Below are 57,671 nucleotides of genomic sequence, written 5' to 3'. Positions count from 1 at the left end.
CTTTAGAGAGGAAATCCACGTGCGCATCATCAATCCCACGAGTTCGCTCACCAATCCACAAGAAATGGGCTGAGGTGTCATAGGGCAAGTCGGTTCGTGAATCGATGCGGGTGAGGGACCTTTCATAGTCAAGGACTAAAGCCTCGTGCCCCACATACATATCGGTAGTTTTGAGCGCATCAAAATCAACTCCACAGGCTTCCATGAATTTGAGGGCGCGGCCGATTTCATCAGCTGTTTGTTCGTATCGCTCATGCGCTGGGTTTGAAGTAAACCCGCGGTTCCATTGATGTACTGCGCGTAGATCTGCAAAGCCACCTTTTGTAAAAGCACGCACAAGGTTAAGGGTGGCGGAACTGGTGTGGTAGCCGCGCAGCATACGTTTAGGATCATGCTCACGAGCTTCAGGCGTGAACTCAAAACCGTTGACGGTTTCGCCCCGGAAGGAAGGCAAAGTAACATCGCCACGTGTTTCCGTATCCGAGGAACGTGGCTTTGAGAACTGGCCAGCCATACGACCCATCTTCACCACAGGCATCGAAGCGCCGTAGGTAAGAACCGCCGCCATCTGGAGAAGAGTTTTGATGCGACCAGAGATTTTGTAGGCTGTGGCACCTTCAAAAGTTTCGGCACAGTCACCGCCCTGTAGCAAGAACGCACGTCCTTCGGCTACTTCCGCCAGCTGTTCGCGCATAGAATCTACCTCACCAGCAAAAACTAACGGGGGCAGAGAGCTCAGCTCGGCAACAGTTGCGTCAAAATCAGCGTGATTTGCCCATGTAGGCTGCTGATCTATATGCAGATTCCGCCAGGTATCCAACCCGTAATCTGCGCCAAGCTGGTGGTTATGGTTCGCGTTGCTCATGGGTGTGTACTCCAGAATTTCTGTATGGTTCAGCACGCTGACGCGGCGTTACAAGGATAAAGATTATTGTACCTTCCTAAAATGCCGTATCTGAGCATATGGCGCAGTCTTAGATAAGTTTATGGGCACTCTGCACACAGACGGTTTACAGCCTGTTCGGCGGTTAAACTGTCGGACGCCATGAGTTTTTTCACCGCATCCGCGTACACATCAACATATTCTTGCCCGCTAAGCTCACGAATAGCTACACCTACACGATCCGCAATCTCACGCTGTACGGAGAAAAGATGCGCTTCGTGACTTCTGCTGGAGAAATCTAGCGGCTTTCCAAAAATTGTACGAATCGTTATCTTTTGTCCGCGATTGCGCAGGTGCGGCCTGTTTGTTCCCAGCGGCTGCACCAGGTCCGTACCAATCTGCCCTACTGGTACAACAGAAACTCCAGATTCAAGGGCTAACCTTGCTACTCCAACTTTGGGACGGTAGCCACGCCCGTCAGGACTGCGGGTGCCTTCGGGGTAGATCCCCAGTATGCCGCCTGATTCTAGCACCCGAAGGCCTCTGGCAAGAGATTCTTGACTTTTGACCCCACCGGAACGATCCATGGGAAGCTGACCCATGCTTGTAAAAAATTTAGCCATAGCGTGACCTTTGACACCGGATGTTGTGAAGTAATCACTTTTCGCCAAGAAATTAATAGGGCGATCGAGCGCAAGAGGTATAAAAACTGAATCGCAAAATGCTAGGTGGTTACTTGCAATAATGACCGGTCCCTGGGGTATGTTCTCAAGCCCGATAATCTCATGCCGATAGAGACTATGCAGAATGGGCGTACTAAGAAATTTGAGGGTGCTGTAGGCGAGGGTCATAACTCTTCCGTCATAAAACAATAAATGCGGGATGGGCACGCGTACCCGTATATGACGGATGTGGTTAGCGAGCACATATCACGAGAGGACGGCAACAATGCGAAACCTCTACGTGATTAGATTGTAACGGTTTTAGCAGTACCGTGCCGAAATCCCCTCTTTCCCGACGCCGAGGTGACTTTTGTCTGATAGTTATCTGTGAATATTATCGTTTTCGCGCTCTTAGCGTAGCTCAGACGGTGTTATCCCAGAGCTGTAGGTAATAATTGACCACGAACCTATTCAACTCTTGAACGGTTCCAAGTCTCAAAGTGAGAGCGTACTGTTGAAAGGAAGCCATGAATATTTTCGAGAATGCAGGTGAACCGTTGCGCCGCATCCGCCGTCAGGCACATCAGCGTCGTGAGCTTGCCATCCAGCCCTCAACAATGCGTGTGCAAAACTCTTTAGAGTCGGAGTTCAACCACGATCCTATTTCCCATCCGGCTGACCGTGAACTCTATGAGGGTGATGTTGGCATTCTCATCATTCATGGCTTCACAGGATCCCCGCACAGTATGCGACCTATAGCAGATCACTTTATTAAGCTCGGCTACCCTGTTGAGATGCCTCGTCTTGCTGGGCATGGCACACACTGGCGAGACATGGTGGCGACCGAGTATAAAGAGTGGGTTGATGGTGTCGAAGAAGGATATTGGAAACTCCTCAATGCAGGCTATCGGGTTATCGTAATCGGTATTTCTATGGGCGGGTGCATTGCTGCCAATTTAGCGGCTCGGCATGATGTTCTAGGCTTGGTGCTCATTAACCCCTATTTTGTGGATGTAAACCCCATGATGAAAGTGGCACACCGAGTTGCCCCTATATTTCCTTCGCTCAAGTCTGTTGGATCTGACATTGCCCGTCCTGGAGTTGATGAAGGTGCATATCCGCGAACTCCTACCGTTTCTGTACGGCAGCTTCACCTTTTGGGCCGAGAGACTCGTGAGCTGATACCCTTGCTACGAGCTCCGGTGCTTTATCTGCGTTCCCTCCACGATCATGTTGTCTCAGATAGTTCGCACCGCTATTTTCTAGAACACTGCTCAGCACCGGTAAACTTTAAATGGTTGACTCACAGTTACCATGTGCCGACTCTAGACTACGACGCGGAACTTGTTTTATCCGTGATACAAGATTTTGTCGTTGACTGTGAAGCATAATCCAAGCTACAGCGTTGAAAGGCCTTGTATGCAAATTGTCTCCGTACCCGCAGAAGCCACGGTAGATCCAGCGTTGAATCTCACCAGTATTGTGGAACGCCATGCCTCCGACACCTCAAATCCCGTGCTGTATCGGTGGCAGATGTCGCCTGGCAATTGGCAGGACATTCACGCACATCAGTTTCATGACATGGTGGTTTCCGTAGCCAAGGGACTCATTGCGCATGGCGTTAAACCTGGTGATCGCATAGGTATTATGAGCCGCACCCGCTTTGAGTGGGCTTTAATAGATTTTGCTATCTGGTATGCCGGAGCCATATCGGTACCTATCTACGAGACGAACGCACCCGCACAAGTTGCCTGGGCCTTATCGCATTCTGAGGCACAAGCAATTTTTGTGGAGAACGATAAACTGGTTCAGATTACTGATAAGGCGCATAAATTTCACCCGCTCAATATTAAAAATCGTTGGGTTATTGAAAATGGAGATCTGGATACACTCATCACGGCAGGTCTAGATGTCTCCGATGCCGAACTTGAAGCGGCCCGCACGCATGCTCATGCCGATTCGCTTGCAACCATCGTCTACACGTCCGGTACAACAGGTAAACCTAAGGGATGCGCACTCACGCACGGAAACTTTCTTAACTTGAGTCTTAACACGCGCATAGTGGAACCGGAAATCGCTAATCCGCGCAGTTCTTCCCTTATCTTCTTACCTTTAGCGCATGTTCTGGCAAGGTTTATTCAGATTCTTGCTTTGGATTCCGGAGTTGTTGTTGGACACTCCCCTACCATTAAGAATCTTGCTGCTGATCTGGATAGTTTTAAGCCCACTATGCTGCTGGTAGTACCGCGGGTCTTTGAGAAGATTTATGAGGGAGCATTAGCAAAGGCGGCGCGAGGCGGTACCTTAAACAAAAATCTTTTTAAGCGATCAGTTAACGCCGCTATCGCTTGGTCTGAGGCTAAAGTTTCTGGGAGGCTTCCTCTCAAGTTAGCGGCGCAATATGCACTCTACGATAAGCTAGTTTATGCGAAATTGCGTGCCGCTATGGGCGGCAAATTACGTTACGCGGTTTGTGGAGGCGGGCCTCTCTCCCCACGGTTGAATCATTTCTACCATGCGGTAGGAGTCCGAGTGGTTGAGGGTTATGGTCTCACGGAAACATGTGCGCCGATTGCTGCCGGGCGCATCAGCAATTTTCAGATCGGGGCTATTGGTCCGCTCCTGCCAGGTTCTCAAGGCCGTCTTGCCGAAGATGGCGAGCTTGAACTGCGTGGAATCGGCGTGATGAAGGAATACTACAAAAATCCCGCTGAAAATGCCCAGTCTTTCACTGACGATGGATGGTTCAAAAGCGGTGATCTAGCCCGTTTCGATGATCAAGGGCTCCTCAAAATTGTGGGGCGCAAAAAAGAAATCATCGTGACGGCCGGGGGCAAGAATGTTATTCCGGGCACTGCGGAGAACCATCTACGAACTTCTCCCTTAGTATCTCAGGCTATGCTCGTGGGAGACCAGAAACCCTTTATTGCGGCTTTAGTTACTCTCGATCCCGATACTCTCCCCGATCAGCTTGAACATTTGGGGCTTCCGCGTTCCCTTTCCATGCCGGAGGCCGCCGTGCATCCTGCCGTGCGTGCCGCGATCCAGCGCATTATTGACGAGGCTAATCAACTGGTATCTCGCGCAGAAGCTATCCGCGAATTCCGCATTATGGGTAAGGATTTGACGGAGGCGGACGGCTATTTAACACCTTCTCAAAAGCTCAAACGGGCTAAGATTCTGCAGGATTTTTCTGCTTATGTGGATGACATCTATAGCCGTGTTTCGGAAAGCGCTAATAATAAACTCGAACGTCTGCAAAGCTACGCCGAGCAAGCTTCTGATAGGCTCCATGAGTTCAAAACAGAGAAGACAGAAAAACTTCATGATCTAAAGGTCGAAGCGACTGAACGCCTTGAAGAGTTTAAAGGACAAGCGGCGGAAAAGTTATCTCAGCATCAGCCAGTCCGAGCCACACCTTCAGATGAAGAGCGTACATACCCTGATGGTAAAGAGCACGTGCGCGGAGATTTAGAAAACAACAAAAAGCTCCACGAATCTCTTCGGAAGAATCGTAGCTCTTGAACGCGAAAAGAGGCTAAAAGCTGTGGGGGCTCTCACCAATCTTGGTGAGAGCCTCCACAGCTTTATATATGAAAACTAGTTATCTACATCTAGCCCAAGAAGAGCATTTTCTATAACTTCAGTCAAAGCAGGGTGAATCCAATACTGACCACGGGCCATGTCTTTCACGCCCAACCCGAAGCTCATGGCTTGAATAAGCGGCTGAATCAGTACTGAAGCTTCTTCCCCTACAAGGTGGGCGCCTAAGAGCTGTCCCGTGTCTTTGCGGGCAATAAGTTTCGCCAGTCCCACGGAATCTTCCATAGCCCATCCATAAGCGGTATCGCCGTAGTTCTGGCTCTTCACCGTAACTTCGAAGCCCTCACGCTCCCCCAGCTTCCGGGCGTTCTCTTCCGAGAGCCCCACAGTTGCTATCTGCGGATTACTGAAAACCGCAGCAGGGACAAAACGATGATCGCTGGCAACAAAGCTATCGGGATGGCTAAGGTTATGTTGAACGGTCCGTGCCTCATGGTTCGCCACATGCTTGAGTTGGAATGGCGAGGAGACATCACCTAGCGCGAATACTCCAGGTACGGGAGAACCGTTATACAGCACACGCTGGTATTTATCGGTTCCAATAAACCCGCGGCTATCGACGCCAAAGAAACTGGATGCTTTAAGAGTATCGCTATTGGAACGACGACCAGTTGCGGCAAGTACGGCATCCGCAACAATCTCCTCTACCTCACCATCGTGTTCAACTACGACGGTAACGGTTCCATCGCCGTTCTCGCGAATCTCAACAAGAGAGCGTTCCAGGAGAATGTTCCACTGGTGAGATGCGGCTTCCACGAACCGGTCTACAACTTCTTTATCTACCTCACGGAGAATACGGTTAGAACGAACAACTTGATAAACCTGTGCCCCCAAAGCAGAGAATACATGCGAAAACTCGGCGGCGACAACCCCGCCGCCAAGCACCACAAGACGTTGAGGGAACTCTTCCAAACGCATAATCGTGTCGTTTGTATGAACCTGTGGTAAGTCAATACCGGGAACCGCAGGAAGAACCGCCCGCGAACCCGCAGCAATTACAACCTGGTGACCATAAAGTTTCTGCCCGGACTCTGTCTGCACTGTATGAGCATCAACAAAATGAGCGTATTCGGGATAGTAATCCACGTTAGGCAGACCAGCGCGCCAGTCACGCCCACCAGCAGAAATCTTATCGATGCGCTGAGGGAAAATACGATCGCGTATCTGTGCCCAGTTAATCGCAGTAATTTCAGCCTCAATACCTAACTTATTGAGCTCACGTGCTTTCTGCGCAGTAGTTGCCGGGTACACAAACATTTTCGTGGGGATGCACCCAACGTTCAGGCACGTTCCGCCGAAAGTACCACCGTCTATAAGCGCTACTTTCTTGTTATCCCATTCCGGTCCTATCAGGGTGTTCCCCGATCCCGAGCCGATGACGATAAGGTCGTACTGTGCTACGCCATCAATAATTTCGAGCTCTTTGATACTCATAGTCCCTCACATGCAATAAAGATTACTGAGTCTTAATACGTACGTTACAACGCTATACCCCGGGTTTTATTCCGGGGACAGGGCATCCGTCTCTAGGCTCTACAGTGCTGCCATGAGTCCGGCAAGCAGACGTGTAAATCGTATGGAGGGCTCCACAGCTTCTTCGTCGGGCCAGAAGTGAATCGGATGTGCTGCCCCAAGAGCACGCTGAATAACAGCTTCCTCGTTGAACGTAGGCTCAGCAACAAGCTGCCCGAAGAGTGCCTTCAATTCTTCGTACCGATAGCTGTGCTCGGGATCGTCGGCACGTAATTTATTCACGACAACGGCAGCAGCCTCAACAGAACTATTCTCGTCCTTCTGGAACCTAACAATCGCACGGAGGGTACGCTCAGTACCCGCCACGGAGAAAAGTGAAGGCTCCGCAATCGAAAGCACTCGCTGACTTGCGCCCCATCCAGTTGCTGTAAGGGTCCCTAAAAACGGTGGGCAGTCGATGAGGACTAGGTCGTATGTGCTCCCAGTATTTTCGATAAGGTTCTGCAACCGTTCAATGAAGGGCGCGGGCTCTTTCGTATCGAGAAGGGCCGAACGCGCCGAACCACGAGCTACATGAATTTCGCCGCCCTCTATAGGATTGCTCGTGAGCAGCGTAGGTGTACCCACCAGGTTATTCCAAGCTGACGGGCTCACAAGGCGGGTGAGCGCATCGGTGTCATGGGTAAGCAGGATAGAGGCAATGTCCGGGCACCCACCTTCTGCGGCAAGTCCGGTACTAGCATCCCCGTGGGGATCGAGATCTATGACAAGGGTTTTGAGCCCACCGTGCAACGCTGCTGATGCAAGACCTAACACAATGGAGGTCTTACCCACGCCACCTTTGAGGCTACTAACACTGACAATTCTAGGCATGGCGCTCCGAAGTTATAAGTTCAACAATTGAATGAGTGCACTCTTATTTTATCGAAATTACTTGCGTTCGATAACTCTCGATCGCAAGTTTTCCCAATAATCTTTACACTCGTGTATATCACGCATATGTGGTGCCACAGCGTATGTCTTTAAAACCACTCTACTAGAGTATTGAGGTTTTAGTGCACGTCAGGCTTTACGGGCGCGGCGTGCGGCAAGTTCGTCTTCCGCGTCCGATACCGTCTGCATCTCTTCACCAGGTTGCCCATTCAGATTCGCTTCAATCTCACGCCAGACTCGCCCAATAGCAATTCCGAAGACACCCTGGCCAGCCTGTACGAGATCAATAACTTCGCTCGGCGACGTACACTCATAAACGGTGGTTCCATCGCTCATCAGGGTGATTCCTGCAAGGTCCTCGATCCCCCGAGTATGAAGATGGTCAATAGAGGTACGAATCTGTTGTAAAGATACTCCGGTATCGAGAAGGCGCTTAACGATCTTGAGAACCAATACATCGCGGAAACTATAGAGCCGTTGAGTCCCAGACCCTGAGGCGGAGCGCACAGTAGGCACCACAAGCTCCGTACGAGCCCAGTAGTCAAGCTGCCGATAGCTAATCCCGGCAGCTTTCCTGGCAACAGACCCGCGGTACCCTAGATTCTCGTCGACGATTGATACAGGATCTTTAAAAAGAACCCCCTGTTCACCACGCGGAGGCGGTTCCATCGGAAGAAGAACTTCAAACCCTTCTAGCTGCTCGGCTGTACCATGCATATCATGGTAAGTCTCAGAAGAACGAGATCCAGTTTTTGAGGTATTCCCTGGTGTGGTCTTGTCACCGACGCCGTATCGCGCCATTGGCAATACCTCCTTCTTATCCGATGTCCGTAGCCGAACGGGTTACTTCTGTTTGTTATCCTACCTTGTTACCCGTTCAAATGCACGGAAATACCGGGCACTAAGCTCCAGCAGTTTTTACACGTTTAGAGAGCAAATACATTACGGGATGAAAAGAGGAACCGTGCCTTCTGAAAGCTACGGCAGCCTTTATAGTTTAACCTATCTCTCCCTTTAGCATAAAACTTGCACATCTTCAGGGTGGGAGTTGAGCTTTAGTAGATTATTCTCCGCCCATACAACGTCTAAGCGTGCCTAGAATACGGTCATGGAAACATGTAAACCCTACTCATATTGAGCACTATATCCGCAACAAACCTTAAAAAATGGATGCGCAAAAGCGATCAAACTTTCACGCATCCAACACTGAGATTGAGTGATATTTTTCTTGGCAGGACTGACTCCTGCTCCATCTACGGAGGCAGAAGCCAGCGCAAGCTTCTAACTACATGCGTACAGAAAGCCCTAGTTATACGTCGGCATTGCAGACTCTACAAGGGTTGCATGCAACTGCAGACAAAGTTTGCGAATCTTATCGGCTCGCTCTTGGGCCTGTGTCTGAGAAGCTGCATCACGGCGCGAAGCTAAAGGAGCCACCGCGATCTCAACAAGAGAGATTTCACGGTCTGCTGCAGATTTGAAAGCTCTCAGATGACGGGGCTGAATACCATGCCCCATAAGCTCGGCGCTAGCACGGGCAATCAGCACATCATATTCAGTGTATTTTGCGTCTGCTTCGTCATCCAGAAGTCCGAAGTCAATAAGCTCACGAATAAGCTCAACAGAAGCACCCGAGTACTCTGCAAGCTCACGGATACTGTATGTACGCCCTTCCGCAACGTTGGTGGATCCCAAAACCTGGTCCAACATCTCGTCCGAAACGGGTGCAGGTACAGAGTTAATGGCGCGACCAGCCTCAAGATCGTCAAGATGCTGACGAATAACCTTGAGCGGCATATAGTAGTCGCGCTGCATCGTCAAGATATACCGTAGGCGCTCAATGTCGGTTTGGGAGTACTTTCGATATCCAGTATCGGTACGTTTAGGATGCACCAAACCACGCTCCTCTAAGAAACGAATCTTAGAGGCGCTGATCCCCGGAAAATCAAGGTCTAGCTGGCTCAAAACCTGTCCTATAGTGCGGCTCTTGATATCTCGGGGGTCACGACTATCTTTGCCACGTTCAGTGCTCTCTACTAGAGCCTCTGCCCGAGCGAGATTGTCATCAATGCGGGAGTTCATAGTATTCCTTTGAGAAATTGTGCTCGTCAAAGTTACGCCGATGCGCAGACCGCCTCGGCGTGCTGCATAGTACCTAATCGGCTTCTTCGCAGACGGCGTTACTTGTTCTTTTGTATTATGAGTGAGTGAGGTTCAGATAATTTATCACAAAATGATAAACACTGAACCTTTGAGTCAATCTTATAGTGTTCTGCCTCAGAATTCCATTAGAAAACCGCCGAATAACGGCATTTTCGATGCCGAAAGATTACAAAACTTTAACCATCAAGTAGTAAAACAATACCAATTCATCCAAAAACCCTTATTTTTCCACGCGACACATAAGTATAGGTATTGATAAATTTTTAGAATTATTTGTATTTATTTTTCGTCACATTTTACAAAATTATCCGGTGATTACCGTCTTTTTGGCGGTAATCACCGGATATATATCTACGCCTAGGTACCAGTAATTAGTCCAACTCAGCCTGATAGGCCTCCGCTGAAAGAAGCTTTGCCACATCATCAGCATTTTCAGGACGAAGTTCGATAAGCCAGCCCTCGCCGTAAGGATCGGAGTTCACCTGTGCGGGGTCGTCAGCCAGCGCCTCATTAACGGCTACAACCTCACCAGCAACTGGTGACAGAAGATCGGATACGGACTTCGTGGACTCAATCTCGCCAAAGCTACCCTCAGCATCGAGGGAGTCACCGACAGAGGGCAGGTCTACATAAACCACGTCACCCAGCGCATCCTGCGCGTGATCGGTAATACCGACGCGAACAGTACCTTCAGCCGAAAGGGGGGAAACCCACTCATGATCAGATGTGTACAGAAGTTCTGCGGGAACGTTGCTCATAGCAGCGATTTCCTTTCAGTGTGTTCTTGCTACGCACGGTTCTGTGCGAACCTCTCACGGTGTGGGATACGAGAGGCAATACACAAATTATCTCATAGATACGTAATGTTGAGCACGTTTTTTCCAAACCGTGTCATAGGTTCTTAGAAGTAATTTCCGTAAGGTTAAGATGTGCCTCGCAAATTTCACACATTGAAAATCAGACAGAATATAGTGAGATGCCTCGCCTCTACGCATAGCAGAGACGAGGCATCTCATTCTATTTAGCCCAACTCAGGCTAGAACCTCACTTATCGAGAGGAGATAACACTCTCTGAGAAGGGGTTCGGGTTACCGAAGCGGTGTGCGGTAATCGAAACGGCCTGTTCACGCAGGAAGGGGAGCATCTCGATACGACCAGCCTCGGTCACGGGGTGGAAGTACACAGCAACGTCGGGACGACCACCCAGCGCCGTGTACACGGACTTGACGTCATCACCGATGTAACGGATACGAGTACCTTCAAGCGGAGTACCAGCCAGAGCGCGAACCGGAGTCTTAGCGTTAGAAGCCAAGTATGTGCGCCATGCTTCATCGGACTCGACTAGGTACTTGATGCCTTTGTTTTCGAGAATACCGCGTACAGCGACCGGCAGATCCTTGCCCACAGACAGAGCCATCGGCGCACCCGCAGCCAAGCCAGCAAGAACCACACGAACAGCATCTGCCACAGAGGCGGATTCGTCAGCACGTACCAGAACCTGAGTGGGAACGTAACGCAGAATGTTACGCTCAACGCCAAGCTTCGAGGGATCGTAGCCGTAACCAAACTCGCTCTCCCAAGCTTCAGCATCCGAGGATGCTGAACGGGTCAGGAATGCGAAATCTTCTGCGGTGCACAAATCAGCATTATCTGCTGTTGCCAGAACTTCACGTACAGCAACTGACTGAGGAACAGCGGTTGCGGTAGCCTCGGTGCGCTCCCAATCGGACAATGCAATAAGGTAGCTGGGACCGCCTGCCTTGGTACCAGAACCAACAGTGGACTTCTTCCATCCGCCAAAGGGCTGACGGCGAACGATAGCGCCGGTAATACCACGGTTCACATAGACGTTACCTGCCTGCACCTTGGAGAGCCAGAGCTCAAGCTCCTCTGCATCCAGCGAATGCAGACCAGCGGTGAGGCCGTAATCCGGTGCGTTCTGAAGCTCAATAGCTTCTTCCAAAGTATCTGCGGTCATGATGCCCAGGATCGGACCAAAATACTCGGTCATATGGTACTCAGATCCAGGCTTAACACCTTCACGAACACCAGGGCTCCATAGGCGACCGGTATCGTCAAGTTCCTTAGGCTGAATGAGCCAGCGCTCCCCCGGCCCTAGAGTAGTCAAACCACGCAGAAGCTTCTCTTCAGGCTTCTGTGCAACAGGCCCCATCTGAGCTTCAATATCCTGCGGATGTGCCACGTGCAGAGAGTTGACGGAGTCAAGAAGCTGACGAGGGAAACGCTCGGACTGTGCGGCAGCGCCTACCAAGATGACGGTAGAGCCTGCGGAGCACTTCTGACCTGCGTGTCCAAATGCCGAGTATACAACATCCTTGACAGCAAGATCGATGTCAGCGTTGGGGGTCACGATGATAGAGTTTTTACCGGAGGTCTCACCAAATAGCGGAAGATCATCGCGCCAGGAGCGGAAGAGCTCTGCCGTCTCGTAACCACCGGTGAGGATCAGACGATCAACCTCGGGGTGAGAGATCAAAACCTTGCCAGCCTCACGGTCAACAACCTTGACGAGCTTCAGAACGTCCTTGGGAACGCCTGCTTTCCACATGATCTCAGCAATCAGAGCACCAGTACGTGCAGTAATAGTTGCAGGCTTGAAGATAACAGCCGAACCTGCAGCCAGACCGGCAAGAACACCACCGGCGGGAATAGCCGTCGGGAAGTTCCACGGCGGAACAACCACGGTCAAATCAACCGACTGTACCTGAGCACCGTCAATCTTTTCCAAGTCTTCAGCAAGCATTGCGTAGTAGTAGGCAAAGTCGATAGCTTCAGAAACCTCGGTATCACCCTGATCCAGAGTCTTGCCAGCCTCAGCAGCCATAACTTCCAGAAGCTCGGCACGGTGCAGGGCGATTTCCTTACCAACGTTACGCAGTACAGCAGCACGCTCAGCGCCAGAGAGACGACCCCAAACCTTACCCGATGCTTCAGCATCAGCAACAAGCTGTTCAGCCTCAGCGGCAGAAGTTAGCTCGTTTTCCTTCAAAGTAGCAATACCGATTTGAGTGGTCTTGGAACGCTCAAGGATTGCTCGGCCCCACTCACGGTTGCCAGACAGCGATGGGTCGGTATCGGGTGTGTTCTCAAAACGACCTGCGGGTACGAAGACGTTATCTGCATTCTCAGTCTGACGGTTCTGATGGCGTTTGCCTTCCGGAACCTCATCAGTGACCGAGTTCAGTGAGCGCATAAAGCGGTCTTCTTCGCGCTTGAAGATTTCTTCGTCAGTTGCGAGATCAAAAATACCCGACATGAAGTTTTCGGAAGATGCATTCTCTTCTAGGCGACGAATCAGGTATGCAATAGCAACGTCGAATTCCTTGGGGTTCACCACGGGCACATACAGAAGCAGATGTCCCACACGACGGCGAATGATTTCTGCCTGCTGCTCGGCCATGCCGATCAGCATCTCGAACTCCACGCGATCCTTAACGCCGCGGTCTTCAGCCAAAAGCAACGCAAACGCAACGTCAAAGAGGTTGTGCCCGGCAACGCCTAGGCGGATGTTCTTCGCATGCTCGGGACGCAGTGCGTAATCGAGGATGCGCTTGTAGTTGGTGTCTGCAGCCTGTTTGGTGTCCCAGGTGGTAACAGGCCAACCATGCATAACACCTTCCACGATTTCCATGGAGAGGTTGGCGCCTTTAACCAGACGAACCTTGATGGAAGAACCGCCGTTAGCAACGCGCTCCGCTGCCCACGCCTGCAACCGCTGCATTGCGGCGAGAGTATCGGGCAGGTATGCCTGAAGCACGATGCCTGCTTCAAGATCCTTCAGATGAGGCTGATCCAGGATCTTGGTAAAGACCTCAATGGTCATATCGAGATCTTTGTACTCTTCCATGTCCAGGTTAATGAACTTCTTGGGGGAAGAGGATGCGGCCAGCTCATACAGCGGAGTCAAACGTCGAACTGCTTCTTCGACAACTTCGTCAAATGCCCAGTGCTGATGAGGACCAGAGACAGCAGATACCTTAATAGAAACATAATCAACGTCGTCACGAGCGAGCAGACGCTTAGTCTCAGAGAGACGATGCTCGGCTTCATTATCACCCAGCACTGCCTCACCCAGCAGGTTAACGTTCAAACGGTTACCACTCTTGGTAAGTTCTGCGATGGCATCTCCCAGTTTCTCTTCGGAAGCATCGACGATCAGGTGACCTACCATTTCGCGCAATACGCGACGCGCCACAGGAACGGTAGGCCACGACATCTTACCGGCCAGCTTACCGCCGAAGCCAACGGCGGACTTCATGTACCACGGCAAGAAGGAAGGAGCTAGACCAGAAATACGAGATAGGTTACGACCCGAAACGTTGTCGTCCTCAGGGCGAATGACGCCATCGACAAATCCAACGGTAAAGGGCAGACCCTTTGGGTCTTTCAAAACACCAGCCAGTTGCTTGGCAGCATAAGTTGGCTTAATGGACTGAGACTCAGTCACCCATTGACGAACGAGTGCACGAGCGTCCTGAGCCAATTTCTGGTAATGCTCAGATGCGAAAGGATGCGTCATCCTTGACTCCTAACTAACTACGGTGTGCTATAAGCACACGAAGCGTATTGATGTCTCTATTTCACCACAAAAGGGTATTGAATACCTCATTAGAAAAACTGAATGTTTTTGCCAATAATATTTTAGAATATCTAAATATTTTTGGCGGCCACAAATCCCCACTAAGCCCCATGAAATAGGCGAAAGGGCCTGAGCGCACTACAAGCCAAACAACTACCATCCAACCCCACCTCATCCAACATTCAACGAGCACTTTAAATCTTAAAGATTTGCGGCCTTAAACCCGACTTGTTTGCAAACAAAATACAGTACTTAATGTTGGACAAAACGAACAGAGTTCATCTATTACAAGAGAATGACATCCCAAAATGTTTATGAAAACTTTATCGTTGCGTCCGTCGTTTCTGCGACACAGAAAGTACCTATTTCGATACCATGAAGAAAAGCTTAAGGTGGTTTAAGATACCGCATCAGGCAGCCTAGTACTCCACAAGAGGGGCAACAAGACCTATGCGAACAGCGCACCCTTATTCCACTAAACCAACCACGACCGCGCTAATTTAAGGAGACTTTATGTCTGTATCTGATATCCGGCGTATGCAAATGCTTCTGGAGATTCACGAACGCGGCACCATTATCGCTGCTGCGGATGCTCTCAGCTTGACCCCATCTGCTGTGTCACAGCAAATTGCAAACCTCGAAAAAGATACAGGTACAGCATTATTACAACGTGTTGGGCGGCGCGTTCAGCTCACAAACGCCGGTCTTGTCATGGTCGATAGTGCTCGTACTATACTGCGCGAGATAGACCGCATGCAGACAGCAGTAGCAAACCTTGCGGGAGAACCAGCAGGAACCGTGCGCTTGGCGATCTTCCAATCCGCTTCCTTTGCGCTTCTGCCCCGCGCTATCAAATACCTCGAAGAACATGCACCGCGTCTAGTTCTGCACGTTCTACAAATCGACCCAGAGACGGGAACTTCACTCACTCGAAGCCGCGAGTACGACATGGTTCTTTCAGAAGCCTATCCGCACCACCCTATCCCGGAGTATCCAGACCTGCACTCTGAGCTTTTGGTAGAGGATCCCCTGAGTCTTATCGTTCCCGAAGATTCCAGCATCAAATCTCTCAAAGAAGCCAATGAATTGCCTTGGGTTCTTGAGATGGAGCAGAATACATCGCGCCAATGGGCTATCAATCAGTGCCGCACTGTAGGGTTCGAACCAGATATTCGGTACAGCGCAAACGACATGATCACTAATGCAAACTTGGTGCGTTCAGGATGCGCAACCACTATAGTGCCAGGATTCGTACTCTCAAGCCTATCTAACACAAAGGGTATTCGCACAGTAGATCTTCCGGGTAAGCCTTCACGCAAGATCTTTACCGCAGTGCGCACAGAGTCCGCGAAGAATCCGGCTCTAGTGATGGTTCGTGATGCGCTTCAGCATGCCGTTAAAGAAGCATTCGGCTCATAACAAGAAACCTAAACACTATTTCTCCATCACGGCTCGGGCGAGTTTTTCGTCGAGCACTAGGTCTGTAATAGCGCCCGTACGCAGCGCTCCTCTTAGCGCTGCCGCACGGTGCGTTCCGGAGGCTACGCATATACGACGAGGAATGCGGGAAAGCTCTTGAGGACTGGGGCCGGATGCTCGGCGGTTAATCTCAAGGTCATTCCAGCTTCCGTCCTCCCGCAGAAGCACCGTACAGATATCGCCGACCACTCCCTGCTCACGCAATAAGCGCTGTTCTGTCACATCAAAGTACCCACCCGAGTACACATGAGAGGGAATAGCCCCTCCGAAAGCGCCAATACCGAAAACTGCTACATCAACCCGGCTTTGTACCTGCAGTGTTGCCTGGATGCTCCGCTCGCGCCACATCGCAGCTTTGGTATCGGCAAAGTCAAAGAATGCGGGCACCGGAAAATGAATCATATAAGCATCGTAAGCGCTTACCATGCGTCCCAGTAGCGTGCCTAAATATGGTATTCCAGAATGATGCGCATTCCCTGCCCCATTTAATTGCACCACGCTCACTCCCTCTAGTGGTCGTTTAGGTAGATGCCGCGAAACCTCTGTGAGAGTTGCGCCCCAGGCCACCCCGATGCTTGTGCCGTTATCGACTAGCGAATCAAGAATTTGCGCGGCAGAACGCGCAACCTGGCTCATCCTAGCGATTGGGGTAGCGTCCTGCTTGGTATTCACAAGAGTAACGCGAACTTTGTACCGCTCCCCCAACCGTTTTTCGAGCTCATGTCGGGTTCTATACGAGTCGTCGAGGCGAATCTGCACCATGCCTGTCTCGCGCGCATTTTTGAGTAAACGCGAGATAGTTGCGCGTGAAACTCCTAGGCGGGATGCAATAGTATCCATTGTGAGATTTTGGATGTAATACAGCTGCGCGACCTCATAGGTTTGGCTGAGTCGTTCGTTCATTCGTTCCTAACCTTAAGTGAAAATCCGTTCACTCCACTTGGTAATTATTTCACCACTAAGTTTTACTTGAGAGCAATACGTCCTCGGTTCGGCATGTAGTCCGGCCTCCATACTCACAAGAAGAAAGATACCTATGAGCTCTCAACAATTTGCGCAACTCTCGCACCTAACAACAGAATCCCGTGCACGTGCCCTAGCTGAGATGAGCAGCGGTACTGAACTTGATGTTCTGGTAATTGGCGGCGGCATTACTGGTGCCGGTATTGCCCTTGATGCGGCGACTCGCGGCCTACGCACAGGTATTGTGGAGGCCGGGGACTGGGCTGCGGGCACCAGCGCTTGGTCCTCAAAACTTATTCACGGTGGCCTACGTTACCTCTATAACCTAGATTTCAAACTCGTAACCGAGGCTCTCAAGGAACGCGGTCTGTTGCTCGAAAAAATTGCACCTCATCTTGTGCACGCGCAGCCCTTTTTGTGGCCATTGAAGACGCCGGTCATTGAGCGCTCCTATTCCGCTATCGGTATTGGCATGTACGATGCTCTCGCATATATTGGTTCGCGTGGTAAAAAGGGAGTTCCTTCGCAGCGTCATTTTACAAAAAAGGGCACCAAAACAGTCTTCCCAGATATCAAAGACTCCGCTTTTACCGGTGCTATTCAGTTCTACGATGCCCGTGTAGATGATGCCCGCTTGGTGGTTGATGTTGTTCGCACCGCCAGCGGTTATGGTGCCCTGGCTGCCTCACGCACCCAAGTGGTAGGCATCGATAAAGATGCCTCCGGTAAGGTAGTGGGCGCGCGACTGGTCGATCTTGAAAGCGGGCAGGAACTCACAGTCAAAGCTAAGCATATTATTAATGCCACCGGGGTCTGGACCGAAGAATCCGAATCTCTGGCTAACCCGGATGCTGGCCTTGAAGTGCTCGCTTCTAAGGGTATTCATATTGTGGTGCCGCGTGATCGCATCCACGCTACCAGCGGTATTTTCACGAAGACCGAAAAATCAGTGCTTTTCATTATCCCGTGGCAGCGCTACTGGATTATTGGTACGACCGATACCCCATATACCGAGGATCGCGAGCGCCCTGTAGCAACGCGTCAGGATATTGATTATGTGCTGGAGCAGGCGAATAAGCTGATTGCTAATCCACTGACCCACGACGACATCATCGGTACCTATTCGGGGCTGCGCCCCCTCTTGCAGCCGAAGGTTAAGGGTGATAGCGCACAGTCCACCAAGGTGTCTCGTGAGCATACTGTCACGGAGGTTGCCCCCGGTATGAGTGCCATTGCTGGCGGCAAGCTGACTACCTACCGCGTAATGGCGGCGGATGCGGTTGATTTTGCACTCGGTGATCGTGCACAGGAACGTCCGTCAGTGACAGAGACTATCGCGCTGGTGGGTGCCGAGGGATATCGCGCTATTGAGGCGGGCCGTGACCGTTACGCGCAACGCTATGGTTGGGATGAAGACCGTATTACCCATCTTCTGGAACGCTATGGCGCGCAGATTGAAGATCTTGGTGCGCTTATTGATGCTGATCCGGATCTTGGCAAACCTCTTAAACATGCACCGCAGTTCTTACGCGCCGACGTTGTATTCGCTGTTCGCTACGAAGGCGCCCTGCACCTCGAGGATGTACTGGTTCGCCGCGTGCGTCTTGACCTCGAACAACGTGATCGCGGGTTGGCTGCTGCCCCCGAAATCCTTGAGATTATGCGATCCGAGCTCAACTGGGATGATGCGAAGGTCGCGCGCGAACTTGCGCTCTACACCGAACGGGTAAAAGCTATTCGCGAGGCAGAGTCCACTTCTACCGATGCTGAGGCGTCTGCCAAGATTGTGGCTGTAGACCCGGTGGCTCCCCGCAGGAAGCTCAACGTGCAGCACCACTAAAACTTGTGCGAAGCTCAGAGTTTCGCTCAATACTGCCGCAGGATACGGCATTTATCGTTGCCGTATCCTGCATGGTATGCCTGTTTGATTTAGTATTTTTCCAGCAGGCACACCACCCATAATTTTTGGAATCCTACGATATGTTGTATTCCGTGGGATTCCTCCACCTCACAAACGCACCGTCATGGCGCATCCGCAATGGCGCGACCGGGCTACCCGGTAACGTGCCCTAGGGCGGATGTCTTGTACGGCGACGAAAGGAAAAATATGTCTCTCTTGGCTGCAAACATTCCCGTACAGGCGGTAAGCCTGCTGGTGGGAGATAATGGTGTTGCTACCCATCTTGGGCTTTTTGCTTCCGAGCTCTTTGGAACGTTCATTCTGATTCTTCTGGGCGCTGGCGTGGTCGCCGGTGTCTCACTCCCCAAATCGTATGCGAAGGACGCCGGATGGGTTGTCATTACTTTTGCTTGGGGGTTTGCGGTTTTTGCGGCTGTTTATCTTTCCGGGCCTTCGGGTGCGCATCTTAACCCAGCGGTTACCCTTGGTTTAGCGGCGGCTGGTAAAGATTTGACCAAGGGTGTTCCAGCAACTCCGGAAAACATTGCGATCTATATTGTGGCGCAGATTCTTGGGGCTTTCCTAGGTGCTGTTGCCGCGTTCTTAGCCTATAAGAAGCACTTTGATGAAGAGCCCGGTAATCGTCTGGGTATCTTTGCAACCGGCCCCGCAATCAAGTCTTATGGTTGGAACCTGGTGACGGAGATTCTGGGTACATTCGTACTTGTTGGCTGGGTTGTTGCCTCCGGACAGACTCCCTCCGGCTTGGGTCCACTGGCCGTGGCACTTATTGTAGTAGCTGTCGGCATGAGTCTAGGTGGACCTACCGGGTACGCTATTAACCCTGCGCGTGATCTTGGCCCTCGTATGGCCCATGCTGTTCTGCCTATTCGCGGTAAGGGCGGCTCGAATTGGGCGTATTCTTGGGTTCCGATTCTGGGCCCCATCATCGGTGGCGTATTGGCCGGTTTGATTGTGCCTGCAGTCTTGGGATTCTAGAAACCATCATCACACGGTTTAAAGATATTTTGGTGAATGGGCATCACCCATTATTCCTTGTTATGGCGCGGTCATGCGCCCCCCCCCCAACCATTTAAGTGAGGTTACTCATGACTACTTCCTTGCATTCGGCAACTTTGGATGTTGAACGTAAATACATTATGTCTATCGACCAGGGCACCACCAGCTCCCGGGCTATCCTTTTCGATAAGGCTGGCAAGATCGTTTCTGTGGGTCAGCTTGAGCACGAGCAGATTTTCCCCAAGGCAGGCTGGGTTGAGCACAACCCCGCTGAGATTTGGGATAACGTGCGTAAAGCCGTTGCAATGGCGATGGCAAACGGTGAGGTAAACCATCACGAGATTGCCGCTGTGGGTATCACCAATCAGCGTGAGACCACGGTGGTGTGGGATAAGAACACTGGTGAGCCGGTTTATAACGCAATTGTCTGGCAGGACACCCGCACCCAAGACGTTGTTGATGAGCTCGCTGGCGATGACGGTGTGGGTAAGTACCACGATGTTGTGGGCCTGAATCTTTCAACCTACTTCTCAGGACCCAAGATTAAGTGGATTCTCGATAATGTTCCCGGAGCCCGTGAGCGTGCCGAACGCGGTGATCTGCTTTTCGGCAACACCGACAGCTGGGTGGTGTGGAACCTGACCGGCGGCGTTGATGGCGGCGTACATGTAACCGACGTGACGAATGCATCCCGCACGTTGCTCATGAACATTCGCACTCTTGAGTGGGATCCGCAGATCGCTGCCGATATGGGTATTCCCATGAGTATGCTCCCCGAAATCAAGTCTTCATCTGAGGTCTACGGCTATGGTCGCCCCACCGGTCTGATGCGCGGCACACCCATTGCCGGTATTCTGGGCGATCAGCAGGCGGCAACCTTCGGGCAGGCTTGCTTTGAGAAGGGCATGGCGAAAAACACCTACGGCACCGGTAACTTCATGCTGATGAACACCGGACATGAGCCCGTTTTCTCAGATAACGGCCTTCTTACGACTGTGGCGTATAAGATTGGGGACGCTGACCCCGTTTATGCCTTAGAGGGTTCGGTCGCGATGAGCGGTTCGCTAATTCAGTGGCTCCGCGATAACCTGGGCATGCTCACCAACGCCTCTGATTCCGAAGCACTAGCAACCTCGGTTGAGGATTCGGGTGGCTGCTATGTGGTTCCTGCATTCTCGGGCCTGTTTGCACCGCACTGGCGTTCAGATGCGCGCGGCGTGATCGTGGGCTTAACCCGCTATGTAAACAAGGCGCATATTGTGCGCGCGGCGTTGGAGGCAACCGCTTTCCAGACCCGCGAGGTGTTGGACGCGATGAACGCCGATTCCGGTGTGAAGCTTTCCGAGCTGCGTGTGGATGGCGGTATGACCGCAAACGAGTTCCTGATGCAGTTCCAGGCAGATATTCTGGGGGTTCCGGTGATCCGTCCGAAGGTTATTGAGACTACTGCGTTGGGTGCCGCCTACGCAGCTGGTATTGCGGTCGGTTTCTGGGACGGCGAGAAAGACGTTGTCGAAAACTGGGCTGAGGATAAGCGGTGGCTGCCTGCCATGGAGCAGTCCGAGGTAGACCGCCAGTACCGCCTCTGGAAGAAAGCCGTGGCACGTACCCTCGACTGGGTGGATGAGGACGTGCCGACTTCCTAAGAATTTTCTTCGTACATAAAGCCCGCACTCTTTTGAGTAAAACGCACAGAACCGCTGTTCGAGATATGCCAAAGAGTGCGGGTTTTATATTTTTACTGTATCCCGTACATTTCGCCGCATATCGTACGCTTCTACCCTACGAAATTGCCGGAAAATGTACGGGGTAATTACAGCACGTGTCTATATCAGGCATGAGAACAACCCTAGTTACCAACAATGGCAGGCCAATAGGTTTGCCATCCTCCGGCGGTTCGGGCTGCTTTTCCTGCTTGGACGATTAGCCCATGTAACAGCCCGTACTCTTCAACACTCAATGCTTCAGAACGAATGCGTTCATCACACGCTTTACGTGCTTGCGCATAGGTGGTGTAATCTCCCCATCCAGCCGCTGCGAGAAGCCTGCACGCATAAGCATCGTAAATAAACACACCTCGGTGGTAGGCATACAGCAAAATATCGTCAGCGGTTTCCTCACCTACGCCCTTCACCCCGAGCAGCGATGCTCTCAACTGTGCATCACCCATGGATTCAGCAAGGGTATCAGTAGTGAGGAACCAATCGGTGACGGTTTGCAGATAGACGGTTTTAGTGCGCCAATATCCTGAAGGTCGGATCGCTTCTTGCACCACAGCCGAATCAGCTGCAGCGAGTGTTTCAGGATTGAGAAGGTCAAGGGTACGCAAGTTTGCCAATGCGGTTTCGGTGTTCGTCCACGTGGTATTTTGCACCAATACTGCGCCTGCCAAGATCTCGAACTTCGTCTCGGCTGGCCACCACACGCCCGCATCAGGAATCGCGCGCTGGAGCACCGTCATCATCTGGCGCATCGATTCCATAACAGACCCCTCCAATAAGGTTTTCACGTCATCACATAGTGCACCTGAAATCGTAAAAGAGTTCAACTCCGGCACCATCGCACTTGATATTGATGATTATCCTAGACGCTGGCAATTTGGGAAGCAAAGTCCCCTATACATTCACAAACTATGCTGTCGAGTAGTTAAGCCACCGGATATAAGGTATACCGTTCGGATTTTAAGAGACAAATCTAGCCATCCAAGTACGAAGCATAGGAATTTCGTTTGGGGCAACGGTCGCGATAATACGTTCACAATCTGCGCTGGTTAAAGCTAAATAATCTTCTGAGACATGATATGCATCTCTGAGTTCTCCTGCATACACACCTGGGAAACCACCGCCCATCAGAAAAGGTGGCCCATTATCGCCAATAAGCACGTGATCAGGATCAGTGTCTAACATGGTCAACGCACGGTCATGGAACTCATACCCACCAATAACAACGGTCTCTTGGCTGGTCTCAAACTGTATATCTATATAATAAACCGGGGCAAAAAATAACCGTTTATGTTTACGAGCATCAGGACTGATACTCACGCGCACTGTGGAAAGCCGAAGAACCGGCACGCTCTGAGAATAGTCTCTGGCTTCCTGCTCGCTAGAAAAACGTATGGGCATCTACGCACTCCCTTCAGCACTGCGCATGTCTAGGGTATCAAACCTATCGAAAAATCAGTCAGCGTCTCAGATGATTAGGTGATACGCCTAGAAGGATAGAAATATCCCGTACACTTCCTGCATCTTCGTAGGGTAAAAGCGTACGATATGCAGGAAGGTGTACGGGATACGCACCGGTTACGCCGCAAGCGGCGGAGTGGATACGGGAGGCTCGGTCACCGGTGGCATGCTCGGAGCAGCACCCGTGAGTTCGAGGTAACGATCGATGAGGATACCGATGCGCTGCTCGTTGGAGGCGCAGCGGCGGGATGCACCGAAGGCGACGTCAACCACCGAGTCCAAGTCCTCGTGAGCCTTGCGCAGCGCAGGATCCATGTCTTCGAGTGAAGCGTACATTTTATCCAAGCCGATGCGCTCCCCCGCTCGCTCTTCAATCGCTTCGCGTGCGGCGAGGATTTTCTTCCCGGCAGCGATGATACGAGCGCGGAGATCCTCTGGAACGGGTGGGAGGGGAAGAGTATTCCAGACGATAGTATTTGAAAAACTTAGACGCGATTCCAAACGCCCACCTATCGCTCTCTGCCAAGCTATAAACATGGACGAGCTAATAATAGAGAAGAGAAATCCATCAGGATCGGAGGCGGTGAAAAGTTTATTACCTGCAATCACATCAGAGCTCAATAAAGCAGCAGTGAAGTAAGGTCGATTCTCTGAAACTACAACAGGTACAGCTAAATAATCAGTTTTAGGTTGCCGTCGTTCGTCAAATAGATGTGGACTTTCAGCCTTTTTACGTGTAGCTAACTTTTTACTACCCAGACGGAATTCTCGAACTTTTAAAATCTGCTGGAATAAGAAATTACTATTTCTAATTTCTTCTTCTGACACTCCTTCCAGCCATAAACACCACCGTTCAATACCCTTAACTAATTCTTCTCCCATTCTGAATGGATGAACAAACTTTCGAGCTATAGGATCTTCCACAGCCAGAGAGTAAGTCTCTTCATTTAATACCAAATTACCGTTATCAGTCGGTTTACTTCCTCCAAAGATTTTATTCAAGGATTTTGACAATGGCTGCATCCGTTTTTTAATTAGGACTTCTCCTGCATCTAGCAGATACGCGTTAATTCCTGTTTTTACCGTCAGCTCTTCCGTAGTTTTGGTCTGCCACGAGTATTCAAAGATCCTCTGCCGTTTTTTAAAATCCTCGCCCGGAATACTCCGGGCAAAGCCAATAATCACGCAATGCACCGCAGCCTTACCGCTCGCCTCCGACTGCCACGGGAAGGTACGGTACGCAAAACGGATCTTCCATCCATCACGGAATAACGGCACAAACAGATCGGGAACGGGCTGTCCCTGCGTAATCGAGTTGGTGGACACAAAAGCAAATTCCCCCGGTACTTCAGCGTATCCTGTTCCAGACTCCGGTGCGAAGAACCGTGAGGCCTTGCGGTACCAGCCCGTTGCGAAATCAAGGTACCCGGTATAGTCGGTTCCCCAGGCAATCTTCAGCGATTCAGTCTGCTCCGGATCTTTCTTTCCTTGACCGCTGAATGGCGGATTACCGGCAATATAGGTCACCACGCCTCGCGCGGTATCTTCCGGCGTAACCGGAAGAACCTGCCGCCAGTCGGTGCGCAGCGCATCACCCTCATAAATATGCGCACTCTGCCGCAGCGGTAACCTTACCGGTGCGTACCCCAATTCGTCGCTCATCTTCTGGTCAATCTGGCGCTCCACCAGGAACATGGCGGTGCGCGCAATGGCGGCGGGCCATGGATCGATCTCAATCCCGTAGAACGAATCGATAGTCACTAAAGGCTCCACCGAATTTAACCGTGCTAAGCGTTTTTCGCTGACCGCGCTCTCCCCCAGGACAAACGCATCCGCGTTAAGCACACCTAAATCGCGAAGGCGAAGCATCACATCAATCTCAAGCTTGCGCAGCTCACGATAGGCAATAATGATGAAATTACCACATCCGCAGGCAGGATCCATAAAACGGATATTCGCCAGTCGCTCGCGCAGGTTCCGTAAACGCTTACCCTCATCAGATTTGCCCAAAGAGTTCTGGTACTCGTTCCGCAGATCGTCCAAAAACAGTGGGTCCAAAGTTTTAAGAACGTCTTCTTCCGAAGTGTAGTGCTCCCCCATCGCACGGCGGGTTTCAGCATCACGCACCGACTGGAACATCGACCCGAAGATAGCGGGAGAAACCTTCGACCAATCCGTCGCCGAGGCTTCCAAGAGCCCGTCTCGAAATTCTTTACCCACAGAAGCGGGAATAGTGACGGGGTTGGCAAAAATACCACCATTAACATAGGCAAAACCCCGCAGCTCATAGCTGGCGGTGGCGGCACTCTGACCGGCTTCGGGTTTCTTATCCAAATGCTCGAAGAGTGCGCCTAATTTTTCGGCGATATCACTGCCGTCAGGGTTTGTATACCGGTTCAGATACCGCTCGAAGGAGGCACCTGCGCCTTCACCCCACATATTGGTGTCGTCACCGAACATCACGAAAAGCAGCCGAGCCATGGTCTGCGAGATGTCGGTCTCCGCCATGCTCGCTTTCTTTAGCGCTCCGAAGAGGCGTGCCATCTGCTTAGATGCCACCCGGCTCTCATTCCTAGACTCAATATCGAACCCCTTGCGTATGCGGTCGAGCACGCGCAAAACCGTCAGATTCTCAAAGTCTTCCTGTTCCAGGTACAGCAGGGCAAGGCGGCTTAACAGTCCCCCTTCATCTTTGCTGTTGCCAGGCGTATATTCGTGACGGGTCAGACGGCTAGAAGATGCTGACGGCCAGCGCCACATTTGATGCCCGCTTTTGCTGACATACACGCATAACCGATGCGTATTCGTTTTCGCCAGTTCACGGTCAATACCTAACTGATCCTCGTTACTAGGCAAGGTTTCGCTGCGGCACAACCACACGCGCACGCCCTTGAGTTCGGCAATATTTCGCACAGTAAAAACTGCAGAGCCGTTATCGTAGGTAAGGTCAGCATGGGTCGGTTCGTCCCATCCCAAAATCTCAAAAAGGGGCTCAATTTCGCCTGTTTTGAGCAGTTCAAGCGCCTCATCGCGCTCATCAGTAAAAGCCACCGGCTTTCCTCTCATATTCAGTTATGCACGTATTCAGTTATGCATATGTTGAGTGATCTTGCGTTACTGGTTTAGATATTTATAGTTACGAATGCTCTAGTGCTCGAACCCCCTAGGTGCAATGCCCAATGAACAGACTACGCGTACATCATCTTCAGCCAAAGATGACAGCACAAGCTTGCCGGAATCATCCATACGTTTAAGCTCAGCCAACAGTTCCTCATTGTTCAGATGGCGCATAGCTCGGCGTAGTGAAATTTCGGCATCGCGCTGGAGCGGATAGTGAAAGATCCTGTCAAGAAGCTGCTCAGCCGCCGTATTATTGTGCAGTAGAGAGCGGGTATTTGTTCTATCATGAAAACGCTGGAATAAGCGTTTACGGGTACCCTTCAAATTGCCGTTCGAGATAGCATCCTGAGTAAACGAAAACTCGGTAAGTTGTCGCTGCATATCCCACCCGTTGTCTAAAGGTTCTGCAGTGGGAGTGCTAGGTTCAGCGTAGAAAAGCCTTAGGGCTTCCGCCGCACTTACCAAAGCGGGTTTGATTTCAGCCGTAGCAGGGTCTTCGCGAAGTACTGTAAATAGATCGACGCCGGATGCGGTCGCCACGTAGTTCACGAATGAGGCATTAACGTCACCAGCCCGAACCGCTCGTGTTGCCATAAGTTTATCCTGCGCATTGGCAATCTCAGATGCTTTACCAGGGTCTTTTTTCAGCAGGTCGAACCATACCAGCCCAGCCTCGGAGACCGCATCTGCAAAAGGATCGTCTTCTTCAGGGTCTTCCACTCGACCGGCATAGAAATCTTGCAGAATCCGTGTTTCGGCTTCGTTGCTGAGTTCCGAGTCGAAAAATTTCTCGTCAGATCCAAACGCCAGAGCAGAAGAGTCCAAACGCGCTTTAATGCGCGAGCGCAGGTTCAACGTTTCTTCAACATTCTCATGTGAAATCAGGTACACATTCACAATATCGGAGGTCTGCCCCACACGATCTACACGCCCGGCACGCTGAATCAGACGAATAATCGCCCACGGAAGGTCGTAATTCACCACCACATGGCTGTCTTGGAGGTTTTGGCCCTCAGATAGAACATCGGTAGCAATCAATACGTTAAGCTCATCTTCAGGGGCCAATGAGTGCTCTTGTTCTTCTCCCGGAAGCCGGTTTGACTCGGGTGAAAAACGACGCGCTAAATCTGTAGGGTTCTCAGAATCGCCCGAGACCGCCGCCACACGTTCAACGCCCAACTCTCGTAAACCTTGAGCAACGTAATGTGCGGTGTCCTTGTACTCGGTGAATACGAGAACTTTATCGCCCGCATGAGTATTCTCAATCAGATCTTTGAGAGCTTTCAGCTTAGAATCACGCTGAACCGTCCAACGCCCAAAGCGTGCCAGCATAGAACGCAGAATATCGTTATCGTGTTCTAACTGTTGGCGTAAGGTATTGCGAAAAATTGTTGAATTTACCCAGCGCAGCTGTGCCGGGGCGTTTTGCCGTAAAGATTCGTATGCCGCCGCATTTGAGACATTTTGGTTGTCGCTGCGTGCGGAATCGCTGCCGTAGAAGGTGTCAAAATCACCGTCCCCGGTTGTACCCAGTTGTTTCTCAGAGTAGCTTCCCGTAGGTACTGGCAGCTTATTCTCAATCGCATACAACCATAATTCATTGCGGCGTAACTGACGCTTGAGGGACTTGATAAAAGCATCGCCCGAAGAACTTAGGCGTTTGTACAAACCTGCCTGCACGAAGCCACGAACATTACCTCGACCAGACTTCGCATTCTCGATAATTTCGAGGTCATTCTTATCGTGTGCATGTGAAGGGTCGTCAAAGGCAGAGATGTTATACCGAGGCAGATTCAAATTTTTAATGTCGTCAAGCGTTTGTTCGCTCTCCATAAGCCGCGCCGGATCATCTGCAGCAAAGTCGTGGCTGATTGCCTTTGATACCCGATCAGGATAATAGAATTTCCTGCCGTCGCTCAAGAGCACATAAGAACGTTCAATTATGCGCCCATCAGGCATTTTATACATTTCTACAGGCGCACTACGGCGTGCGTAAGAACGGGTGCGGCGTACCAGATGGTCGCTCATAAGGCGGCGCCAATCCTCTACCTCCTCAGAGAGCTCAAAGGCACGTAGAGTCGTTACCTTGCCATCCACCAACTCAGAAATTTTGGGGTTCTTCTTTAACGCTTCTACAGGGGCAATACCTAAATCATCGTCATCATCAATATAGAGGGAAAGCTGAGCCTTAACGTCCCTGAATGAAAGGTTGAAAGGGGTCGCTGTAAGAAGGAGTACGCGCGCATCATTTTCACGCATATAGTCCCGAATAGCACCGTGGGCAAGTGTACCTTCGTGGCGCAAGTTATGGGATTCATCGCAGATCACCAAACCGAATCGACGGGTTTCCGGTAATTTCTTATGCGCCATCGAGTACGGAATAACTCTACCGTTGACTTCATAAGCGTCAAGGTGTTCTTCCCACATCTGCACTAGGTTGGGTGGACACAATACCAGCGTGCGAAAATTCTCCGCGTTTTGCAGCATCGAGGCGGTCGCTACGGCAGTCAGAGTTTTTCCTAGACCCACCACATCGCCCAGCATGGTGCCGCCACGGCGCATAATGCGGCGTGCCAGGACCTTTACTGCTGATTTCTGATAGTCCAAAAGGATATTCTCTAGTGAACTAGGGAGTGTATATTCACCGCCCTCGCGCATATCTGCAGAAAGCTCGTAGCAAACCTTCAAATATACGTCATACGGGCTCGGTTGTTTTACGGCCCAAGACTGTTCGATCAAGTCAATAATTTCATCATTTATCAAATATGAGGATCTGCTCTTCCAGAGTTTATTGAACCATTTTTGAAGCTCTTCGGTACCGTTGCTGTCGAGCACATCAATGTTGAGTTCGCGATTCGTATGCAACCCCGCGTGAGTAAAGTTCGATGACCCCACAAAGCCTATAGCCTGAACATGATCGTGCTCGTCAAGGTGTTGACGGGCTATATAAGTCTTACCGTGCAGAGGTTCCGAGGTGAAAACCTTGATTTGCACGCGCCCCTCACGCAGCTGCTCTTTGAGAGTGCGCAGGGCTTGTGCACGGATGGAGCTAGAGGCTCCAGACATAAGTTGTTCCCGTAAATGAGCCACTAACTCATCACGAATTTGCGGTTGCTGTTCTCGAAGCACTTTTGACTTAGCACATTCTCCACGTAATTCACGCTGCTGGTACTGACGCATCTGTTCGCTTGTCGAACGAGTAACCATGCCTACAAGGATGCGCGCCACCGGCTCTTCTCCGTCATATGGTTTTGCGGCAATTTCATGTGCGAATTCGTCCCACGCGCTCAGGTTGATATACCCCGTGGCAATATCCAGGTGACGGAATTTACGAAAAACATTGTGCACACCCATCGCCAAAGAGTTACGCTCCTGTGTTCCTCGGCGTACTGGCTGGTTATCGAAAATTTTCGGCATAGTGCCATAATCTTTCTTGAAGTGGTGTTTAGTGAGTTCGCTTTGAAGGCTCTGTAAGGTTTGCACGTTACGACTGCGTACCTTTGTGCCCCAGTGTTGGATCAGATAAGTGTTTTTGCAAGTTCCAGATGTTTCTTAACCACGGCGGTGCAGCGCTTACGCCCGAAAGTCGCCAAAACGGCGCTTTGCACATCCTGCCCGTCATCCAAAAGTTCTGGGTTTGCGTCAAAATATCGCCAGGCATTGGCAATTTCGACGGGGCTAATCTCTTCAAATGCCCGTCCTGAGATTTCTGCATGCGGCCGAAATTCAGCCCAGGTTTCGCGGTCGATGCTCTCAGGCCATACAAATCCGTGCTCATCAACTGTCAAGTCTTCAGAGTTATTACGCACTTGATGTGATACCTGGTTCAGACGGTTCTTATAGGCGCGTCCCAGCCCAAAACAGTAAGTCACGAGGCGGCACAGTCGGTTAAGTTCGATGGGGCCTTCGAATTCAGCAATTTCGCTCGCCGTTGAGCGTACACTCGCCGCATTCGCTTTATTACGCATGCTTTCAAAAACGCTAGGTTCACCCATAGGTATGGTCTGCCAAGGTTCGAATGGGTAACGTTTACTCTCAAGCGCAAGAACTGGGCGAGAGGTTTCAGACTCTTGTTTAGGTATTTCCTTATCTGAAGCTGGATAAGATTTCGGGGTTGTTTGAGTCACCGTCACAGAATCTAGGGATCTCTGCGGAGCCATTGGTCTTTGCGAGGGCGTTTGCGGTACGGCATTTCTCTTCGGGGCTGTTCTCTTAGCAAAAGCTCCCACAGGTGCCTGTACATCGCTCTTACGCATCTCGGTTCTAGCGATTGCCTGGCGTACTTCCTCGGTAATTTGTGGTGCTACCGGAACCGGAGTTTTAAGCCCAAAAAGTTTCACACGCAGGTCATCGCGTACCCGCTCCAGCTGAGAAGCATGTGTGTGCTCGCCCAAAGCAGTAAAAAGGCGCGCTGTCGTACCGTAGATGCGCACCGCGTCGTCACGGTCAAAATCTTCATTATGTGCCCATCGATTTCGAAAAATACGTAGCTCAGCGGCGTATGTACTGACCTCGCGATTAGCATTGTCGAAAGGGTACCCCGCTGAACCAAGCCGCTCAGTCAGCATACGTAATTGACACTGTACATCCGTAGGTTTATAAACTTTTGGATCACGGCGTCGCCCTTTATTCTCATCCATAAGGCGCAGCACGATACTCCAATCGTTATTGTGCAATACCTCAGGTCGGGCTATACCTTTAGCGAGTACTTGGCGGAGAATCACCGGATTGAGTTCCCTGCTCAAATACCCCATACAACTTTGAATGTGAGTGCCAACGGTTGTCATTGATGTCTTTCTTTCCAGAAGCCTTCCCTCGACGCAGAGGGACCATATCTAATATTACTTGTTTTAGAAAGCTCTGCTTGACTTTAGGTCACTGGTTTCAGACAGAGAAGTATCCCGTACACTTTCTTGCATCTTCGTAGGATAAAGGCGTACGATATGCAGGAAAGTGTACGGGATACGAGTCTATCATCGCAGGATTCGCAGGGTTAACTAGAGATGCCCTCAGGTTCTTCAAGCATCTCTGCACGTAGTTTTGCATCACGTTTACGTACACGACGAGCATTGTATTTATGCCCTACGGGGTAGAAAAAATAGAGTCCCACAAGCGTAAAGATAGAAATCATCATAATACTCGTGAATATTCCAGAGAAAACTCCAGCGCTACCCTTTTCTGCAATATCTTTTGCGATATTGTTCATGACCGATCCTGGCAGAGTCATTCCGCACAGAACGTAAAGACAAAATTGCCACCATTGGTAACGCACAAAATTTCTACGGAGAGCATAGGTAACAGCGGATTGCAATTCGGCATATCGCGTTCTGAGACTTTGCGACGCCTTCTGAATATCCCGGATGCGCCCCAGCGTCTTGGCTGCATCGAGAGCGGCCTCGTAAGAGACAAAAACAGGCTTACCTTCAAACTCGATTGCGTGTGCCTCAGTAGCGCGCAAAAACAGGCTGGTCTGCACATCAGCCAGAGAGGAATCGTTCTGTCCCTGCCGTCGCTTATGCACGCTAACCGTCATGTTCTCGGCAGTATCGAATAACTTTGCGCGGGCCGATACGTAGTTAGGCTCTAGAGGATTCAAGTCAATGAGTTCCCCATACCGATCGATCGCAGTTGCAATATGTCCCAGATCGACGGCAATAGCTGCTTCAAGTTCTAGAGCTTCCTCATAGGTTACGGGAAACCCTGAATTGTATGCCAAGCGTCGACGTGCTTGGATAACATTAAAATATGCGGTATTAAGTTCCCCTCTATACCGTTGAGCGCAAGCTAGTCCATATAAACCTACCGGGTCTTCAGGTGCTAAAACGTTGAGTTTTTGCGCAGCGAAATAAAGATTTATGTCATCACTATCATCAAGATAGTCAAGAACTAAATTACGCCAGTAATCTAGGTTTGGCACCGAATGTACGGTATGCGCGCCCACAGTTTTTTGCGGGTAAGTCAAGGAAGTCATCTTTGGGTCCCGAATTATATGAGTGAAAGAGTGAGTGTGTAAGTTTTATTTTACCCAAAATAACTAAAAAATTTAAAAACAACTATGTATTTCATATCATATTTTTATATAGTAATATGCAATGTAAAGTTTTTCTACGTCATGTTTTCGCGGCAGAGTTTATGATTAAGGAAGTAAAAACGCAAAGGAGCTGTCATGAGCGAGAAGAAACCTAAAGCATCACAAGAGCCCATTAACAACACAGCAAAGCGCTGGCACAGCCTCATCGACAGCCCAGTAGGACGCCTTTATCTTGCAGCAAGCACCAAAGCTCTTACCGGGCTTTGGTATGAGGAGCAGACACATTTTCCTATACCAGACGAGCTCGGTGAGTTTATTTCAGACCCCTCGGCAATCGCTGCAAACAGTGAGCCAGCGCCTGCAGCGAGCATCCTTAAGCACACCATTCGCGAACTGCAAGAGTATTTCGCCGGCAAACGTACAACTTTCACAATTCCTTTAGCGCCCGAGGGAACAGATTTTCAGCTCATGGTATGGGAATATTTATGTTCAGTCCCCTACGGATACACCACAACCTACGGAACCATCTCACATGCTGTGGGGCCAGGTGCACCCGCACAGGCGGTCGGACAAGCTGTTGGGCACAATAAAATTTCAATCATCATCCCTTGCCATCGCGTTTTGGGGTCTAATGGCAAGCTCATCGGCTACGCAGGCGGGCTCGACCGCAAACAGTTCCTTCTCGACCTCGAAGAACCTGCAGAAATTCGCGAGGGTCGACTCTTTTAGGCCCTCGACTATTTTATCGAAATAATATTCTATAGTTGCCTTCCAGCTGAATTTCTATATACTATACTAGTACATATTTACGATACTAGGAGGTAGTCATGGCGTCAGATAATTCTGCGAACGCTGTCGCTTCTGGCAAAGTCGAAACGAGTGCAGACCGAAAATATCCTGCTTGGGTACGTCATGACCTTGAACGCGACTACTACGATAAGGAGTGGGGCATACCTATCACCCATGAAACCGGGATGCTTGAACGGGTGTGCCTCGAAGGATTTCAGGCCGGTCTTTCATGGTACACAGTCTTAGTCAAAAGGCCAGTGTTTCGGGAAGTCTTTACCAACTTTCTTCCTGAAAAGCTTGCAGCGTTTACAGACGATGACGTTGAGCGATTGCTCCACGATAAACGTATCATTCGGAATAACCTCAAGATTCGTGCCACTATCTCAAATGCGCGCCTAACTCTTGACCTACGCGAGCGTGCAGCTGCTGGAGACGAGTCATTAGCAGGTTTTTACCTCCCAAACGGGTTATGGGTTGAACCTGGTTTACCCGCTTTTATCTGGTCTTTCCTTCCCGAAAGCACTATTACTCCGAAAACTCTTGAGGAGGTTCCTACGCAAAATGATGTCTCTGCAGCTATGTCGAAAGCATTCAAGAAGCTCGGAGGCAAATTTCTAGGTCCAACCAGCTGTTACGCCTTAATGTGTGCCATTGGTATGGTGGATGCGCACCTAGTAGACTCACACCGGCGTGGGTCATCAGGCTTATTTACTCCCGAGGGAGAATTGCATCGGAGCTCATAGGTACAAAGGTTTTTGGTTAAAACGAAAAGATCCCTGCCCCGCCTACTGAAAGGCGAAAGCAGAAACCTCTACTGTGTGGCTAGTTGGGTCTTGTTTTTTAAAGCCCTGCGTTATGACACCATCGTGAAAAGCAGTACGAGAGATAGGATTGGCGGTACACACTGAATCAGCGCGGGTTTACGCTTATCCGGTGAGGTCGCGAAGAGATAAATTCCCGCGACGGCCATCGAGCCTAGACCGGCAAACATGAGGGCGATGCCAACTTGAGGCAGACCACCAACCCAGAACGCTAACAGGCCGGTTGCTGCAATCCAGGCCAGCATGAGATTGTAGAGCCCTTGATTTGCAGCCATTTCTTTGGAGGCTTCGGCAAATTCTTCCGTGGTACCGAAGGTATTCCGACCCCGAGGTTTAGTCCACAGGAAAGTCTCAAGAATCCAGATATACACGTGAATAGCGATGGACACGAATGCGAAGACCGTGACGACGCTTGCCAAGGTAGACATTGTTATTTCCTCTTTCTCGAAGGTAGTCGGTAAATCAAGCACCAATTCTACTATCTCATCGTCATAATCCGTAAGACAGCCAAGGCTCAAGGATAAACAAGAGGAACCTCCTCCCACTTACATACAGAATACGCCAGCTCATACCTCGTTCGAGGCACAAGACTGGCGCATTCGGGGGTATGTGCTAGTGGACGACGAGCGACAGCAGGTATACCCACACGCAGGTCAGCACCAGCAAAATAGCGCTGTACTTGATCGCCATTGAGGTGATCTTCGACTCCTGCCCAGAGCTTTCCACAGATGCAGCCGCAATAGCGATAGACTGCGGCGAGACGATCTTCGCCATCACACCGCCGGCGGTATTTGATGCCACCAGCAGGGTTGGGTTCACGCTGATCTGGTGCGCGGTGGTCGATTGCAGACCCGCGAAAAGAATATTGTTGTTAACCACCGAACCGGTCACAAACACACCGATCCAGCCGATAATCGGCGAGAAGAGGGGGAAGAACGTCCCTACCGTCGCAACGGCCAGTGCGATGGAAGAGATCATACCCGCATAGTTCATCACGTTAGCAACTGACATCACAAGGCAGATCATAATGATGGGCGTCTGTAGCTGTTTCCAAGCACCGCCCAGCTCTTCGAAAGCGGCCTTCCAGCTGATGGAGGAGAACAGCACGGTAATAATAACAGCCACAAGGATCGCGGTACCCGAGGCTCCCAGAATATTCCAGGTGAAAACGGCTTTCACAGGGGTCGGGTTTTTAGCGATAGGAGCCACCTGCTCGATCGCCCCATGAATACCAGGAACATTGACAAGGATATTAGTGAAACCTAGGGGTCCATCGCTCTCCCCTGCTTTAGCTGCTTTAGCGAATACCGGTTTTAGGACCGTAGACCAGAGCAGAATTGCGACGGACAGGTAGATGAATGGGCTCCAAGCCTTGAATATTTCACCGGAGGTATGCTTGGTCTCGCCTTGTGCTTGCACTTCCTCCAGGGAGGGAGCGGTAGGCTCACGGAAAATATGCTTGGGTTGCCATGCGCGCATGATGAGAGCCAAAACGATCAATGATAGAAGCGGCGGAATAATATCAACCAGCTCAGGGTTTCCCAAGGTCAGTAGCAGAAGGGATTGTCCGCCAGAGTAAACGGCACCAACGATCAGAGCCACCAAGCCGGTTTCGCGTAACCCACGTATCCCGTCTTGGATAACGACCATGAGCACTGGGATAAGCATCGCAAAAATCTGCAACACAGGAACCATATTTGCCGATAATTCGGCCAGAGGAATACTGCCTTTCTCGGCGCCGGTGCTGACCGGAATACCGATAGCACCGTATGCACCGGATGAAACGTTAGCAACCAGCGCGAACATTGCGGCCTTGAGCGGGTTAAACCCGAGGCTGACCAGCAAAGCCGCACAAATTGCGATCGGAATACCGAACCCTGCCGCGCCTTCGAGAAATCCACCGAAGCAGAATGCGATCAGCAGCATCTGGATACGCTGGTCAGTGGAGATGGCCGAGATAGAGGAGCGAACAATGTCGAAGTGACCGGAACGCACTGTAATGCGGTATAGCCACACCGCCATGAGCACGATCCAGCCGATAGGCCATAGGCCAGCCAAGAAACCATAAAGGATTGAGCCCGCTCCAGCGCCTACTGGCAGCCCAAATACGAAGATTCCGATACCGAGTGCGAGTGCGAGAGAAATAATCGCCGCTTTGATACCGCTGAGTTTGAGAATGGTTAGTCCAAGGAGGAAGAAGACAATGGGGATTACCGCTACTAGTGCTGAGAGCATAGTGGAATTGAGCGGGTCATATACCTGCTGCCACATGGTTTTTCCTTTCCGCGACATACGCGGTTCTTAGTGGTCACTGCGTACCACTAATGTGGATTAACGTGGGTTCATGAACTTTTACCCAAGATCCACGGTTGCGATTCTGTGGTTTTTGGCTATGAAAGCCAGTGTGTGCGGATGTTGCTTCCACACTGCGCTACCAGTACCTCTTTGTAGGGTCAAGGAATTTACCTTGGCAGACCAGCTGTAGACACCTCATCCACTCCAAAATATACCACTATCGACAGAATAATTCGCAAGTATTCCCACTCAAAGACAGGAACATCATAGTTGTACTTTCACCTAAAGCGTATTCTTGCCTAGTGAAAGCCATAATACGCAAAGCATACGAATCGAGACAAAAAACGATATTGATTCGCGAAATAATCTATCCAAGAAGGAGCTTGCAGCGACATCGCCCTCACAGATCTAAAGAATGTTCAGATGCGGTAAAAAAATACGAGAGTAGCAGCTCAATAACCAAGACGGGGATTACCCATACCACGGCAGAGCTTAACAAAAAACGGCGTTGTAGACAGAAAACAGCGATATACGATAAACCCAATAATAAAAACGCTCCAATCGATAGTTTTACCGATTAGAGCGTCTTCTGCGTCGGGTTGACAGGATTTGAACCTGCGACCCCTTGACCCCCAGTCAAGTGCGCTACCAAGCTGCGCCACAACCCGATGTACATCACACTATTATGTACCGTGTTTCCAGGAAATCCCTGCGAACACTCGAATAACTATACCCCAGGTTCTCACCCCGTGCAACTTAGAAAACGCGAAAATACTGGATTTTTCGCTGCCGCTCAATATATATTCCACGCAGACGACTAAGGGAACTTTGAGAACATAGCGTCTCTTCAGAATGCTTGGATTCCTGCCAAAGCCCTGCTTGCATATGGGCTACTGCGATGACAGTGTTAAAACACACTGACTCTTCACAGACGCTACAGATTTTTAGAGAGGGCATCATGAAAAACCTCATTATTTTCGATCATCCCTACACTGCCGAGGCTTGGCGTAATATCCCCCATCAGCGGTCTTTTTGCGCTGCCCTATGCAAGAATATAACCGATAAACTTGAGGCACGCGGCGACGAGGTCGATCTTCTTGATCTACATGCCGACGGTTTCGACCCGGTCATGCGAGCAGAAGACCTTGCTAACTGGCGTCGTGGTAAACCCATCACTAACCAGATAGCGGACTATCAGGCGCGTGTAAAATCCGCAGATCGCTTGATCTTTATCTTCCCTATCTGGTGGGATTCTATGCCCGCCATGACCAAGGGCTTTATCGATAAAGTCTACGCCAAAGATCTGCTGTACACACAGCCTAGCGAATACCGGCTTGTCACTAGGCTGAATCATGATACCGAAATCGTTCTTGTAACCCCGCTCGGTATGCCCTTGCCCATATACAAATACATCATGCGAGCGCCCGCCGTCAGAATTTTCAAACAAAGTATTTTCCGGAAGACCGGGATCAAAAATTTCCGGTGGCTTCCTTATGCGCGGGTAGACAAAATGACGGCTGAGCAACGCGCCCAGTTACTCGCAAACGTACCTTTTTAGATGAGCGCGACGAATTAGCCAAGGGAAGCATAAGCACCCCACCAAAGATACAAAGGGTGGGGTAGTTATGCTCGTTCACGTTTGGGTAGCACGTTAGCGTTTGCGTGAGCCCTTGCCGCCCTTTTTCGCTTTGCTCCCCTGACGGTCCCCGAGAGAGCGGCGTTCGCGCACGCGCATCGAAATTTCGATCGGCGTACCTGTGAACTCAAAGGTTTCACGCAGACGGCGCGTGATAAAACGCCGATACCCCGGGTCTAAGAATCCGGTTGTAAAGAGCACAAACTTCGGCGGGCGTGAAGACACCTGTGTACCGAATAGGATGCGCGGCTGCTTACCACCACGCAGCGGATGGGGATGCGCCGCCGCCAATTCGCCTAAGAAAGCGTTCAGTCGCCCGGTTGGAATACGCGAATCCCAGGATTCCAGCGAGCGTTCCAGGGCGGGAACCAGCTTATCTTTATGCCAGCCGGTTTTTGCCGAGATATTCACGCGCGGAGCCCATTTCACATGTGCCAGGTCGCGGTCAATTTCGCGTTCGAGCATATCGCGGCGTTCCTCATCGAGGGTATCCCATTTGTTGAAAGCCAGCACCATGGCGCGACCGGAGTCGATCGTGGTCTGAATGATGCGCACATCCTGCTCGCTCAGCGGTTCAGAAACATCCAGAAGTACGACTGCGACTTCGGAGCGTTCCAGGGCTGTCTGGGTGCGGAGTGAGGAATAAAATTCGGCGCCTTTCGCCATATGCTGGCGACGGCGAATGCCCGCCGTATCGATGAATCGCCACGGGTAGCCGCCCAACTCAATAACCTCATCAATAGGGTCGCGTGTAGTACCCGCGAGATCGTTCACGACGGCACGTTCGGAACCCGCTAGTTTGTTCAGCAGCGAGGATTTACCCACGTTGGGGCGGCCGATAAGTGCCACACGGCGAGGTCCGCCCGGGGCCTCTGGCTGCGTGTACTGGGAGTGCTCGGGCATAACCTCTAGAAGCTCATCGAGGGCATCCGCCAGACCACGACCGTGCAAACCCGAAACCGGGAAGGGCTGTCCCATACCCAGCGACCACAGGCCGTAGATTTCCGGTTCCAAGTGGGAATCGTCGATCTTATTTGCCATCAGAATGATAGGCTTCTTGACACGGCGAAGCATACGCACGATCTGTTCGTCTGAGGCGGTAATTCCCACACGTGCGTCCACAACGAGGATGACAACATCGGCCTGCTCAACCGCAATCTCTGCCTGATCCGCTACCTGAGCATCAATACCACGAGCATCGGACTCCCAGCCGCCAGTATCGACGAGGGTAAAGCGTTTGCCCACCCATTCAGCCTTATAGGAGACGCGGTCGCGAGTCACGCCCGGCTTATCTTCTACCACGGCTTCCCGACGCCCCAGAATGCGGTTAATAATGGTGGATTTTCCCACGTTGGGGCGCCCCACGATAGCTACTACAGGATCGGCGAATTGTTCGTTTTCTTCGTCAAAGTCGAAGCCCCAAGCACCAAGAAGGGCACGGTCTTCTTCATCAAGGTCATAGTCGTCGAGTCCTTCCAGAAGAGCCTGCGCACGCGCTTCTGCGGTTTCGTCGTCAATATCGGCTAAACGTTCGGTGAGGTCATCTTCTCCGCCGCCTAGGTATTTGTCTTCGTAGTCATCGCGGGTAGCGTCGTTCTCAGCCATGCGCCGTCCTTTCTTCTGCGCGAACGCCAGCTTAAGGCTTGTCCTAGCAGCTTTAATTTCTCACTAGTATGTTCGCTGTCTTTTCAAGTATTTTATTCGGTCTCGGTCCCTGCAGAGGCATCCCGTGATGCCTGTCGTTTCGCCTTCACCTGTGCATTAACAGCATTAATAACTGCTGATACGGTCTCGTTAAAATCCAAATCCGAGCTGTCTACCAGGGCTACACCGGGAGCGGCTTCCATAAAATTGTTTACCTTAGAATCCTGGGTATCGCGTTCAGAGATCTGCTGCGTAAGGTCGCCGGACTCCCCTGATTTTTCGGTGTTCTCTAGTCCACGGCGTGCCATGCGTACCTCTTCCGATGCGGTTAGCAGTATGCGTGCATCCGCATCCGGTGCCACCACGGTTGTAATATCTCGCCCCTCCGCCACAATACCGTTGACCGCGTGGTTGATCGTCCAGCGTTGTAGCTCGATGAGGTATTCACGAACGGCAGGCACAGAGGCTACGGCAGAGACCGCACCAGAAATTCGTTCAGTGCGGATTTCCTCGCGAATATCGGTGGTGCCCATCAAAATTTCTTCTTCTTTGATATTGGTTCCGAAGACGAGCGGCATCTCTCGCACAGCTTTCCCGATAGCGTTTTGGTCAGCAAGATTAATATCGAGTTGAAGTACACGATAGGTTGCGGCACGATACATAGCGCCCGTGTCTAGATACGCTAACCCGAAATGGCGTGCGACTTCTTTTGAGACCGATGATTTTCCAGAACCTGACGGTCCATCGATCGCGATCGTAAGTTTAGGGTTCTCATGCATAACATTACTTTCTGTCTGCGAGGGGTCCCGCATGTTGAGTGTCAAAATAATCTTGAATATCCAGGCTTACGGGGGGGGTAACTGCTGAAGAACGCCAGCTATTTTACGACTTTCCAGCCTCGTTCCGTGAGCCCGTCTACCAAATAGTCGTGTTTTGCCGGGTTTACCGAGACCTCAGCCATGCCGACGGGCGCGCCCGTGGAGTGCTCCAGCCGCAAATCTTCAAGGTTAACCCCCAAATCGCCAATATCTGCCAGCATCCGTGCCAAAGTTCCGGGCTCATCATCAACCAAAACGGTGAGGGTCGCAAAAGCCGTCGGAACTCCACCATGTTTACCGGGAATGCGCGCCACACCGGCGTTTCCTTCGCTCATCAGCTGCGCAAGATCAAGCCTGGCGCCCGATGCCGAAGGATCTTCCAATGTTTCAATCAGACGGTTTAAATCTTCTCGCACACCATAGAGGCTTTTCACGATAGGCGCTGCGTTCGCCGCAAAAATCTGCACCCAGAGTGCGGGGTCGGAAGCAGCGATGCGAACTGTATCGCGAAGCCCTTGCCCCGCTAAACCAAGCGCATATAAGGGAGTTTCCTGCAGCCGAGTCGCTAGCAGGGAGCTCATAGCCTGCGGCAGATGTGAAATCAACGCAACAGTTTCGTCGTGTTCTTCAGCGCTAAGAGTCGTCACGAAAGAGCCAAGCTCTACCGCAAGAGCGCGCACTAATCGCACGCACTCGATACGTGCATCGTCATGTTCGCAGATAATCCAGGGACGCGCCCGAAAAAGCTCCCCACGCGCCGCAACCGGGCCGGTCTTTTCACGCCCAGCCATCGGGTGCGAACCAACGTATCGTGAAGCATCAGCCTCAGAGGCGAGTACCTGCTCTAAAGGCTGTACTTTAACGGAGGCAATGTCGGTCACGGTAGCGCCCGCATATCCGGGGCTAGGCGCATACTCCCGCAATGCCTGTACGCAAAGCTTTCCGGCTATATCCGGTGGAGAGGCCACAACTACCAGCTGCGGGGTGAAAGACTCACGCTCATCGGGATCAAGGGTATCGAGCCGGGTTCCTGCCCCAATATCTTCGGCGACGGCTTCAACGGTGGGCGAAATATCCTGCAGATAAACTTCAAGCCCCGCAGCACGCAAACCTAGCCCGATAGATGCACCCAATAGGCCAGCCCCTACCACGAGGACCGGTCCTTCCAGCATGGGGGTCATAGTTGTTTCTGTCATTACATCTCCACCGAAGCAAGCAGATGCCCAATTTCGACTTTAGAAAGATTACGAACAGTCCCCTGCTTCTGCGATCCGATACGAATGGGACCCATCTGCACACGAACAAGTTTCTCCACAGGGTACCCCACGGCTTCAAAGAGGCGGCGCACAATACGATTCTTGCCCGAGTGAATGGTCACTTCAATCAGCACATGGCCGGGCGCCGAATCCACAAGTTTAAAAGAGTCCACCCTCGATACGCCGTCTTCAAGGCGAATACCTTTCTTTAGCTCAGCGCCAATCCCCGACTCTACTGGGCCGCGCACCTGCACCAGATACGTTTTGGGTACCTCATACGAAGGATGTGTTAAACGGTTTGCGAGCTCGCCGTCGTTAGTAAGAAGCAGCAGGCCCTCGGTTTCCACGTCTAATCGTCCCACATGGAAAACGCGCTCATTCATAGAGTCACGTAGAAAATCTTTAATGCAGGGGCGGCCATCGGGGTCTTCCATCGTGGAAACGACGCCGGCAGGTTTATTGAACGCCATGTAGATGAGCTTTTCGTTAGTCTGCACGGTCATACCATCAACCTGCACAATCACATCGGCAGGATTAACACGCACCCCCAGCTCGGTCACGACCTCACCGTTAACGGTCACTCGTCCTTCCGTGATCATCTCTTCACATACACGACGCGATGCAACACCTGCCTGCGCCATCAATTTTTGCAGGCGTACACCGTCGTGATCATAGAAATCAAAATGATCCACAGGCGCATTACGGGGACGGCGTGGGCGATGTGGCCCAGAGTAGTTATTTACCCTGTATTCGCCGCGCTCATGCGGGAAAGCTTCACCGGAACGATAGGGGCGATGCGGCGCCCGCCTATCCCGCTTGGAAGCACGCGCACCGTGGCTACGCGCGGCGCGTGAAGACCCTGATGTACCGGCTTTAGGCTTTCCGCCGCCTGAAGTTTTGCCACTAAATTTACCGCCTCGGGTTGAGGAGCTAGCGCCCACGCCATTACGTTTCGCGCCGGGTCGAGGTTTCCGCGACCCGGGGTTTTTACCGTGAGAGTTTCCATATGCCATAGTCTTATTCCTTATGTCGTTATGTCGTTCGTCTAAAGTTTTCACAAGATTTTGGTGCCCACCACTTCCTGGATTTAGTCCGCGGGCGGATAGGTTAGTTACGATTACCGTGTTCAGAGGGGCTGTCAGAGAGCACTGCTGCCTCGGTTTCATCAGGTAAAAGAGGCGCAAGCGCGGGAAGCTCTTCCAGAGAGTTGAGACCTAATTTTGTCAAGAAAAGTTCCGTAGTCTCGTAAAGAACCGCGCCGGTTCCCTCCTCTTTACCGGCCGCGTGCACGAGCTGGCGCTGTACAAGCTGACGTACCGATGCATCCGCGTTTGTTCCTCGGACTGCGGCTATTGCGGTACGCGTAACCGGCTGCCGGTAAGCGATAACTGCCAGGGTTTCATATGCGCTTTTGCTCAGGGTAGCGCTCTGTGAGCGGGTCACAAACCTCGCTACCCAGGGAGCAAAATCGGCGCGAGAATACAACCGCCAACCACCGGCAACTTGGCGAAGCTCAAAACCACGCGGCTCGTGGGCGGGAGTGTCTTCACCATATTCCGAATCGTCACCGTTATATTCACGATAAAGCTCGTCAAGAGCGTGCTCAATACTGCGCTCATTGACAATCAGGGCGGCAGAGAGTTCGCGCACGCTTACAGGAGTATCAGCAACAGCAAGAATAGCTTCAATAGCGCTTTTCACGCCCCCAGGAATAAGCTCAACGCGCGAGAATTCCTCTGCATCAGCGGCAACCGCTCGGGTTATCTTCGCGGGATGCCGAGCATCCGGAGACGTTATATTTTTATCAGAATCGCGTTCAGTCTCGGCTTTGTGTTCCTGGTCAGTAGAAGTCTGCTCGGGTACCGAGGCATTTTTACAATCAGATTCTTCTCCGGATTCACTGTCTGTCTCAGTATCGGCACTAGGGTCCCAGTAGCCTAGGTTCACCATCGCTAAATCATTCTCGGTGAATTCATCCTCAAATCGGCTCCCCTGCTGCTGCATGGCTGTCTTACCAGCAGAGTCGAAGGATTCTTCGCTCATGCGGTCTCCTCCCCTGCGTTTTTAACGCTCTCTGACAAGGTAAGATCATCCGCGCTATCGCGATGTTCTGGACTGTAGCCCTGCCTTGTATCATGTGCTGACACTGCCGGTTCAGCAGGAACAAAAGCACGCGCATATTCGGTAGCACGTACCGAAATCTCGGCAAGCGGCGCATCCTGATGTACGTCTACCGCACCCTCTTTATACAGTTCTAAGAGGGCCAAGAAACGCACAACTGCGATGTCAAGTCCCTGAGCATCATGCACCAGTGCCGAAAATGTTACCGATAATACCGTCGGTTTACACGCAAGAAGTGCATCCAGAATATATTGTTCTTCGTGTGCAATCGTTGTTGAGGCGCCGTGAAGGTGCTCATTCAGTTCCTCAGCAACATCAGCCGGATTCGGTTCTAGATTAGTCGAAGGTTTCGGGGCAAATGCTTGCGCTGCAATACGCGCAAATTCCTCCACTCCCCCTTTGAAAACAAGCTCTGGAAGGGCCTTCACAAATACAGGTTCAAGCGCCACGGTCCGCGGAAAGCGCTGGGTCTCTTCGCGCCAACGATCAGCGAAAATAGCGGCTACCTCACGGTAGGCGCGGTACTGAAGCAACCGGGCAAAAAGCAAATCACGCGCTTCTAGAAGAGCCACATCCTGATCCAATGGTTCATGATTCTGCGGGAGTAGCCGGGCGGCTTTAAGCTCTAGCAGAGTCGCTGCCGTTACCAAAAAATCGCTTGCCTCGTCTAATGCGCGTTCGGTGCCCTGTGAATATAGGGCATGCAGATACTCCAGGAACTCGTCGGTTACTTCAGCAAGCGCAATGTCTGTGATATCGAGCTTACGACGTGTGATCAGTGTTAGGAGAAGGTCGAATGGGCCCTCAAAATTCGGTAAATTAAGCGTGAATCCAGCACCGTTCACCGGATTGGAGGCATCAGACGTCTCATGCGGTGTCGGTACCCTCACGGCAGCGACATTTTTGGTCATAGTTGACCGATTTCCTTTACTGGGGATTGCAGGATAACCTGCGAGATTATAAAAGATACGGGATGTACCGCCCATATTATACGTGCCTTGACACCATACCTTCAAGGTTTATAGGTGGTGTCAAGGCACATGGGATCCAGAATCTTATCGGGCTCCGCCCTTGTAAATAAGTTCACGGGCTACCTGCCGGTAAGCTTGAGCCCCGGTGTGGTTGCTGGCATATGAGAGGATAGGCTCTGCCGATACTGTAGCATCCGGGAATTTAACGGTTCGCTTAATCACGGTGTCAAATACTTTATCTCCGAAAGCGTCAATAATACGTGCCAGCACTTCTTTAGAATGGATGGTGCGGGCGTCAAACATGGTCGCAAGAACGCCGGTAATTTCTAGATCTGGGTTCAGGCGATCCTGCACTTTCTCGATAGAGTCCACGAGAAGCGCCACAGCTCGTAGGGCAAAGAATTCGCAGATAAGCGGGATGATAACGCCATGTGATGCTGTCAATGCGTTTACGGTTAGCAGGCCGAGCGAGGGCTGACAGTCAATCAGAATAACATCGTACTCATTCTGTACCTTACGTAAGGCTGAGGCGAGTACCTGCTCGCGAGCAACTTCGTTTACTAGCTGAACTTCAGCCGCAGAAAGGTCGATGTTTGCAGGAAGAAGGTCGATGTTCTCGATATCGGTCGGTAGAATAACGTCGTTAATATCGACCTTACGATCCATCATCACGTTGTACACGGTCAGCTCAAGCTCATGCGGATTTGTACCGAAACCAGCGGACAGGGCACCCTGAGGGTCAAAGTCTACAAGGAGCACTTTACGACCACACTCCGCAAGTGCAGCACCAAGATTTATGGTTGAGGTCGTCTTTCCTACGCCACCCTTCTGATTCACCATTGAGATGATGCGGGCGGGACCATGTTGGCTTATAGGCGCAGGGTCGGGGTATTCACGTAGGGGTCGGCCGGTTGGTCCGAGTTCTTGTGCCGGTGCTTCGGTCAACTTATCTTCACCTTCGTCAACGAATTTTCTCTTTATGTATAAGGTTACCCCACACACGCCCGCTCAGCAGGTTTGTGAGTTCGCTTTACGTACGAATTATGTTACATCGCGCTCTGTTCAGGTCTATAAACCAAATATTCGGGAATTCTAGAGACCCCGCTCACCATAAGCCACAGCGTTATGTAATTCTCATGCTAAATCAGATCTTGCAATATGCGGGAAGGCGCTTTCCCCTAGAAACAGATACACCTTCCCGCATACTTTAACTTATTGATCTTCCGGTAGCGTCACAGTATTTTTAATCTTTGGTTCAGCTACAACGGACATCTGTTTGGTGGGAGATTTTTGACTTACCGCATTATCCACGTATTGGTCACCGTGTAGTTCGCCGCCCATGGTGGATTCGTCAAAGGGGATCTCCCCTTTCAGCACCGCATGAACACGATCCATATCTACCTCTTTAACAATCTTCCCCATGAGTAACGTCGCCACTGCGTTGCCTGTGAAGTTAGTGACCGCACGTGCTTCAGACATGAAGCGATCGATTCCCACGATCAAACCTACACCATTAACAAGGTCGGGGCGGTGCGACTGCAAACCGCCTGCCAGGGTCGCCAACCCTGCGCCCGAAACACCGGCAGCTCCTTTCGAAGCAATGATCATGAAGACCAGCAGAGAAATCTGCTCGCCTAACGCAAGTGGAGTCCCCATAGCCTCCGCGACAAAGAGGGCGCTCATCGTCAGGTAAATTGCGGTGCCATCCAGGTTAAAGGAATACCCCGTAGGAACCACAACGCCTACGACAGGCTTCGAAACACCTAAGTGTTCCATTTTGGCTATAAGACGCGGCAGCGCCGCCTCCGACGAGGATGTTGAGAAGATGAGGAGATATTCGCGCGCCAGATATTTCAACAGGGTAAAGATATTCACACCGGTTACGAGCTTGAGAATAGTGCCCAGAACGATTACGACAAAGAGAATACAAGTGATATAGAATGCCACCATCAAAATAAACATTGAGGAGATCGCACGGGAACCCGTAGAACCTACAACAGCTGCAATCGCACCAAGCGCACCAGCAGGCGCTAACCACATAATCATCATGAGCAGACGGAATACGAGCGCCTGACAGTAGGTCAGAAATTTGAGAATGGGAGCGCCAACCGGCCCCATCTTCTGCAGGGCAAAGCCGGTCAAAAGCGCCACGAAAAGGGTTTGCAGAATATTACCGCTTGTCAATGCCGAAAGCAAAGAAGTCGGCACAATGTTGAGCAGGAACGAGACAGTGCTGTCACCGCCATGTCCTTCAGACGAATTCGGAAGCGTGTATTTCGTTGTTGCCGGGTCATAGTGCAGCGAGCTTCCCGGCTCGATAATATTACCTACAACCAGGCCAATTCCTAAGGCAAAGGTCGACATGAGTACGAAGTACAGCAGCGCCAATCCACCGACCTTGCCGACGGTTGCTGCCTTAGCAATAGACCCTACACCCAGCACAATCGTACAGAAAATTACAGGAGCGATCATCATCTTGATGAGAGCGATAAAACCAGTACCGATGGGCTGCAGCTCTTTTGCAAAATCGGGAACGGTCATTCCCAAGATACACCCAAGGACCACAGCGGCAATCACCGAGAGGTAGAGCATATGGGTTGGGTCTTTGTAGAACGGTTTCTTTGCGGATTCCGTACTCATTAATTCTTTCCTTTCGCGCCGGGGACGCACGGTGCTGTGTGTCTATACCGACCAGAACTTTATTGTTCCGGATTCAGGATGTTATACAGGCTACACCTACGGCAACATTAACGCGGGTGTTTTCTGACTAAAATATGCCATTGCAACAGAATATTTACATGTCTGTTACAAACAGCATAAATATTACATCTTTAGAGTGTAAATCGTATAAATAAGCTAAATTATAGTATCTTATTGGCGTATTTTCTCTTTAAACGCATATTTGTCGGCATAGCTATACAGACATAGTGTCGTCGTTCTTCCGCGCAGCTATTCCCCACAGTCTACTTCTACTAATCACCTACTAAGTACGCTCATGTGCACGAGGATGCGCCATACGGTAAACCTCCAGCATCCCTTCCGGAGTAACCTTGGTATACATCTGTGTAGTCGCAATCGAGGCGTGTCCCAATAGTTCCTGAACCACGCGAATATCGGCGCCGCCCTGTACAAGATGCGTCGCAAACGAGTGTCGAATAGAGTGGGGCGAAAAATCAGAGCTCAGCCCTGCCTCCTCAGCTGCTTCTTTGAGGATAAGCCATGCTCCCTGTCGACCCAGCCGGCTCCCCCGCCCGTTGAGGAAAAGCGCAGCGGTGCCTTTACCGTGTGAAGCAAACTTGGGGCGAGCGCGCACAATGTAGTCTTCCAGCGCCCTCTGCGCATAGGATCCCAAAGGTACTAAACGCTCTTTACCCCCTTTGCCGAAAAGACGCACATACCCAGGCACGGCAATAGATTCCCCGTTTTCATCGCGGGGTTTTTCGCCCAGGTGTATATCGTCCAGATCTGTTGCCAGCATCTCGCTCACGCGCGCACCGGTAGCATATAAGAACTCAAGTATCGCTCGATTACGCAGACCGGTAGGAGTCTTAAGACTGGGAATGGCAAGGAGCTTTTGCATTTGCTCCACGGATACGGCTTTGGGCAATCGCTTCACATTTTTAGGCGGTTTCACGGCAGCGGCAGGATCGGTCTCCAGGATGCGCGAAGCATGCCAGAAACTATGCGCGCCACGAACTGCAGCCATGGTACGTGCAATTGAATTAGGGCCCAGCGGCAGAGGCAGTGTGACATCACGCGTACTCGTTGAAGGAGCCTTTGTCTGATCCGAGGTGTAGAGGGAAACCGCCAAAGACTCCAGGGTATCTTCGAGTTCCTCTGCTCGGGTATCAGATTCAGATGGTTTTTCTCCCTGACGTTTGCTGGGATGCCCCGAATCCCCGCTCTCCTCCGCACGCGGCAGTGTCGGTTGGGCAAGTTCACGCATAAAGGCACGCACATCGGCAGTGCGAATTCGGTGGGCATCAATGATACCGCGTGACGCCATAAATTCCACATATCGTTTTAAATCGCGTGCATACGAAGCTATCGTATTCTCGCTGCTGCCTTTTTCAACTCGCAGGTGAATAAGATACTGATCAATATCCCGCTCAAGCGGACTTATACGATGTATTCCTTCGCTCAGGTGCTGAGAAACCATAGCGAATTATTCCTCGTGTTTAAAAGTTTCGGGTCGGATACGGCGCCCTCCCAAGTAAGGGTGAAAATCCCAGGTATCGGCGGCATCTCGCAAGGGCAATTGCTCTTGCCGAGCCTCGACTGCGCAATATGACGCGAGAATAGCCTGAATAGCCAAACCGTTATGTAGTCGGCCCGCGAGCACAAGACGTACGGCTTGTTCAAGTGGCACCCATTGATAGGTAATCTCCGCTTCTTCGTCCCTGCGTACTATACGGTCTGCTTCAGGAATCTCGTACAGGTCTTGGGCGAGGTATATACGACCCGCTTCCGAAGCGGCTCCCGGAGTCGTATAATAATCGACCAAGCTGCGCCAGTGATGAGCTCCAAGATCGGCTTCTTCCGCGAGTTCGCGCTGGGCTGCATGAAGAGGGTCTTCACCGGTGATGTCAAGAAGACCTGCGGGAACTTCCCAGAGATTCATACGCACGGGATGCCTATACTGGCGCAGAAGCAGAATCTCATTCCAGTTGTTCACCGCAGCAACCGCAACGGAACCGGGCATGTCGATAACATCCCGCGTTAAAGTGGTACCGTGCCCGTCAAGATCATAGTGTTCCACGGCTGCTTGGAGAACATATCCGCTATACTGCACCTCACGGCTTAGGATTTCTCGCGTTGAGGGAGCATCGGTCACATCAGCATACATAGGGTCTATTCGATGCGGATTCTTGTTCTCTGAAGTGTTCATATCCCTATTCTAATTTGCATACTTACGGTCGCCAGAGTCAGAACCTTAAGGACAGAGCTATCAGCTGACAGCGCTGACGTTTCTATTTTCCTTTGGCAGAGCAAAGTCGCGGACTACATCGGCAGTCCGCGACTTTTTATGAAGAAAGTTCTTATTCTTTACCGCTACGCTTGAGAGCTGCTTTCACCAGCCCCGCAAAAAGCGGATGCGGCCGCGTAGGACGCGAACGGTACTCCGGATGAGCCTGAGTCGCCACATAGTAAGGATGCACATCAGCGGGGAGCTCAACATACTCCACGAGCGAGGAATCCGGTGAAGTGCCGGAGATAACCAAGCCCGCGTTCTCAAGCTGTTCACGGTACTCGTTATTAACTTCGTACCGGTGACGATGCCGTTCCGCCACTTCGGTCTCGCCATAGGCCTGAGCAACCTGTGAACCGGGAACCAGGTTAGCTGTGTACAGGCCCAAACGCATGGTTCCGCCCAAATCACCTGCGCCTTCCACAAACTGCTTTTGTTCTTCAATCGTGGCAATGACCGGAACCGATGTCTCCGGGTCAAACTCGGTTGAGGATGCGTCAGAAAGATTCAAAACGTTTCGAGCGTACTCAATCACCATGGACTGCAGCCCCAGGCAAATGCCCAGAGTAGGAATCTTATGTTCACGAGCATATTTCAATGCGCCGATCTTGCCGTCCAGACCGCGAATACCGAAACCGCCGGGTACTAAAATGGCATCCATATCGTGCAGCTGATGGTCTGCGTCTTCATCGGTGGCGCATAGGTCTGCAGCGACCCATTTGATATTGACCTTTGCATTATTCGCAAAGCCCCCGGCGCGCAGAGCCTCAGAAACCGAGAGGTATGCATCAGGAAGATCGATATACTTACCCACGAGGGCAATGTTAACGTCGGCGGAGGGGCGGTGCACCGCATCCAACAAACGATCCCACTGCGTGAAATCTGGCTCAGGGGCAGTCATGCCGAAGTATTCCAGAATATAATCGTCGAGCTTCTGGGAATGAAGGGTTTTGGGAATATCGTAGATGCTGGGGGCATCGGGACATGAGATAACGGCGGCAGTATCAACATCGCAGGCGTTACCGATTTTGGCGCGGTGCGATTCCGGAACATCACGCTCACAACGCAGAATCAAGCCATCGGGCAGGATACCCAAACCACGTAATGCTGCAACGGAATGCTGAGTAGGCTTCGTTTTGAGTTCGCCGGAAGGGCCGATAAAGGGTACCAAAGATACATGGAGGAAAAACACGTTCTGACGTCCAACGTCACGGCGTACTTGGCGTGCCGCTTCCATAAAGGGCAGCGATTCAATATCGCCTACCGTACCGCCGATTTCAGTGATGATGATATCGGGCGCGTTTTCGATTTCGGCGGCGTAACGCATACGTGCTTTGATTTCATCAGTGATATGAGGAATAACCTGCACGGTATCGCCCAAATATTCTCCACGACGTTCTTTTGCGATAACGGTCGAGTACACCTGACCGGTTGTAACGTTAGCGGATTGGTCAAGGTTCTCATCAAGAAAGCGTTCGTAATGCCCAATATCAAGGTCTGTTTCAGCACCATCGTCAGTTACAAAGACTTCGCCGTGCTGGAAAGGGTTCATGGTACCGGGGTCTACGTTAAGGTACGGGTCAAATTTCTGCATCGTGACCGATAGACCACGAGAACGTAGAATCTGACCGAGAGAAGAAGCTGAAAGACCTTTACCGAGCGAAGAAGCAACACCACCCGTAACAAAGATTTGGCGGGTTACCTTACCGTTAGCGGACGCGTTAAGAGCGTTATTATTTTCATTCACCACGGAATTCAAGCTTACCATTTTCTTTTCCCCTATCCAATAGAACACTAGCGGACGAGAGCGTTTCTCTTCCCTAAATTTAATGAGCTCTTTCCCGTATTTCGCGCAGTTTTTACGCCATAATAAACGCTTTATCTACCGCTGAATACCGTGTTGCACCACAACGGCCTCTAGAAATATCTGCGCCCCAACACTACCGAATATCCTTGGAATACTCCTCAGATATATCAGCTATGACCGTTGTCTTTTCAGCACCTGTTTACTCAAGCTGGCCCCCTGCGCGTAAAAGCTCTCGCGCGTGTTCTTGGGCTGCTTCCGACTGATCGTGTCCGGCGAGCATACGAGCGAGTTCCACAACACGCTCTTGGTCAGAAAGCACCTGTACTTTCGATAACGATGCATCATCATTTTTAAGAACCAGAATATGCTGATCCGCGAAAGCCGCAACCTGTGGTAGGTGAGTTACCACCAAAACTTGTACATGCTGGGCAAGCATTGCAAGCCTGCGACCAATCTCAATAGCAGCCTTACCGCCAACGCCCGAATCTACTTCGTCAAAGATAAAGGTGGGTACCGGATCCACTTCCGCCAACACAACCTCCAACGCAAGCATTACGCGCGAAAGCTCACCTCCAGAGGCGCCTTTCCCAAGTGGACGAGGGGTTGCCTCACGATGCGGAGCAAGCATAAAGGTCACTGTGTCACGACCATGAATTGAAAATTTATCTGCCTCGGCAACTTCAACAACAAGAGAAGCATTCGGCATGGCAAGCGCGGTTAGTTCTTCACTAACAGAATCCGCCAAACGCGAAGCGGCTTCTTGACGCGCTTTCATAAGCTGAGCTGCCTGCTCTCCTAAAGCCTGACGCAGGTCGGTGAGCTCTTGCTCTAGAGATTCCTGTCGCGCTGGATCATCAACAAGGTGAGTCAGGCGATCACGAGATTCTTCGGCCCACTCAAGGACTTCCGCAATATCTGCACCATATTTTCGCGTCAAAGTTTTCAGCTGCGCACGACGCTCCTGTACCTGCGCTAGGCGTTCAGGCCCTTCAGAATCTAACGAGGTCGAATAGGTAGAAATATCGGTGGCAATATCAGTCGCCAGAACTAAAAGTTCGTTAACCCGTTGAGCTAAATTCTCTATATCGCTATCAGCATCGGCTTGTCCCAAAAGAGATATATGTGCCGCATCCAGAAGACTCAGTACATTTGCCTCTGTACCTTCCGTATATTCGCTGCCCGACAGCGCCGCCGCTGCAACACCGGTTGCGGTACGAAGCGCCTCAACATTCATCAGTTTGATGCTTTCATTCTTAAGCGCTTCGTCCTCGCCCATCTGTGGGTTTACGGAGTCTATTTCTTCAAGCGCCCCCTGCAAGCTTTGCGCCTCTAATGCTCGTGCACGAGAATTCTCACGAACCTCTTTATATTCAGCGGCTGCGACTCGGTACCGCTCATAGGTATGCTGGTACTTCTCCAACAGGTCAAAAAGCTTTTCGCCCGCATAAAGGTCTAGTGCACGACGTTGCTCGCTGGCAGACTTGAGACGCAATTGATCCGACTGACCGTGCACAGCTACAAGAGTTTGCCCAATATCTGAAAGCTTACCGACAGGCGCGGTGCATCCTCCTACATGTGCTCGAGAACGCCCAGAAGCATTAACGGTGCGAGCTAAGAGAAGTTCGCTTGTTTTTTCATCTACCGGGTCAACTGTTCCGCCCACTTCTTCCGCGAGGGTCAAAGCCTTATGTTCTTGAGGTAGGCGCACAATGGCTTCCGCTAAGGCGCTCTTTGCCCCTTGACGCACACTTGCAGCATCACTACGTGCCCCGAGAAGCATACCAAGTGCCGTAACGACCATAGTTTTACCGGCACCAGTTTCACCTGTTAGAACCGACAGCCCGGGCTGCAAGGGTAATCGAGCATCAGTAATAATGCCCAAGTCCCGAATATGGATTTCTTCAATCACGATGCGTCTACCTTAAAGTCCTTACCGCATAGGGGCTGGAGTCGTGCCACATACGCAAGCTATGTGCGGCTCTATTGCACTGACCGACTTCCTGCTGGAGTGCCCAAACATTCGGTTTCCGTGTGAGTACCAGATATAAACTAATGAGGATCTTGCGAACTGTTTTTTTCACCGGCATCACACGCCTCACGCTCCTCCTCAGAGGTTGGGCCTCGCCATCCTCGAATAGGCAGAGCAAACTTACGAACCAGCCGTTCAGAGAACGGGGCGGGGTGGATACGTGCCAAAAGCACTGGTTTTTCAGATTTACGCACCTCAATACGGGAACCGGGCAGCAGATCATTCATACGTCGTCCATCGCACCACAACACACCGGATGCACCATGAGCCATCATTTCAACAGCTACCATAGAAGACGGAGATGCTACTAGCGGTCGTGCAAAAAGGGCATGTGCTGAAAGCGGCACCAATAATATAGCTTCTACCTCGGGCCAGACCACCGGTCCCCCACCTGAAAATGCGTATGCGGTGGATCCCGTGGGCGTACCTATCACCACACCATCACAGCCAAATGTGCTTATTGGCTTACGATCTACCTCAATGATGACCTCAATCATCTTCTCGCGGTTGCCTTTTTCAACACTTACTTCATTAAGCGCCCAATCCGTATGAACACGTTTCTCCTCGTGCCATACTTCAATGTCGATTGCCATACGCTCTTCGACCGCATACTCGCTCTTGACGATGCGGTCTACAGTTTCTTGCAGATCACTTTCTTCCGATTCCGCTAAGAATCCTACGTGTCCCAGATTCACGCCGATCAGTGGAATGCTTGTATGTCGCACCATTTCTGCAGCACGCAAGATAGAACCATCACCGCCGAGGACCATACCAAGCTCAATATCAATAAGCGCAACACTCTCATGCACCACCTGCACAGGCACCGGATCGTCCCAATTTTCCGTCAAGGCTTCCAGATCAGAACGGTTCATCACGGGCACTAGACCTGCACTATGCAGCTGTTTACATGCCTGGCGGGCTGCATCCCGTGCTTCTTTGCGGCCAGTATGCGCAAAGACTAGAATTTTACGATTTTCCGTTATTGACACGTTCTACCCTCCTCACAGCAGGCATTATTTGCGAATTATCCCACGACTACTTCTTTAGTATAGCCGAATTTCCCATTATACTGGAACATATTTTCTAGAATATTATTTCGATAAAAGGTTTGTTTGTTATTTCTGCTTCTTGCACCATAAGAAAAATTCGACGTTACCATCTTGCCCGGGTAAAGGGCTTTGCACAGTATCTATCACGCGAAGACCACATGATTGAGCCGAGTCTTGCACCTTACGCACGGCGAAAGCATGTGCTTGAGGATCTGTAACCACTCCTGCACGTCCAATTTGATGTTTTCCTACTTCAAATTGTGGTTTCACCATGAGCACTAAGTCCCCATCTTCCTCGGTCACCTGCGCAAGAGCATCTATGACTAATGTCAACGAGATAAAAGATAGGTCAGAGACAACTAGGGAAACTAAGCCCCCAATATCCTCTGGAGTTAGATAACGCACGTTAAGACCTTCATAAGCATCAACTCGAGGATCCATGCGCAAAGACTCAACAAGTTGACCGTGACCCACGTCAACTGCTGCAACATGTGAAGCCCCACGGCGCAAGAGTACGTCGGTAAATCCTCCGGTAGAGGCACCTGCGTCCAGACAGCGACGGCCGGCTACAGTTATGTGCGTAAAAATATCTAAGGCACCAGCAAGTTTATGCCCGGCACGACTCACATATTCTGTAAGAGGGCTTTCTTGTACCAGTACATCATCGTCACGATGTACAGGCTGCGATGCCTTATACACAATTTTCCCATTAACACTCACGCACCCGGCATCAATAAGTTTTGCCGCTAAAGTACGAGATGCAGCAAGCCCATGCTCGGCAAGAAATTTATCGAGCCGCACCTAGGAGTTCTCCCCGTGTTCTCGGGAGAAACGTACATTATCTTCGAGATTATCAACTAAGGTTCCATAGGCCCGAATACGCTCTACAGGATCCATCGCTAAAACAGCCTGCAGCTGTGTTTCAAACTCCTGGTAGTCAGCTTCTTCAAGGGACTCATGGCTATCAGCATTTTCTGTAGAGTTTTGTTGTTTCTTACCCATAAGTTAAACCTCGGGAAGACCTTGAATATTCGGGGTCACTGCCTGCTCCGGATGCGCCGCCCACCAGGCAGCGCAGGCTACGCGCCATGCTTCTGCTTCCGCATCGCTGCCGGAAAAACCCTCTGGCGCGAAAGAGCCTTGGACGGTTAAATAGAGGTTATTTCCCTGCACCTTGGCAGCCCATGATGGTCCATGCGCTGTAATCGCGTGGCTCTCATGGAGAATTTCGATCTGCGGATATGGTTCGAAGAAATCATCAAGAGTGCACAAAATATATGTGGGACGTTGTTCAGGGACCGCCGATATAACATCCTGATAGGTCTGCACGCCGGTCAGCACAAGTGCACCCGCCATATGAGCTTTGTTGGCTCCCAGAATATCGGTGTCAAGGCGGTCCCCTACAATAACGGGCTTTGAGGCTTTTACTGATTGAGCCGCAGTCTCAAAAATAGCGGCTTCAGGTTTCCCCGCGACTATCGGAGTACGGCGTGCCGCAATACCCACCGCCGCTACTAAAGTACCGTTACCGGGTGCTTGCCCTCGTTCCTTAGGAATAGTTTGGTCTGTGTTCGTGGCGACCCATAAGACGTTTTGATCAGCGAGAGTGTACGCTGCCTCTGCCAAATCTTCCCAGCTGAGCTGCGGGTTAAAACCCTGAACCACGGCAACAGGGTTGTCGGACTGTGATGATACAGGCTCCAACCCGACAGCCCGCAGACAATCTGCTAAAGCTTCAGTACCGGTAACCAGAATTTTAGACCCGGCGGGCACATGTTGAGCTAATAAAGCCGCACCAGCTTGGGCAGAACTGACAACACGTTCCGCCTGCGTGCGCACGCCTAAATCTTGCAGGTGAGCCGCTACAGATTCTACGGAGCGCGAGGCATTATTAGTCACAAAGACGACGGGAACTCCACTGCTTTCAGCGCGGTTCAAGGCTTCTGGCGCTCCCTCAATAGCGTAGGGTCCAGCGTATACTACCCCGTCGAGATCTGAAAGTAAGGCATCGTACTGAGCTAGTAGGGGTTCGCTCGTCATAATGTTCAATTCTTTCTGGTTATAGACAAAGCAAGTAGCCTCAGGCGAGGAACAGATAGTTTCTACTGCTCTGTTTCATTTTGGGAAGGCTTCGTTTCATATTCAGAAGATGCAACCGCCAAGTTCTTTGACTTGTCAGAACTATATGCCTCTTCCTTCTCTGGCTGTGTTCCCTCGTTAGTATTGCTTTGTCGTTTGAGGTCTTCTAGCACAGGTTCCTCAGGTTCAAAGAGCTCGGATTCACCATAAATATCGAAAATCTCAGGCTCGGCGAACTCACCCTGTCCCAAAGCAGCTTCGGCCCTGAACGCGAGGCGTGCCCACTGCTCTGCTTCCTGGCTTCGTCCTGCATTATCTAGAGCCTCGGAATATGCTGTGAAGAGTCGAGGGCTGTATTCGAAAGCCCGTTTTGGGTTTAGCTGCGGAATTTGGAGAGCCGATATCGCTTGCGATTTTTTGCCCTGATCTGCATATATCCCAGATTCAACAATGGCGAGTTCAACGCGAACCGGGGCAGGAAGATCTTCACGTTTAGCTTCTTCTATCATGTCAAGAGCTTTAGGGATACGGTTAAGAGCGCGCTCACAGTCTACGAGGAGCGCAAGATGATCCAGAGAACCGCTTATGCGACGATGCGTACGTAATTCACGTAATGCTAGTTCGTAATCTTCAGCGACATATGCGGCGACACCTACAGCCTCACGTACCGCAGAAATACGTCCTGCGCTTCGAGACGCAGCAACAGCATGCTCAAGCGCAAACTGGGGATCAAGCTCCAGATATCGTCCAGTCATAACAAGATGTTTTGCAACGGTAGCGGCATTCCTAGACTCAAGCGCGCGAAGCTGACGGCTTGTAGCACTGTCTAATTCACGACCTGTTACATCACTGTCAATCTCAGGCGCCTTTAGCTTGGCAGGACGATAACCCGCTCGACCGTCAACAGATCGCACGTTCTCCTGAGACTCTGTCTTATACGCGTGCTGCCTAGGTGACTTACTCCGAAAATCGAAACGATGCGATTTATTCGGGTTTTTCAAGTCGTTTCGGCGTCCTCCATCGCTATCCTTATGTTTTGCCCCAGCCCCATCAGAATGTTGAGCGTTACTGTGGTAGTTGCTCTTCTGGGAGTTTTTTGCAGTGGAAGCACCAATAGCACCCTGCTTATTTTTAGACTGGGGGGTCTCAGACATGAATCTCCTCAAAGGGGAAGGCGGGATCAAACACAGAATCTTCGCTACAAATTTTGGAAGATAATCTCAGGGTGCTAAATGCACCTTTTATATTCTAGTACAGGTTGGCATAGACCGATACCCTAGAGATACTAGATCACAAGATAGCTTTTCTTCTGCATCTACTCGTAGAAGGCGGGCTAGTAGGTTGGGTTGTTTGGTAAAAACCACCGTTAAACACA

The 57,671-nt window shown here is 51.1% G+C and carries 43 protein-coding genes and 1 tRNA gene (1 of these 44 running past the window's edge); 9 read left to right on the top strand and 35 right to left on the bottom strand.

The window, feature by feature from the left end:
* Together HMPREF2625_RS07060 and HMPREF2625_RS07055 are read right to left on the bottom strand one after the other, a co-directional pair.
* On the bottom strand, positions 1-865 hold the 5' portion of the coding sequence (locus HMPREF2625_RS07060; RefSeq protein WP_070524426.1) for a class II 3-deoxy-7-phosphoheptulonate synthase. The gene continues 497 nt to the left of window position 1, outside the view; only the first 865 of its 1,362 coding nucleotides appear in the window; it begins with the start codon at positions 863-865; its stop codon lies beyond the left edge, outside the window.
* A gap of 119 nt (positions 866-984) precedes the next feature.
* A complete protein-coding gene (locus HMPREF2625_RS07055) occupies positions 985-1,734 on the bottom strand; it encodes a lysophospholipid acyltransferase family protein (protein ID WP_070523425.1) in 750 nt (249 codons plus the stop codon).
* Between the two features lie 338 nt (positions 1,735-2,072).
* Between HMPREF2625_RS07055 and HMPREF2625_RS07050 the strand changes: the two genes are divergently transcribed.
* Positions 2,073-2,936, top strand: coding sequence for an alpha/beta hydrolase (locus tag HMPREF2625_RS07050; RefSeq protein ID WP_070523422.1), 864 nt, complete (start codon positions 2,073-2,075; stop codon positions 2,934-2,936).
* A gap of 28 nt (positions 2,937-2,964) precedes the next feature.
* Positions 2,965-5,070 carry an AMP-dependent synthetase/ligase gene (locus HMPREF2625_RS07045; RefSeq protein WP_070523420.1) on the top strand — a complete coding sequence of 702 codons (2,106 nt, stop codon included), beginning with the start codon at positions 2,965-2,967 and terminating at the stop codon, positions 5,068-5,070.
* A gap of 75 nt (positions 5,071-5,145) precedes the next feature.
* On the opposite strand, the gene HMPREF2625_RS07040 is transcribed toward HMPREF2625_RS07045, so the two are convergent.
* The 6 genes from HMPREF2625_RS07040 to HMPREF2625_RS07015 all read right to left on the bottom strand — a co-directional run bounded on the left by HMPREF2625_RS07040 (position 5,146) and on the right by HMPREF2625_RS07015 (position 14,257).
* The gene (locus HMPREF2625_RS07040; RefSeq protein ID WP_070523417.1) at positions 5,146-6,582 is read right to left on the bottom strand and encodes a mycothione reductase; all 1,437 of its coding nucleotides are present in this window, start codon (positions 6,580-6,582) and stop codon (positions 5,146-5,148) included.
* Positions 6,583-6,681: 99 nt separating this feature from the next.
* Positions 6,682-7,494, bottom strand: a complete 813-nt coding sequence (locus tag HMPREF2625_RS07035) for a ParA family protein (RefSeq protein ID WP_070523413.1) — start codon at positions 7,492-7,494, stop codon at positions 6,682-6,684.
* Between the two features lie 189 nt (positions 7,495-7,683).
* Entirely contained in the window at positions 7,684-8,271 is a 588-nt protein-coding gene (locus tag HMPREF2625_RS07030) for a MerR family transcriptional regulator (RefSeq protein ID WP_070524424.1), read from the bottom strand.
* Between the two features lie 588 nt (positions 8,272-8,859).
* Entirely contained in the window at positions 8,860-9,636 is a 777-nt protein-coding gene (locus HMPREF2625_RS07025; RefSeq protein ID WP_070523410.1) for a transcriptional regulator FtsR, read from the bottom strand.
* 452 nt (positions 9,637-10,088) lie between these two features.
* Entirely contained in the window at positions 10,089-10,475 is a 387-nt protein-coding gene (gene gcvH, locus HMPREF2625_RS07020) for a glycine cleavage system protein GcvH (protein ID WP_004004367.1), read from the bottom strand.
* Positions 10,476-10,765: 290 nt separating this feature from the next.
* Positions 10,766-14,257, bottom strand: a complete 3,492-nt coding sequence (locus HMPREF2625_RS07015; RefSeq protein ID WP_070523407.1) for a bifunctional proline dehydrogenase/L-glutamate gamma-semialdehyde dehydrogenase — start codon at positions 14,255-14,257, stop codon at positions 10,766-10,768.
* Between the two features lie 573 nt (positions 14,258-14,830).
* Here HMPREF2625_RS07015 and HMPREF2625_RS07010 point away from each other — a divergent pair.
* Positions 14,831-15,736 carry a LysR family transcriptional regulator gene (locus tag HMPREF2625_RS07010; RefSeq protein WP_070523404.1) on the top strand — a complete coding sequence of 302 codons (906 nt, stop codon included), beginning with the start codon at positions 14,831-14,833 and terminating at the stop codon, positions 15,734-15,736.
* A 15-nt stretch (positions 15,737-15,751) separates the two neighbouring features.
* Here HMPREF2625_RS07010 and HMPREF2625_RS07005 read toward each other — a convergent pair whose 3' ends face one another.
* Positions 15,752-16,699 (bottom strand): sugar-binding transcriptional regulator, encoded by a 948-nt coding sequence (locus HMPREF2625_RS07005; protein ID WP_048777744.1) that lies wholly within the window; start codon positions 16,697-16,699, stop codon positions 15,752-15,754.
* Between the two features lie 133 nt (positions 16,700-16,832).
* Here HMPREF2625_RS07005 and HMPREF2625_RS07000 point away from each other — a divergent pair, with 133 nt between their 5' ends.
* From HMPREF2625_RS07000 to glpK, 3 genes are all read left to right on the top strand, one after another.
* On the top strand, positions 16,833-18,599 hold the full coding sequence (locus HMPREF2625_RS07000; RefSeq protein ID WP_070523400.1) for a glycerol-3-phosphate dehydrogenase/oxidase: 1,767 nt from the start codon (positions 16,833-16,835) through the stop codon (positions 18,597-18,599).
* A 267-nt stretch (positions 18,600-18,866) separates the two neighbouring features.
* Positions 18,867-19,658, top strand: coding sequence for an MIP/aquaporin family protein (locus HMPREF2625_RS06995; protein ID WP_070523397.1), 792 nt, complete (start codon positions 18,867-18,869; stop codon positions 19,656-19,658).
* A gap of 110 nt (positions 19,659-19,768) precedes the next feature.
* Positions 19,769-21,325, top strand: coding sequence for a glycerol kinase GlpK (gene glpK, locus HMPREF2625_RS06990; RefSeq protein WP_070523395.1), 1,557 nt, complete (start codon positions 19,769-19,771; stop codon positions 21,323-21,325).
* A 203-nt stretch (positions 21,326-21,528) separates the two neighbouring features.
* Here the strand turns inward: glpK and HMPREF2625_RS06985 are convergent, their stop codons facing one another.
* The 6 genes from HMPREF2625_RS06985 to HMPREF2625_RS06960 form a co-directional block, all read right to left on the bottom strand.
* Complete coding sequence (locus HMPREF2625_RS06985) at positions 21,529-22,161, bottom strand: endonuclease III domain-containing protein (protein WP_070523393.1); 633 nt, start codon at positions 22,159-22,161, stop codon at positions 21,529-21,531.
* 199 nt (positions 22,162-22,360) lie between these two features.
* The gene (locus tag HMPREF2625_RS06980) at positions 22,361-22,801 is read right to left on the bottom strand and encodes a hypothetical protein (RefSeq protein ID WP_070523390.1); all 441 of its coding nucleotides are present in this window, start codon (positions 22,799-22,801) and stop codon (positions 22,361-22,363) included.
* Positions 22,802-22,978: 177 nt separating this feature from the next.
* Positions 22,979-25,912, bottom strand: a complete 2,934-nt coding sequence (locus HMPREF2625_RS06975) for a class I SAM-dependent DNA methyltransferase (RefSeq protein ID WP_083295642.1) — start codon at positions 25,910-25,912, stop codon at positions 22,979-22,981.
* A 96-nt stretch (positions 25,913-26,008) separates the two neighbouring features.
* Positions 26,009-29,398, bottom strand: coding sequence for a helicase-related protein (locus HMPREF2625_RS06970; protein ID WP_070523383.1), 3,390 nt, complete (start codon positions 29,396-29,398; stop codon positions 26,009-26,011).
* Between the two features lie 101 nt (positions 29,399-29,499).
* Complete coding sequence (locus HMPREF2625_RS06965) at positions 29,500-30,735, bottom strand: Swt1 family HEPN domain-containing protein (protein ID WP_141745426.1); 1,236 nt, start codon at positions 30,733-30,735, stop codon at positions 29,500-29,502.
* Positions 30,736-30,974: 239 nt separating this feature from the next.
* Complete coding sequence (locus HMPREF2625_RS06960; protein ID WP_070523377.1) at positions 30,975-31,952, bottom strand: tetratricopeptide repeat protein; 978 nt, start codon at positions 31,950-31,952, stop codon at positions 30,975-30,977.
* 195 nt (positions 31,953-32,147) lie between these two features.
* Between HMPREF2625_RS06960 and HMPREF2625_RS06955 the strand changes: the two genes are divergently transcribed.
* Positions 32,148-32,741, top strand: coding sequence for a methylated-DNA--[protein]-cysteine S-methyltransferase (locus tag HMPREF2625_RS06955; RefSeq protein WP_070523374.1), 594 nt, complete (start codon positions 32,148-32,150; stop codon positions 32,739-32,741).
* Between the two features lie 98 nt (positions 32,742-32,839).
* The gene (locus HMPREF2625_RS06950; RefSeq protein ID WP_070523371.1) at positions 32,840-33,544 is read left to right on the top strand and encodes a DNA-3-methyladenine glycosylase I; all 705 of its coding nucleotides are present in this window, start codon (positions 32,840-32,842) and stop codon (positions 33,542-33,544) included.
* A 110-nt stretch (positions 33,545-33,654) separates the two neighbouring features.
* On the opposite strand, the gene HMPREF2625_RS06945 is transcribed toward HMPREF2625_RS06950, so the two are convergent.
* The 3 genes from HMPREF2625_RS06945 to HMPREF2625_RS06935 form a co-directional block, all read right to left on the bottom strand.
* Positions 33,655-34,050: a DUF1304 domain-containing protein gene (locus tag HMPREF2625_RS06945; RefSeq protein WP_013398811.1), complete on the bottom strand. Its 396-nt coding sequence runs from the start codon at positions 34,048-34,050 to the stop codon at positions 33,655-33,657.
* 184 nt (positions 34,051-34,234) lie between these two features.
* Positions 34,235-35,893 (bottom strand): L-lactate permease, encoded by a 1,659-nt coding sequence (locus HMPREF2625_RS06940; protein WP_070523367.1) that lies wholly within the window; start codon positions 35,891-35,893, stop codon positions 34,235-34,237.
* Between the two features lie 618 nt (positions 35,894-36,511).
* Positions 36,512-36,585: transfer RNA gene (locus tag HMPREF2625_RS06935), tRNA-Pro, on the bottom strand.
* Between the two features lie 290 nt (positions 36,586-36,875).
* Here HMPREF2625_RS06935 and HMPREF2625_RS06930 point away from each other — a divergent pair.
* Positions 36,876-37,475, top strand: coding sequence for an NAD(P)H-dependent oxidoreductase (locus HMPREF2625_RS06930; RefSeq protein ID WP_070523364.1), 600 nt, complete (start codon positions 36,876-36,878; stop codon positions 37,473-37,475).
* A 93-nt stretch (positions 37,476-37,568) separates the two neighbouring features.
* On the opposite strand, the gene der is transcribed toward HMPREF2625_RS06930, so the two are convergent.
* The 17 genes from der to HMPREF2625_RS06845 all read right to left on the bottom strand — a co-directional run bounded on the left by der (position 37,569) and on the right by HMPREF2625_RS06845 (position 57,450).
* Positions 37,569-39,158 (bottom strand): ribosome biogenesis GTPase Der, encoded by a 1,590-nt coding sequence (der, locus tag HMPREF2625_RS06925; protein ID WP_070523362.1) that lies wholly within the window; start codon positions 39,156-39,158, stop codon positions 37,569-37,571.
* Positions 39,159-39,250: 92 nt separating this feature from the next.
* A complete protein-coding gene (gene cmk / locus HMPREF2625_RS06920) occupies positions 39,251-39,976 on the bottom strand; it encodes a (d)CMP kinase (protein ID WP_070523359.1) in 726 nt (241 codons plus the stop codon).
* 98 nt (positions 39,977-40,074) lie between these two features.
* Positions 40,075-41,211 carry a prephenate dehydrogenase gene (locus HMPREF2625_RS06915; protein WP_070523357.1) on the bottom strand — a complete coding sequence of 379 codons (1,137 nt, stop codon included), beginning with the start codon at positions 41,209-41,211 and terminating at the stop codon, positions 40,075-40,077.
* Positions 41,211-42,284, bottom strand: coding sequence for a pseudouridine synthase (locus HMPREF2625_RS06910; RefSeq protein WP_070523354.1), 1,074 nt, complete (start codon positions 42,282-42,284; stop codon positions 41,211-41,213). Before HMPREF2625_RS06910 ends, HMPREF2625_RS06915 begins: the two co-directional genes overlap by 1 nt.
* Positions 42,285-42,378: 94 nt before the next feature.
* Positions 42,379-43,314, bottom strand: a complete 936-nt coding sequence (gene scpB, locus HMPREF2625_RS06905; protein WP_246826739.1) for an SMC-Scp complex subunit ScpB — start codon at positions 43,312-43,314, stop codon at positions 42,379-42,381.
* Entirely contained in the window at positions 43,311-44,303 is a 993-nt protein-coding gene (locus tag HMPREF2625_RS06900; protein ID WP_070523351.1) for a segregation and condensation protein A, read from the bottom strand. The genes scpB and HMPREF2625_RS06900 overlap by 4 nt, the downstream gene beginning before the upstream one ends.
* Before the next feature lie 144 nt (positions 44,304-44,447).
* Positions 44,448-45,308 carry a ParA family protein gene (locus tag HMPREF2625_RS06895; protein ID WP_037231464.1) on the bottom strand — a complete coding sequence of 287 codons (861 nt, stop codon included), beginning with the start codon at positions 45,306-45,308 and terminating at the stop codon, positions 44,448-44,450.
* A 267-nt stretch (positions 45,309-45,575) separates the two neighbouring features.
* Entirely contained in the window at positions 45,576-47,003 is a 1,428-nt protein-coding gene (locus HMPREF2625_RS06890; protein ID WP_070523348.1) for a cation:dicarboxylate symporter family transporter, read from the bottom strand.
* Positions 47,004-47,346: 343 nt separating this feature from the next.
* Positions 47,347-48,522, bottom strand: a complete 1,176-nt coding sequence (locus HMPREF2625_RS06885) for a site-specific tyrosine recombinase XerD (RefSeq protein WP_070523345.1) — start codon at positions 48,520-48,522, stop codon at positions 47,347-47,349.
* Between the two features lie 6 nt (positions 48,523-48,528).
* The gene (locus HMPREF2625_RS06880; protein ID WP_083295640.1) at positions 48,529-49,251 is read right to left on the bottom strand and encodes an NUDIX domain-containing protein; all 723 of its coding nucleotides are present in this window, start codon (positions 49,249-49,251) and stop codon (positions 48,529-48,531) included.
* A gap of 151 nt (positions 49,252-49,402) precedes the next feature.
* Positions 49,403-51,100, bottom strand: coding sequence for a CTP synthase (locus HMPREF2625_RS06875; protein WP_070523342.1), 1,698 nt, complete (start codon positions 51,098-51,100; stop codon positions 49,403-49,405).
* A 238-nt stretch (positions 51,101-51,338) separates the two neighbouring features.
* Complete coding sequence (gene recN, locus HMPREF2625_RS06870; RefSeq protein WP_070523339.1) at positions 51,339-53,048, bottom strand: DNA repair protein RecN; 1,710 nt, start codon at positions 53,046-53,048, stop codon at positions 51,339-51,341.
* 140 nt (positions 53,049-53,188) lie between these two features.
* Positions 53,189-54,157, bottom strand: coding sequence for an NAD kinase (locus HMPREF2625_RS06865; protein ID WP_013398797.1), 969 nt, complete (start codon positions 54,155-54,157; stop codon positions 53,189-53,191).
* 126 nt (positions 54,158-54,283) lie between these two features.
* Complete coding sequence (locus HMPREF2625_RS06860; RefSeq protein WP_070523336.1) at positions 54,284-55,018, bottom strand: TlyA family RNA methyltransferase; 735 nt, start codon at positions 55,016-55,018, stop codon at positions 54,284-54,286.
* Complete coding sequence (locus tag HMPREF2625_RS06855; RefSeq protein ID WP_070523334.1) at positions 55,019-55,219, bottom strand: hypothetical protein; 201 nt, start codon at positions 55,217-55,219, stop codon at positions 55,019-55,021.
* 3 nt (positions 55,220-55,222) lie between these two features.
* Positions 55,223-56,257, bottom strand: coding sequence for an HAD-IIA family hydrolase (locus HMPREF2625_RS06850; protein ID WP_070523331.1), 1,035 nt, complete (start codon positions 56,255-56,257; stop codon positions 55,223-55,225).
* A gap of 62 nt (positions 56,258-56,319) precedes the next feature.
* Entirely contained in the window at positions 56,320-57,450 is a 1,131-nt protein-coding gene (locus HMPREF2625_RS06845; RefSeq protein WP_070523328.1) for a tetratricopeptide repeat protein, read from the bottom strand.
* Between the last annotated feature and the right edge of the window lie 221 nt (positions 57,451-57,671).

It is taken from the genome of Rothia sp. HMSC064D08 (assembly GCF_001809525.1).
Taxonomy (GTDB): Bacteria; Actinomycetota; Actinomycetes; order Actinomycetales; family Micrococcaceae; genus Rothia; species Rothia dentocariosa.
This window is presented reverse-complemented; position numbering and strand designations above follow the sequence as displayed.

What these genes read in the sequence shown, in the direction of transcription:
- HMPREF2625_RS07040 (WP_070523417.1), bottom strand. Translation starts at nt 6,582, where the DNA reads ATGAGTATCAAAGAGCTCGAAATTATTGATGGCGTAGCACAGTACGAC.
- HMPREF2625_RS06945 (WP_013398811.1), bottom strand. Translation starts at nt 34,050, where the DNA reads ATGTCTACCTTGGCAAGCGTCGTCACGGTCTTCGCATTCGTGTCCATC.
- HMPREF2625_RS07010 (WP_070523404.1), top strand. Translation starts at nt 14,831, where the DNA reads ATGTCTGTATCTGATATCCGGCGTATGCAAATGCTTCTGGAGATTCAC.
- HMPREF2625_RS06940 (WP_070523367.1), bottom strand. Translation starts at nt 35,893, where the DNA reads ATGTGGCAGCAGGTATATGACCCGCTCAATTCCACTATGCTCTCAGCA.
- HMPREF2625_RS06915 (WP_070523357.1), bottom strand. Translation starts at nt 41,211, where the DNA reads ATGACAGAAACAACTATGACCCCCATGCTGGAAGGACCGGTCCTCGTG.
- HMPREF2625_RS06900 (WP_070523351.1), bottom strand. Translation starts at nt 44,303, where the DNA reads ATGACCAAAAATGTCGCTGCCGTGAGGGTACCGACACCGCATGAGACG.
- HMPREF2625_RS06880 (WP_083295640.1), bottom strand. Translation starts at nt 49,251, where the DNA reads ATGAACACTTCAGAGAACAAGAATCCGCATCGAATAGACCCTATGTAT.
- HMPREF2625_RS06850 (WP_070523331.1), bottom strand. Translation starts at nt 56,257, where the DNA reads ATGACGAGCGAACCCCTACTAGCTCAGTACGATGCCTTACTTTCAGAT.
- HMPREF2625_RS06875 (WP_070523342.1), bottom strand. Translation starts at nt 51,100, where the DNA reads ATGGTAAGCTTGAATTCCGTGGTGAATGAAAATAATAACGCTCTTAAC.
- HMPREF2625_RS07025 (WP_070523410.1), bottom strand. Translation starts at nt 9,636, where the DNA reads ATGAACTCCCGCATTGATGACAATCTCGCTCGGGCAGAGGCTCTAGTA.
- der (WP_070523362.1), bottom strand. Translation starts at nt 39,158, where the DNA reads ATGGCTGAGAACGACGCTACCCGCGATGACTACGAAGACAAATACCTA.
- HMPREF2625_RS06970 (WP_070523383.1), bottom strand. Translation starts at nt 29,398, where the DNA reads ATGCCGAAAATTTTCGATAACCAGCCAGTACGCCGAGGAACACAGGAG.
- cmk (WP_070523359.1), bottom strand. Translation starts at nt 39,976, where the DNA reads ATGCATGAGAACCCTAAACTTACGATCGCGATCGATGGACCGTCAGGT.
- scpB (WP_246826739.1), bottom strand. Translation starts at nt 43,314, where the DNA reads ATGAGCGAAGAATCCTTCGACTCTGCTGGTAAGACAGCCATGCAGCAG.
- HMPREF2625_RS06950 (WP_070523371.1), top strand. Translation starts at nt 32,840, where the DNA reads ATGGCGTCAGATAATTCTGCGAACGCTGTCGCTTCTGGCAAAGTCGAA.
- gcvH (WP_004004367.1), bottom strand. Translation starts at nt 10,475, where the DNA reads ATGAGCAACGTTCCCGCAGAACTTCTGTACACATCTGATCATGAGTGG.
- HMPREF2625_RS06855 (WP_070523334.1), bottom strand. Translation starts at nt 55,219, where the DNA reads ATGGGTAAGAAACAACAAAACTCTACAGAAAATGCTGATAGCCATGAG.
- HMPREF2625_RS07030 (WP_070524424.1), bottom strand. Translation starts at nt 8,271, where the DNA reads ATGCATGGTACAGCCGAGCAGCTAGAAGGGTTTGAAGTTCTTCTTCCG.
- HMPREF2625_RS06985 (WP_070523393.1), bottom strand. Translation starts at nt 22,161, where the DNA reads ATGGAATCGATGCGCCAGATGATGACGGTGCTCCAGCGCGCGATTCCT.
- HMPREF2625_RS07000 (WP_070523400.1), top strand. Translation starts at nt 16,833, where the DNA reads ATGAGCTCTCAACAATTTGCGCAACTCTCGCACCTAACAACAGAATCC.
- HMPREF2625_RS06960 (WP_070523377.1), bottom strand. Translation starts at nt 31,952, where the DNA reads ATGACTTCCTTGACTTACCCGCAAAAAACTGTGGGCGCGCATACCGTA.
- HMPREF2625_RS06910 (WP_070523354.1), bottom strand. Translation starts at nt 42,284, where the DNA reads ATGGCATATGGAAACTCTCACGGTAAAAACCCCGGGTCGCGGAAACCT.
- HMPREF2625_RS06995 (WP_070523397.1), top strand. Translation starts at nt 18,867, where the DNA reads ATGTCTCTCTTGGCTGCAAACATTCCCGTACAGGCGGTAAGCCTGCTG.
- HMPREF2625_RS06955 (WP_070523374.1), top strand. Translation starts at nt 32,148, where the DNA reads ATGAGCGAGAAGAAACCTAAAGCATCACAAGAGCCCATTAACAACACA.
- HMPREF2625_RS06980 (WP_070523390.1), bottom strand. Translation starts at nt 22,801, where the DNA reads ATGCCCATACGTTTTTCTAGCGAGCAGGAAGCCAGAGACTATTCTCAG.
- HMPREF2625_RS06890 (WP_070523348.1), bottom strand. Translation starts at nt 47,003, where the DNA reads ATGAGTACGGAATCCGCAAAGAAACCGTTCTACAAAGACCCAACCCAT.
- HMPREF2625_RS07005 (WP_048777744.1), bottom strand. Translation starts at nt 16,699, where the DNA reads ATGAACGAACGACTCAGCCAAACCTATGAGGTCGCGCAGCTGTATTAC.
- HMPREF2625_RS07045 (WP_070523420.1), top strand. Translation starts at nt 2,965, where the DNA reads ATGCAAATTGTCTCCGTACCCGCAGAAGCCACGGTAGATCCAGCGTTG.
- HMPREF2625_RS07035 (WP_070523413.1), bottom strand. Translation starts at nt 7,494, where the DNA reads ATGCCTAGAATTGTCAGTGTTAGTAGCCTCAAAGGTGGCGTGGGTAAG.
- glpK (WP_070523395.1), top strand. Translation starts at nt 19,769, where the DNA reads ATGACTACTTCCTTGCATTCGGCAACTTTGGATGTTGAACGTAAATAC.
- HMPREF2625_RS06965 (WP_141745426.1), bottom strand. Translation starts at nt 30,735, where the DNA reads ATGGGGTATTTGAGCAGGGAACTCAATCCGGTGATTCTCCGCCAAGTA.
- HMPREF2625_RS06845 (WP_070523328.1), bottom strand. Translation starts at nt 57,450, where the DNA reads ATGTCTGAGACCCCCCAGTCTAAAAATAAGCAGGGTGCTATTGGTGCT.
- HMPREF2625_RS07050 (WP_070523422.1), top strand. Translation starts at nt 2,073, where the DNA reads ATGAATATTTTCGAGAATGCAGGTGAACCGTTGCGCCGCATCCGCCGT.
- HMPREF2625_RS07055 (WP_070523425.1), bottom strand. Translation starts at nt 1,734, where the DNA reads ATGACCCTCGCCTACAGCACCCTCAAATTTCTTAGTACGCCCATTCTG.
- HMPREF2625_RS06930 (WP_070523364.1), top strand. Translation starts at nt 36,876, where the DNA reads ATGAAAAACCTCATTATTTTCGATCATCCCTACACTGCCGAGGCTTGG.
- HMPREF2625_RS07015 (WP_070523407.1), bottom strand. Translation starts at nt 14,257, where the DNA reads ATGACGCATCCTTTCGCATCTGAGCATTACCAGAAATTGGCTCAGGAC.
- HMPREF2625_RS06885 (WP_070523345.1), bottom strand. Translation starts at nt 48,522, where the DNA reads ATGGTTTCTCAGCACCTGAGCGAAGGAATACATCGTATAAGTCCGCTT.